The sequence below is a fragment of the Pseudarthrobacter sp. fls2-241-R2A-127 genome, assembly GCF_030209355.1.
GTDB lineage: Bacteria > Actinomycetota > Actinomycetes > Actinomycetales > Micrococcaceae > Arthrobacter.
This window is the reverse complement of sequence record NZ_JARVSF010000043.1, coordinates 1-56,893: the sequence shown is the minus strand read 5'-3', so window position 1 is coordinate 56,893 and position 56,893 is coordinate 1. Positions and strand designations below refer to the sequence as shown.

The 56,893-nt window shown below is 66.8% G+C and carries 52 protein-coding genes (1 of these 52 cut by a window edge); 33 read left to right on the top strand and 19 right to left on the bottom strand.

The annotated features are described in order from the left end of the window. Together QRN53_RS19850 and menD are read left to right on the top strand one after the other, a co-directional pair. Positions 1-1,796, top strand: partial view of a PhoX family protein gene (locus QRN53_RS19850; protein WP_285245522.1) — the 3' portion only. Its footprint begins 271 nt before the window's first position; only the last 1,796 of its 2,067 coding nucleotides appear in the window; the start codon falls outside the window, past its left edge; the stop codon is at positions 1,794-1,796. Positions 1,797-2,167: 371 nt separating this feature from the next. Continuing rightward, a complete protein-coding gene (gene menD, locus QRN53_RS19845) occupies positions 2,168-3,958 on the top strand; it encodes a 2-succinyl-5-enolpyruvyl-6-hydroxy-3-cyclohexene-1-carboxylic-acid synthase (protein ID WP_502934867.1) in 1,791 nt (596 codons plus the stop codon). Between the two features lie 98 nt (positions 3,959-4,056). Here menD and QRN53_RS19840 read toward each other — a convergent pair whose 3' ends face one another. The 4 genes from QRN53_RS19840 to QRN53_RS19825 all read right to left on the bottom strand — a co-directional run bounded on the left by QRN53_RS19840 (position 4,057) and on the right by QRN53_RS19825 (position 8,346). Next, the gene (locus QRN53_RS19840; protein ID WP_285245521.1) at positions 4,057-4,833 is read right to left on the bottom strand and encodes an amino acid ABC transporter ATP-binding protein; all 777 of its coding nucleotides are present in this window, start codon (positions 4,831-4,833) and stop codon (positions 4,057-4,059) included. After that, positions 4,830-5,789 carry an amino acid ABC transporter permease gene (locus tag QRN53_RS19835; RefSeq protein WP_285245520.1) on the bottom strand — a complete coding sequence of 320 codons (960 nt, stop codon included), beginning with the start codon at positions 5,787-5,789 and terminating at the stop codon, positions 4,830-4,832. Before QRN53_RS19835 ends, QRN53_RS19840 begins: the two co-directional genes overlap by 4 nt. A 35-nt stretch (positions 5,790-5,824) precedes the next feature. Next, positions 5,825-6,778 carry an ABC transporter substrate-binding protein gene (locus QRN53_RS19830; protein WP_285245519.1) on the bottom strand — a complete coding sequence of 318 codons (954 nt, stop codon included), beginning with the start codon at positions 6,776-6,778 and terminating at the stop codon, positions 5,825-5,827. Between the two features lie 176 nt (positions 6,779-6,954). After that, positions 6,955-8,346 (bottom strand): isochorismate synthase, encoded by a 1,392-nt coding sequence (locus QRN53_RS19825; protein ID WP_285245518.1) that lies wholly within the window; start codon positions 8,344-8,346, stop codon positions 6,955-6,957. Positions 8,347-8,458: 112 nt separating this feature from the next. On the opposite strand from QRN53_RS19825, the gene QRN53_RS19820 reads away from it, so the two are divergent. The 4 genes from QRN53_RS19820 (at position 8,459) to QRN53_RS19805 (ending at position 12,951) form a co-directional block, all read left to right on the top strand. Further along, complete coding sequence (locus tag QRN53_RS19820) at positions 8,459-9,232, top strand: demethylmenaquinone methyltransferase (protein ID WP_285245602.1); 774 nt, start codon at positions 8,459-8,461, stop codon at positions 9,230-9,232. Positions 9,233-9,235: 3 nt separating this feature from the next. Continuing rightward, a complete protein-coding gene (locus QRN53_RS19815; RefSeq protein ID WP_285245517.1) occupies positions 9,236-10,567 on the top strand; it encodes a geranylgeranyl reductase family protein in 1,332 nt (443 codons plus the stop codon). Then, the gene (locus tag QRN53_RS19810; protein WP_285245516.1) at positions 10,564-11,664 is read left to right on the top strand and encodes a polyprenyl synthetase family protein; all 1,101 of its coding nucleotides are present in this window, start codon (positions 10,564-10,566) and stop codon (positions 11,662-11,664) included. Before QRN53_RS19815 ends, QRN53_RS19810 begins: the two co-directional genes overlap by 4 nt. 435 nt (positions 11,665-12,099) lie before the next feature. Then, positions 12,100-12,951, top strand: coding sequence for a type IV toxin-antitoxin system AbiEi family antitoxin domain-containing protein (locus QRN53_RS19805; RefSeq protein ID WP_285245515.1), 852 nt, complete (start codon positions 12,100-12,102; stop codon positions 12,949-12,951). A gap of 106 nt (positions 12,952-13,057) precedes the next feature. On the opposite strand, the gene QRN53_RS19800 is transcribed toward QRN53_RS19805, so the two are convergent. Both QRN53_RS19800 and QRN53_RS19795 read right to left on the bottom strand, forming a co-directional pair. Beyond that, a complete protein-coding gene (locus tag QRN53_RS19800; protein WP_285245514.1) occupies positions 13,058-13,489 on the bottom strand; it encodes a hypothetical protein in 432 nt (143 codons plus the stop codon). A gap of 50 nt (positions 13,490-13,539) precedes the next feature. After that, positions 13,540-14,193, bottom strand: coding sequence for a trimeric intracellular cation channel family protein (locus tag QRN53_RS19795; RefSeq protein WP_285245513.1), 654 nt, complete (start codon positions 14,191-14,193; stop codon positions 13,540-13,542). Positions 14,194-14,254: 61 nt separating this feature from the next. On the opposite strand from QRN53_RS19795, the gene QRN53_RS19790 reads away from it, so the two are divergent. From QRN53_RS19790 to QRN53_RS19770, 5 genes are read left to right on the top strand one after another with little or no spacing between them, the layout of a single operon-like run. After that, positions 14,255-15,124, top strand: coding sequence for a sirohydrochlorin chelatase (locus tag QRN53_RS19790; protein ID WP_285245512.1), 870 nt, complete (start codon positions 14,255-14,257; stop codon positions 15,122-15,124). A gap of 54 nt (positions 15,125-15,178) precedes the next feature. Continuing rightward, the gene (locus QRN53_RS19785) at positions 15,179-16,924 is read left to right on the top strand and encodes a nitrite/sulfite reductase (protein WP_285245511.1); all 1,746 of its coding nucleotides are present in this window, start codon (positions 15,179-15,181) and stop codon (positions 16,922-16,924) included. Next, positions 16,888-17,643 carry a phosphoadenylyl-sulfate reductase gene (locus QRN53_RS19780; protein ID WP_502934866.1) on the top strand — a complete coding sequence of 252 codons (756 nt, stop codon included), beginning with the start codon at positions 16,888-16,890 and terminating at the stop codon, positions 17,641-17,643. Before QRN53_RS19785 ends, QRN53_RS19780 begins: the two co-directional genes overlap by 37 nt. Then, complete coding sequence (gene cysD, locus QRN53_RS19775; protein ID WP_285245509.1) at positions 17,640-18,584, top strand: sulfate adenylyltransferase subunit CysD; 945 nt, start codon at positions 17,640-17,642, stop codon at positions 18,582-18,584. Before QRN53_RS19780 ends, cysD begins: the two co-directional genes overlap by 4 nt. Continuing rightward, on the top strand, positions 18,584-19,993 hold the full coding sequence (locus QRN53_RS19770) for a sulfate adenylyltransferase subunit 1 (RefSeq protein WP_285245508.1): 1,410 nt from the start codon (positions 18,584-18,586) through the stop codon (positions 19,991-19,993). Before cysD ends, QRN53_RS19770 begins: the two co-directional genes overlap by 1 nt. Before the next feature lie 52 nt (positions 19,994-20,045). Here the strand turns inward: QRN53_RS19770 and QRN53_RS19765 are convergent, their stop codons facing one another. The 3 genes from QRN53_RS19765 to QRN53_RS19755 form a co-directional block, all read right to left on the bottom strand. Continuing rightward, positions 20,046-21,086, bottom strand: coding sequence for an IS3 family transposase (locus tag QRN53_RS19765; protein ID WP_285245507.1), 1,041 nt, complete (start codon positions 21,084-21,086; stop codon positions 20,046-20,048). Beyond that, positions 21,050-21,496, bottom strand: coding sequence for a hypothetical protein (locus QRN53_RS19760; protein ID WP_285245506.1), 447 nt, complete (start codon positions 21,494-21,496; stop codon positions 21,050-21,052). Before QRN53_RS19760 ends, QRN53_RS19765 begins: the two co-directional genes overlap by 37 nt. 120 nt (positions 21,497-21,616) lie before the next feature. Continuing rightward, positions 21,617-22,054, bottom strand: coding sequence for an SRPBCC family protein (locus QRN53_RS19755; RefSeq protein WP_285245505.1), 438 nt, complete (start codon positions 22,052-22,054; stop codon positions 21,617-21,619). Positions 22,055-22,315: 261 nt separating this feature from the next. Here QRN53_RS19755 and QRN53_RS19750 point away from each other — a divergent pair, with 261 nt between their 5' ends. The 6 genes from QRN53_RS19750 to QRN53_RS19725 all read left to right on the top strand — a co-directional run bounded on the left by QRN53_RS19750 (position 22,316) and on the right by QRN53_RS19725 (position 28,701). Beyond that, positions 22,316-23,446, top strand: a complete 1,131-nt coding sequence (locus QRN53_RS19750) for an ABC transporter substrate-binding protein (RefSeq protein ID WP_285245601.1) — start codon at positions 22,316-22,318, stop codon at positions 23,444-23,446. A 27-nt stretch (positions 23,447-23,473) separates the two neighbouring features. After that, positions 23,474-24,199 (top strand): ABC transporter ATP-binding protein, encoded by a 726-nt coding sequence (locus QRN53_RS19745; protein ID WP_285245504.1) that lies wholly within the window; start codon positions 23,474-23,476, stop codon positions 24,197-24,199. Then, entirely contained in the window at positions 24,189-25,154 is a 966-nt protein-coding gene (locus QRN53_RS19740; protein ID WP_285245503.1) for an ABC transporter permease, read from the top strand. The genes QRN53_RS19745 and QRN53_RS19740 overlap by 11 nt, the downstream gene beginning before the upstream one ends. A gap of 197 nt (positions 25,155-25,351) precedes the next feature. Continuing rightward, positions 25,352-25,810, top strand: a complete 459-nt coding sequence (locus QRN53_RS19735; RefSeq protein ID WP_285245502.1) for an SRPBCC family protein — start codon at positions 25,352-25,354, stop codon at positions 25,808-25,810. Positions 25,811-25,884: 74 nt separating this feature from the next. Then, positions 25,885-27,147, top strand: coding sequence for a uroporphyrinogen-III C-methyltransferase (gene cobA / locus QRN53_RS19730; protein ID WP_285245501.1), 1,263 nt, complete (start codon positions 25,885-25,887; stop codon positions 27,145-27,147). An 87-nt stretch (positions 27,148-27,234) separates the two neighbouring features. After that, the gene (locus QRN53_RS19725; RefSeq protein ID WP_285245500.1) at positions 27,235-28,701 is read left to right on the top strand and encodes an FAD-dependent oxidoreductase; all 1,467 of its coding nucleotides are present in this window, start codon (positions 27,235-27,237) and stop codon (positions 28,699-28,701) included. A gap of 91 nt (positions 28,702-28,792) precedes the next feature. Here the strand turns inward: QRN53_RS19725 and QRN53_RS19720 are convergent, their stop codons facing one another. The 3 genes from QRN53_RS19720 to QRN53_RS19710 are packed head-to-tail and all read right to left on the bottom strand — an operon-like array spanning position 28,793 to position 31,160. Then, positions 28,793-30,010, bottom strand: a complete 1,218-nt coding sequence (locus QRN53_RS19720; protein ID WP_285245499.1) for an SRPBCC family protein — start codon at positions 30,008-30,010, stop codon at positions 28,793-28,795. Between the two features lie 28 nt (positions 30,011-30,038). Further along, complete coding sequence (locus tag QRN53_RS19715; protein WP_285245498.1) at positions 30,039-30,866, bottom strand: DUF1206 domain-containing protein; 828 nt, start codon at positions 30,864-30,866, stop codon at positions 30,039-30,041. 3 nt (positions 30,867-30,869) lie between these two features. Then, a complete protein-coding gene (locus tag QRN53_RS19710; RefSeq protein WP_285245497.1) occupies positions 30,870-31,160 on the bottom strand; it encodes a hypothetical protein in 291 nt (96 codons plus the stop codon). Positions 31,161-31,320: 160 nt separating this feature from the next. On the opposite strand from QRN53_RS19710, the gene QRN53_RS19705 reads away from it, so the two are divergent. After that, complete coding sequence (locus QRN53_RS19705; RefSeq protein ID WP_285245496.1) at positions 31,321-31,860, top strand: hypothetical protein; 540 nt, start codon at positions 31,321-31,323, stop codon at positions 31,858-31,860. Positions 31,861-31,930: 70 nt separating this feature from the next. On the opposite strand, the gene QRN53_RS19700 is transcribed toward QRN53_RS19705, so the two are convergent. Beyond that, positions 31,931-32,611: a FadR/GntR family transcriptional regulator gene (locus QRN53_RS19700; RefSeq protein ID WP_285245495.1), complete on the bottom strand. Its 681-nt coding sequence runs from the start codon at positions 32,609-32,611 to the stop codon at positions 31,931-31,933. Positions 32,612-32,615: 4 nt separating this feature from the next. Further along, positions 32,616-33,884 (bottom strand): MFS transporter, encoded by a 1,269-nt coding sequence (locus QRN53_RS19695; RefSeq protein WP_285245494.1) that lies wholly within the window; start codon positions 33,882-33,884, stop codon positions 32,616-32,618. A gap of 136 nt (positions 33,885-34,020) precedes the next feature. On the opposite strand from QRN53_RS19695, the gene QRN53_RS19690 reads away from it, so the two are divergent. After that, on the top strand, positions 34,021-35,628 hold the full coding sequence (locus QRN53_RS19690) for a CYTH and CHAD domain-containing protein (RefSeq protein ID WP_285245493.1): 1,608 nt from the start codon (positions 34,021-34,023) through the stop codon (positions 35,626-35,628). 8 nt (positions 35,629-35,636) lie between these two features. Here the strand turns inward: QRN53_RS19690 and QRN53_RS19685 are convergent, their stop codons facing one another. Continuing rightward, positions 35,637-37,073 carry a PucR family transcriptional regulator gene (locus QRN53_RS19685; protein WP_285245492.1) on the bottom strand — a complete coding sequence of 479 codons (1,437 nt, stop codon included), beginning with the start codon at positions 37,071-37,073 and terminating at the stop codon, positions 35,637-35,639. Positions 37,074-37,241: 168 nt separating this feature from the next. Between QRN53_RS19685 and QRN53_RS19680 the strand changes: the two genes are divergently transcribed. Both QRN53_RS19680 and gabT read left to right on the top strand, forming a co-directional pair. Next, entirely contained in the window at positions 37,242-38,672 is a 1,431-nt protein-coding gene (locus QRN53_RS19680; protein WP_285245491.1) for a gamma-aminobutyraldehyde dehydrogenase, read from the top strand. 56 nt (positions 38,673-38,728) lie between these two features. Further along, positions 38,729-40,099: a 4-aminobutyrate--2-oxoglutarate transaminase gene (gene gabT, locus QRN53_RS19675; RefSeq protein WP_285245490.1), complete on the top strand. Its 1,371-nt coding sequence runs from the start codon at positions 38,729-38,731 to the stop codon at positions 40,097-40,099. Between the two features lie 83 nt (positions 40,100-40,182). On the opposite strand, the gene rarD is transcribed toward gabT, so the two are convergent. Next, positions 40,183-41,190 carry an EamA family transporter RarD gene (rarD, locus tag QRN53_RS19670; RefSeq protein ID WP_285245489.1) on the bottom strand — a complete coding sequence of 336 codons (1,008 nt, stop codon included), beginning with the start codon at positions 41,188-41,190 and terminating at the stop codon, positions 40,183-40,185. A 119-nt stretch (positions 41,191-41,309) separates the two neighbouring features. Here rarD and QRN53_RS19665 point away from each other — a divergent pair, with 119 nt between their 5' ends. The 10 genes from QRN53_RS19665 (at position 41,310) to QRN53_RS19620 (ending at position 52,814) form a co-directional block, all read left to right on the top strand. Then, positions 41,310-42,305: a DNA topoisomerase IB gene (locus tag QRN53_RS19665; RefSeq protein WP_285245488.1), complete on the top strand. Its 996-nt coding sequence runs from the start codon at positions 41,310-41,312 to the stop codon at positions 42,303-42,305. Positions 42,306-42,344: 39 nt separating this feature from the next. Continuing rightward, positions 42,345-43,805: an FAD-dependent oxidoreductase gene (locus tag QRN53_RS19660; protein ID WP_502934865.1), complete on the top strand. Its 1,461-nt coding sequence runs from the start codon at positions 42,345-42,347 to the stop codon at positions 43,803-43,805. 109 nt (positions 43,806-43,914) lie between these two features. After that, positions 43,915-44,469, top strand: a complete 555-nt coding sequence (locus QRN53_RS19655; RefSeq protein WP_285245486.1) for a TetR/AcrR family transcriptional regulator — start codon at positions 43,915-43,917, stop codon at positions 44,467-44,469. Continuing rightward, positions 44,469-45,752: a glycosyltransferase gene (locus QRN53_RS19650; RefSeq protein WP_285245485.1), complete on the top strand. Its 1,284-nt coding sequence runs from the start codon at positions 44,469-44,471 to the stop codon at positions 45,750-45,752. The genes QRN53_RS19655 and QRN53_RS19650 overlap by 1 nt, the downstream gene beginning before the upstream one ends. A 69-nt stretch (positions 45,753-45,821) precedes the next feature. Beyond that, positions 45,822-47,165: a helix-turn-helix domain-containing protein gene (locus QRN53_RS19645; protein ID WP_285245484.1), complete on the top strand. Its 1,344-nt coding sequence runs from the start codon at positions 45,822-45,824 to the stop codon at positions 47,163-47,165. Positions 47,166-47,285: 120 nt separating this feature from the next. Next, positions 47,286-48,809: an acetaldehyde dehydrogenase ExaC gene (gene exaC, locus QRN53_RS19640; protein WP_285245483.1), complete on the top strand. Its 1,524-nt coding sequence runs from the start codon at positions 47,286-47,288 to the stop codon at positions 48,807-48,809. A 40-nt stretch (positions 48,810-48,849) separates the two neighbouring features. Continuing rightward, the gene (gene adhP / locus QRN53_RS19635; RefSeq protein WP_285245482.1) at positions 48,850-49,872 is read left to right on the top strand and encodes an alcohol dehydrogenase AdhP; all 1,023 of its coding nucleotides are present in this window, start codon (positions 48,850-48,852) and stop codon (positions 49,870-49,872) included. Then, a complete protein-coding gene (locus QRN53_RS19630; RefSeq protein ID WP_285245481.1) occupies positions 49,872-50,279 on the top strand; it encodes a DUF779 domain-containing protein in 408 nt (135 codons plus the stop codon). Before adhP ends, QRN53_RS19630 begins: the two co-directional genes overlap by 1 nt. Positions 50,280-50,454: 175 nt before the next feature. After that, positions 50,455-52,017 (top strand): amino acid permease, encoded by a 1,563-nt coding sequence (locus QRN53_RS19625; RefSeq protein WP_285245480.1) that lies wholly within the window; start codon positions 50,455-50,457, stop codon positions 52,015-52,017. Positions 52,018-52,097: 80 nt separating this feature from the next. Beyond that, on the top strand, positions 52,098-52,814 hold the full coding sequence (locus QRN53_RS19620) for a TetR/AcrR family transcriptional regulator (RefSeq protein ID WP_285245479.1): 717 nt from the start codon (positions 52,098-52,100) through the stop codon (positions 52,812-52,814). Here QRN53_RS19620 and QRN53_RS19615 read toward each other — a convergent pair. The 3 genes from QRN53_RS19615 to QRN53_RS19605 form a co-directional block, all read right to left on the bottom strand. After that, positions 52,799-53,434 (bottom strand): DUF2461 domain-containing protein, encoded by a 636-nt coding sequence (locus QRN53_RS19615; RefSeq protein ID WP_285245478.1) that lies wholly within the window; start codon positions 53,432-53,434, stop codon positions 52,799-52,801. The genes QRN53_RS19620 and QRN53_RS19615 overlap by 16 nt on opposite strands. A gap of 130 nt (positions 53,435-53,564) precedes the next feature. Then, positions 53,565-55,061, bottom strand: a complete 1,497-nt coding sequence (locus tag QRN53_RS19610) for a catalase (protein WP_285245477.1) — start codon at positions 55,059-55,061, stop codon at positions 53,565-53,567. Between the two features lie 7 nt (positions 55,062-55,068). Beyond that, positions 55,069-55,554, bottom strand: coding sequence for a Fur family transcriptional regulator (locus QRN53_RS19605; RefSeq protein ID WP_285245476.1), 486 nt, complete (start codon positions 55,552-55,554; stop codon positions 55,069-55,071). A 160-nt stretch (positions 55,555-55,714) separates the two neighbouring features. Between QRN53_RS19605 and QRN53_RS19600 the strand changes: the two genes are divergently transcribed. Then, the gene (locus QRN53_RS19600) at positions 55,715-56,416 is read left to right on the top strand and encodes a FadR/GntR family transcriptional regulator (RefSeq protein ID WP_285245475.1); all 702 of its coding nucleotides are present in this window, start codon (positions 55,715-55,717) and stop codon (positions 56,414-56,416) included. A gap of 176 nt (positions 56,417-56,592) precedes the next feature. Next, positions 56,593-56,893: lyase family protein (locus QRN53_RS19595; RefSeq protein ID WP_285245474.1), on the top strand; the 301-nt coding region annotated here is incomplete at its 3' end.

Sequence of the window (56,893 nt, the reverse complement as noted above, 5' to 3'; positions counted from 1 at the left end):
CCGCCAAGGAAGGCTTCGGCAACTCCAAGCTTCAGTTCACGGCCATCAAGCCGGTCGACAAGGCCGTCGACGCCTTCACCGTCCCGGACGGATTCACCTGGCAGCCCATCATCCGCTGGGGCGACCCGCTGTTCAACGATTCCCCGGAGTTCGACCTGAACAACCAGACCGCGGCAGCGCAGGCCCGGCAGTTCGGCTACAACAACGACTACACCGACATCGTGGAAATCCCCGGCAGCAAGGGCCGCCGCGCGGTGCTGTTCACCAACCACGAATACACCAACGAAAACATCATGGTTCCCGCCGGCTACGACGCCAAGGAAACCCGCGCCATTGGCCGCGCCGCCCATGGCCTGGCCGTGGTGGAACTTGAGCGCAAGAACACCACCAAGCCGTGGAGCTACGTGAAGGGCGCGCCGCTGAACCGCCGCTACCTCTCCGACACCACCTACGAGCTCACCGGCCCCGTTGCGGGCTCGGCCCTGGTCAAGACAGTGGCCGATCCCTCCGGCCGCGCCATCAAGGGCACGTTCGGCAACTGCTCCGGCGGCACCACCCCCTGGGGCACCATCCTCTCCGGCGAGGAGAACTTCAACGGCTACTTCGTCTCCGGCGGCACCTCTACGTCGGACAAGCGCTACGGCCTCACCGCCAAGCCCACCGCCCGCCAGTGGGAACTCGACGATCCCCGCTTCGACACCCGCAACCCCGGCTACGAGAACGAGGCCAACCGGTTCGGCTGGATCGTGGAAGTGGACCCGTTCGATCCCACCTCCACCCCCAAGAAGCGCTCCGCCATGGGCCGCTTCAAGCACGAGGGCGCCAACGTGATCGTGGCCGAATCCGGACACGTAGTGGCCTACATGGGCGACGACGAGAAGTTCGACTACCTCTACAAATTCGTCTCCACGGGCAAGTACGTCGAGGGTGACCGCCGCAACAACATGAACCTGCTCTCCGAGGGCGACCTCTACGTCGCCAAGTTCACCGGCAACTCGCCCGCCACGGAGATCACCGGAACCGGCGCGCTTCCCTCCGACGGCGCCTTCGACGGCAGCGGCGAATGGCTGCCGCTGGTGGTGGGCGGCAAGTCGACCGTCCCGGGCATGTCCGTCGAAGAAGTCCTGGTGTACACCCGCCTGGCCGCTGACAAGGTGGGCCCCACCAAGATGGACCGTTGCGAGGACGTCCAGCCCAGCCTGCACACCGGCAAGGTCTACGTGGTCTGCACCAACAACTCGGACCGCGGCACCGGCACCAAGGAAGGCGCCACCGAGGTCAACCCGCGCACGCAGAACCGCGACGGCCACATTGTGGAAATTACCGAAACCGGTGACCAGACCTCCACCAGGTTCAACTGGACCCTCCTCATGGTCTGCGGCGATCCGGCGCAAGGCGACGTCACCTACTTCTCCGGCTACCCGGCGGACAAGGTCTCGCCCATCTCCTGCCCGGACAACGTGGCCTTCGACTCCGTGGGCAACCTCTGGATCTCCACCGACGGCGCACCCTCCGGCATCGGCTACAACGACGGACTCTTCAAGGTCACCCTCGACGGCGCCGAGCGCGGCAAGGTGGAGCAGTTCCTTTCCGTCCCCCGCGACGCCGAAACCTGCGGCCCCGTCATCCACGACGACGAGCGGACCGTGTTCGTCTCCGTGCAGCACCCGGGCGAGGAAGGCACCTTCGAGGCGCCGCATTCCTTCTTCCCGGACTACGTCCCGGCAGGTACGACGCCGGCTCCCGGCCAGGCGCGCGCGCCCCGTCCGGCAGTGGTGCAGGTGTTCCGCGGCTAACCCGCTGCGACGCCCCATCACCTTTCGGGGGTTTTTCCGCGACGCCCCATCACCTCTAGTGGGTTTTTCCGTGACGCCCCATCACCTTTCGTGGGTTTTCCCGTGACGCCTCATCACGTTTCGTGGGTTTTCCCGTGACGCCTCATCACGTTTCGTGGGTTCTTCCGTGACGCCCCATCACCTCCTGCCCATCCAGACAGGGGGTGGTGGGGCGTTTGGGGTTTGGCGGCAGGGGGTGATGGGGCGTTTGGGGTTTGGGGGCAGGGGGTGATGGGGCGTCGGGGGTTTGGGGGCAGGGGGTGATGGGGCGTCGGGGGTTTGGTGGCAGGAGGTGATGGGGCGTTGGAGGGTGGCAGACTGGTTGGGTGACTTTGCCGAACGATTCTGCCCCGGACGCCACCCCAAAAGATGACGCCGCACCAGCCGACGCCGGACCATCCGACAGCGTGCCAGCCGACGCCACGCCTGGGTTGAGCGCGCTTGCTGCGGCACGGAGCGCCGTTAACGCCCTGCTCGACGGCGGCGTGCGGCACGTGGTGGTATCGCCCGGGTCCCGGTCGGCCCCGATGGCGTATGCCCTGGCAGAGGCCTCAGCGGCCGGCCGGGTGGACCTCCTGGTCCGCATCGACGAGCGGTCCGCAGCCTTCACGGCGCTGGGCCTTGCCCTGTCCACCGGCTCGCCCGCGGCCGTCCTCACCACGTCCGGGACCGCCGTCGGGAACCTGATGCCGGCGGTGATGGAGGCCAACCATGCCGCCGTCCCGCTGATCGTCCTCTCCGCGGACCGGCCGGAAGAACTGCGCGGGACCGGCGCCAACCAAACCACGGTCCAGCCCGACCTCTTCGGCGAGCAGGTCCGGTTTGCCGCGGATGTTCCCGCAGGGACAAGCCCGCAGCGCGCCGTGGAAACCGGGCTCTCCGCAGCTACCGGGGCATTTCCGGACCTGCCGCCGGGGCCGGTCCAGCTCAACCTTGCGTTCCGGGACCCGCTGGTTCCGTCCCCACGTGACGGACTGCCGGAGGAGGTGGAACGGCAGCGTTATCGGGTGGGCTTCGAGCCGCTGGTCATGAACCTGCCGCCGGCCCCGGAGGACCTGCCGGAGCGGCGGACGGTGGTGCTCGCCGGGCACGACGCAGGGCCTGTCGCCGAAGCATTCGCCCGGGCCCACAACGTCCCCCTCCTGGCCGAGCCCTCCTCCAACGCCCGGTTCGGCCCCAACGCGGTGGGCCCATACCGGCTGCTGCTGGAGCACTTCGGGTCCGGTTCCATCCAGCCCATCGAACGGGTGGTGCTGTTCGGCCGGCCTACGCTGTCCCGCCCCGTGGCCTCACTCCTTGCCCGCGCGGACATTGAATCAGCCCTGTACCAGCCGGTTCCGGTGGCTTGGTACGAACCCGGGCGCCGAACGGAGCTGCCCCTGGAGAACCTCGCGGACCTGGCCGAATTTGCCGGCCGCGGGACCTCCGCCTGGCTGGACACCTGGCTCCTTGCCGGCTCGGCCGCCCAGCACGCGCTGGACCAGGTGGTGTCCGACGAGGCCGCCGCCACGGGCCCGTCCGTCGGATCCCTGGTGTGGCGGAATGCCCAAGGCCAACTGCTGCTTGGATCCTCCAACGTCATCCGGGACGTGGACCTCGCCGGTCTGCCCGCGCCCGATCCTGCGGCAACGGTGTATGCCAACCGGGGCCTGGCCGGGATCGACGGCACCATTTCCACGGCCACCGGCATTGCCCTGGGCGGCCGGCAGGAAACCACGGTCCTGCTGGGCGACGTGACCTTCCTGCACGACGCCGGCGGCCTTTTCCTCGGCGCCGGCGAAGAACAGCCGGACCTGCGGATCGTAGTCCTCAACGATTCCGGCGGCGCCATCTTCAGCCTGCTGGAGCACGGGGGAGTGGAGGAAGGCGGCCGCTACGGAGACGCCGTCGAACGTCTCTTCAGCACCCCGCACTCGGTGGACATCGCGGCACTCGCCGCAGCGTACGGCGTCGGACATTCGCTGGTCAGTACGACGGCGGGACTCGCCGAGGCGCTCGACCGGCCGGTGCGGGGGCGCAGCATCGTGGAGGTCCGCTCGGACCGGCGTCAGCTCCGGCAGCTCCACGCCCGCATCAAGGACGCCGTGTCCGCCGCCGTGGAGGTCGTGCTCTCCGGGCAGTAGCTGCCAACGCGCAAAATGCCCCACGACGCGGAAATGCCCTGTCGCTGCCGGAGTACCGGCAGCGACAGGGCATTTGCGTGTCGAAGGGCGGAACCGTGTCAGAGCACGCGGCTCAGGAACTCCTTGGTCCGCGCATGCTGCGGGTTGGCGATGATCTCGCGGGGGTCGCCCGATTCCACCACCACACCGCCGTCCATAAAGGTCAGGGTGTCACCCACCTCGCGGGCAAAACCGATCTCGTGGGTCACCACGATCATGGTCATGCCCGACTTTGCCAGGTCCTTCATCACGTTCAGGACATCGCCCACCAGCTCCGGGTCCAGGGCTGACGTCGGCTCATCGAACAGCATGAGTTCCGGGTCCATGGCCAGGGCACGGGCGATGGCAACGCGCTGCTGCTGGCCACCGGAGAGCTGCGACGGGTAGTGGCCTGAGCGGTCCGCCAGCCCCACCCGGTCCAGCAGCTCCAGCGCACGCTCCTGGGCGGCAGCCTTGGACTGGCCCTTGACGTGCACCGGCGCTTCCATCACGTTTTGCAGCGCTGTCTTGTGCGGGAACAGGTTGAACCGCTGGAACACCATGCCGATTTCGCGGCGCTGGGCGGCGATTTCCTTGGTCTTGAGGTCGTGGAGCTTGCCGTTGACCTCGCGGTAGCCAATCAGCTGGCCGCCCACGGAGATCCGCCCGGCGCTGATCGATTCCAACAGGTTCACGCAGCGCAGCATGGTGGACTTGCCGGAACCCGAAGGGCCGATCACCACCGACACTTCGCCTTGCCGCACAGTCATATCGATGCCCCGGAGGACATGGTGGGGCCCGTAGAACTTGTGCAGGCCTTCGATTTTGACCAGCGGCTTTTCTGCTGTGACCGTCATCGTGCACTCTCCTCGGGGAAGTCCGTCTCTATCGACCGTCCGCCGTCCTGGCTCAAGGCCACGCGGGCGGACTTGGCCACTGGCTTGCCCGCCGGGGCGAGGTTGTCCACGCCCTTGCCGTAGTACGCCTCAATGTAGTGCTGTCCCACCATGAGGATGCTGGTGATTACCAGATACCAAATGGCGGCAACGATCAACAGCGGAACCGGCAGGTAGGTCCGGTTGGCCAGGGCATTGGTGGCAAAGGTGAGGTCCAGGGTGAACGGCACGGCAAGGACCAGCGAGGTGGTCTTCAACATGCCGATGGTTTCGTTGCCCGTGGGCGGCACGATGACGCGCATGGCCTGCGGCAGGATGATCCGCCACATGATCTTGGTCTTGCCCATGCCCAACGCCTCGGCAGCCTCCATCTGGCCGCGGTCTACGGACTTGAGGCCTGCGCGGAAAATCTCCGCAAGGTAGGCCGATTCGTTCAGGCCGAGGCCCAGGATGGCGGCCACGGTGGCAGTGATGACCGCGGAGGTGTCCAGGCTGAACAGTTCAGGTCCGAATGGCACGCCTGCGCTGATCTTGGGGTACAGAACCGAAATCAGGCCCCACAGCACCAACTGCGTGTAGACCGGAGTTCCGCGGAAGAACCACACCCACACCCAACTGGACCAGCGGAACACAGGGTTGTCGGACTGGCGCATGAAGGCCAAAAGAATGGCCAGGACGATGGCCAAAACCATCGAGGTGACCGTGAGCAGGAGCGTCCAGCCCACACCCTGGACCACCTTGACGTCCAGGATGTAGGTGCCCACCACGTCCCAGCGGAAATTGGGGTTGGTGAACAGGCTCTGCAGAAACAGAACCACTAGCGCCAAGATGATGAAGGCGCTGATCCACCGGCCGGGGTGGCGCACCGGCACTGACTTGTTCAGTACCGGTGCGTCCCCATGTTGATGGTGTTCCATGTGCACACCTGACTTCTCGTCGGTAACGCGAAAACTCAAGACTTAACCGCCGGGTTGACCTCGGACTTGGTAATGGCGCCCTCGGAGTTGCCCCAGCCTTCCAGGATCTTCTTGTAGGAGCCGTCAGCCATCAGCTTGGTGACAGCCTTCTGGATGACGTCGGCCCAAGCGGTGTCGGCCTTGGCCACGGCGATGCCCTGCGGGGCAGAGTCGTAGACGTCGCCCAGCTTCTCGAGCTGGCCGTTGGTCTGGGTCAGGGCGTAGCCGATGATGGGGGAGTCGGCGGCCATGGCGTCGATGCTGCCGTTGACCAGGCGGGTGGTGACGTCCGTCTGGTTCTTCAGGGTGACGATGTCAATGGGCTTCTTGCCGTCGGCGGCGCACTTCTTGTTGCGGTCGGCAAGATCCGGGTCTTCCTGCACGGTGCCGGTCTGCACGCCGATGGACTTGCCGCAGACGTCGTCCAGGGAGAACTTCTTGGGGTTGCCCTTCTGCACGGCCCAGGCGGTGCCGGCGTTGAAGTAGCTGACCATGTTCACGGCACCCAGGCGTTCGGGGTTGATGGTGAACGAGGAGATGCCCAAATCGTACTTCGGGCCGAGGGCCGGGAGGATGCCGGTGAACTCTGCGGTCTGGACCTGGACCTTGAGGCCCAGGGTGGCGCCAATGGCCTTGGCGATGTCCACGTCGTAGCCCACGGGAGTCTGGCCGTCCGGACCGAGGAACTCGGCGGGGGCGTAGCTGGTGTCGGAACCAACGGTGATGGTGCCCTTGGACTTGATGGCGTCCGGGACCATGGCGGCCAGGGCGTCGTCCTTCTTGACGGTGGTGGGATCGAAGCTGGCGCTGGCGCTGCCTGACGAGGAAGCCGCGCTGGAGGGACCCGTTTCCGAGGCGTTGGTGCATGCTGAGAGGGCCAGGGCGCTGATGGCGATCATAGTGGCGGCGGTCAGCTTGGAAGTGCCCAGGAGGGTACGGGGAGTCTGCATTTCTTACCTTTTGTTGCAGGGGCTATGAGGTACTAACGCGGCTTATAGTGTAACGCTCAACAGGAGAGGTACGTCACACGCAACTAAGTTTCACTATTGGATAACTGTAGCGGGGGTAAAATCAAGCCTTCCAGGGCAGGACCTGTCTGTCATTCCAGACTCATGGCCGCCGTGTGCTAGCTGTTGATGCCCAGGGACTCCAGCATCGGCCGGAATTTGGCCCACGTTTCGGCCAATTCGGCCTCCGGGAGCGAGCCGTCAACTATTCCGCACCCGGCATAGAGCCGGACCGTGTCCTCGGACTCGATGACGGCGCCGCGCAACGCGATGCCCCATTCACCGTTGCCCGCTGCGTCCAGCCAGCCCACCGGCCCGGCATACGGTCCACGGTCCAGGTGCTCCAGCTTGCGGATCAGCTCGCCCGCGACCAGGGTGGGCGTCCCGCACACGGCAGCAGTTGGGTGCAGCGCGTTGATAAGGGCCAGGCACGTGGGCACGTGCCCCTCCACTTCCGTGAGTTCGGCCTTGACGTCGGAGGCCAGGTGCCAGACGTTGGGCAGCTCAAGGATGAACGGCTCATCATGGGCATTCATCGCCTCGGAGAACGGTGCCAGTTGCTTGGTCAGCGACTGGATGGCGATCTCATGTTCATGCCGCTGCTTCTCCGAACCCGCCAGCACCCGGGTGGCGTAATCCATCGGCGCGCCATCTTCACCGTGCGCGTCCCTCCGGTCAAGGGTGCCGGCCAGTACGCGGGCCTGGGCGGTGCGTCCTTCAACCTGGATCAGCATCTCCGGCGTGGCGCCCACCAGGCCGTCCACTCCGTAGGTCCAGCATTCGCGGTACCTGGCGGCGAGCTCCCGAAGGACATCTGCGGCATGTACACCGGAAGGAATGGTTGCCACCACGTCCCGCGCCAGCACCAGTTTCTCCAGCGCTCCGGTGCGGATCTCGGCGACGCCCGCGGCCACGGCCTCCATCCAGGCTTCCTCGCTGAGCGACCCCGTGTGCAGCGTTGCGCCCGCGGCCAGTGGCAGGGGACGCACGACGGCGCCGCCGGCCTGGCCGGGCGCGTCATCCAAAGTGCCGTCCCCGGCGGAGTCCGCTGCCGTCGTCGTACCTTCACCTGCAGCGGCGCTGATGCTGAGCCAGCGGTCCAGTGCGGCGGCCGCCGTCTCTTCGGTGAGCGGGCTGTCGTCGAACGTCAACTGGGTGAGCCATGCCTGGTTGTCCCGCACGCCCACCACAATCTCCGGCACGATCAGGCGCGACTCGTGCCGGGAGGTTTTGGAGAAAGCGAAGGAACCGAAAGCTACCGGGCCGGTGCCGGGCAGCTCCACCGCATCCGCGACGTCGGCCTCCAGGACCAGGTGCCGCCACCAGATGTCCGCCTCCAGGAACCGTTCCGGCCCGGTGGCAGTGAACCGCGCGATCTCCCCGAAACCCGCCAGCCCCGCCTCGCGGCGGGTCCAGCAGAGGACGTCGTCCCTGACCAGAAACGAAGGCAGCCCCCCGGGGAATGTTTTGCCATCCAGGGGGACTGTCAGGGTGCGGAACGTGCTCGTCATGATGAGACAACACTACTCCCGCGTAGGCCAGGCCTCCTCCGGCATCGGGGAGCGCCAAAAGGAGATGGAGCCGCTGGTCCGGACCGCCGCCAACATTTGAGACAATGTCATGGTGAACCGAGCATCCTTGGATAAGCGTCCGGACGAAGTAGCCACGATGTTTGACGACGTCGCACCGAAATACGACGTCGTCAACGATGTCCTGTCCATGGGACAGACCCGCCGTTGGCGGAAGATCGTGGTGGACGCGATGGAAGTCTCCAAGGGCCACCGCGTCCTTGACCTTGCGGCCGGAACGGGCACCTCCAGCGAACCATATGCCGACGCCGGCATAGACGTGGTGGCCTGCGACTTCTCCCTGGGAATGCTGAAGGTCGGCAAGCGCCGCCGCCCGGACATCGACTTCATCGCCGGCGACGCCACCAATCTTCCCTTCGCGGACAGCACCTTTGACGCCACCACCATCTCGTTCGGCCTGCGCAACGTGAATGAGCCCAAGAAGGCACTGGCCGAGATGCTGCGCGTCACCAAGCCCGGCGGCCGCCTGGTCATCGCAGAGTTCTCCCAGCCTGTGGTCCCGCTGTGGCGCACCATGTACACCGAATACCTGATGCGCGCCCTGCCGGCCATCGCCGTCAAGGTTGCCTCCAACCCGGACGCCTACGTGTACCTGGCCGAGTCCATCCGCGCCTGGCCGGACCAGGACCACCTGGCAGCCTGGCTGGAGGAAAGCGGCTGGGAAAAGGTCACCTACCGCAACCTGACAGGCGGCATCGTGGCGGTGCACCGGGCCTTCAAGCCCGCAGCCGCGTCCGAGGGGGCCGCAGCCGCCATCGCCGCGCACAAGGGCCCGGTGGCCAAGCTGCGCCGCAACATCGTCCGCTGACCTGTGAAGGTACTGATTGTCGGCGCGGGGCCGGCCGGATCCACTGCCGCTTATTACCTTGCCAAGGCGGGACTTGAGGTCACGGTCCTGGAAAAGACCAGCTTCCCCCGCGAGAAGGTCTGCGGGGACGGTCTTACGCCCCGCGCCGTCCGGGAGATCCAGAAGCTGGGCCTCCCGCACCCGGAGGACGACGGCTGGCGGCGGAACAAGGGCCTGCGCCTCATCGCCGGCGGCCGCACCATCGAGCTGCCCTGGCCCGAGGTGTCCGACTTTCCGCAGTACGGACTGATCCGGACGCGCCTCGGCTTTGACGAAGAACTGGCGCGGCACGCCGAGGCTGCCGGTGCCACCATCCTCGAGCGGCACAGCGTCACCGAAGCCCTCCGGAACGACGCCGGCCGCGTCACCGGGGTCCGCGCAGCGCTCCTGGACGGGAACGGACGCAAGACGGGGGAGACGCGTGACTTCAGTGCCGACGTCGTCCTCGCTGCCGATGGCAACTCCACCCGCACGGCCGTGTCCCTCGGGATCCAAAAGCGCGACGACCGCCCGCTCGGCGTCGCCGTCCGCACCTACTTCACATCCCCCCGCACCGACGACGACTGGATGGAAGGCTGGCTGGAGCTTCCCGGCCGCGACGGCAAGCTCCTGCCAGGCTACGGCTGGGTGTTCGGCGTCGGTGACGGCACCTCCAACGTGGGCCTGGGCATCCTGAACTCGTCCAAGGAATTCGGCAAGCTGGACTATAAGCAGGTCCTCCACGAATGGACCGCCGGCATGCCCGCCGAGTGGGGCTTCACGCCCGAAAACCAGGTGGGCGAAATCCGGGGGGCCGCCCTGCCCATGGGCTTCAACCGCACCCCGCACTACTCGCCTGGCCTGTTGCTGCTGGGCGACGCCGGCGGCATGGTGTCCCCGTTCAACGGCGAGGGCATCTCCTACGCCATGGAATCGGCACGGTTTGCGGCCGAGTTCATCATTGACGCCTCCTCCCGTTCGGCTGCCCTGGGCGGAACGTACGACGCCGATGCGCACCTGTCGCGGTACGCGGACTACGTGCGCGGCCAGTGGGGCTCGCACTTCACCCTTGGCCGGGCCTTCGCCGCGTTGATCGGCAAGCCCGCCGTCATGAAGCTCGCGCTGCGGACCGGCATGCCCATCCCGGTCCTGATGCGGTTCGTGGTCCGGCTCCTGGCCAACCTCACGGACCCTGCAGCCAAGGGCTTCGAGGACCGGGTGATCCGCGTCCTGGAATCGCTGGTTCCGGCCACATCCAATGCCCCGTCAGCTCCGAACCAGCGGTATCCGCAACAAAAAGTTAGGGTTAACCCGTGACCAAATCCGCAGACCACAGCTGGACGCACGCCGGGCACGGCCTGCCGGACTCCGAACCCAGCCTCAACACCACCGCCATTGCCACGGGACTCCAGCTTCCTGCCGGTTTTGCAGCCATCGCGGGCGACGACGAACTGGGCCCGGCCATCACCAACAACCTGGCCAAGGTGGAGAAGAAGCTTCGCGAGGCCATCGCCAACTCGGACCCGCTGGCCGATGCCACATCCCGCCACTTGGTGGAAGCCGGCGGCAAGCGAATCCGGCCGCTGCTGACCCTGCTCTGCGCACACCTCGGCGACGCATCGCTGCCCGCCGTGGTGCAGGCCGCCGTCGTGGTTGAACTGACGCACCTGGCCACCCTGTACCACGACGACGTCATGGACTCCGCCCCGTTCCGCCGCGGCGCCCCCACGGCCCACGAGGTGTGGGGCAACTCGGTGGCGGTCCTCACCGGCGACCTGATCTTCGCGCGGGCATCCATCCTCGTCTCTGAACTGGGCGGCCGTGCGCTGGGAATCCAGGCCCGCACGTTTGAGCGGCTGTGCCTTGGCCAGCTGCACGAGACCGTGGGGCCGCGTCCGGATGAGGACCCGGTGGAGCACTACCTTTCCGTGATTGCGGACAAGACCGGTTCGCTGGTGGCGGCCTCGGGCCAGTTCGGTGCGATTTTCTCCGGGGCCGATGAGGCTTTCGAGGACATCCTGGTGGAATACGGCGAGAAGGTGGGCGTTGCCTTCCAGCTGGCCGACGACGTCATTGACGTTACCGGCGTCAAGGTCAAGTCCGGCAAATCGCCCGGAACGGACCTGCGCGAAGGGGTACCCACCCTGCCCGTGCTGCTCTTGCGCAAGGCTGCCGCCGATGGCGACCAGTCCGCCGTCGAGCTCCTGACGCTGATTGACGGCGACCTGAGCTCGGATGAGGCCTTGGCCGCAGCTGTTGCCGGGCTGCGCGAGCACCCTGTCACGGCCGAGTCCTGGGTAGTGGCACGCCGCTGGGCCGATGAAGCCATCGCCGCACTGGCGCCCCTGCCCGACGGTGTGGTCAAGGAATCCTTGTCCAACTTTGCGCTGGCCGTGGTGGACCGCGCCAGCTGATCCATCGTGGAAGCCCGGTGCCTCTGGTCCAGCCAGCAGGTGCCGGGCCTTTCCTTTGCCTGCTGGGCTTAACGGGATAGCCCCGGTCCTCAACAACCGAAGCTGTTGTGAAACCGGGGCTATCTCTCCGTTCGCATCAGACCCGCCGGAGGCGTTTAGCGGATCCGTGAATAGCTTATGACAGCTTTGTCACAATGCGCAAGTCTTCTGTAACTGCCGGTGTCAAAAAGTTTTAGTTGGCTCCGCTGACCATTGGACCGCACTGGCACGATTGCGTGATTATTGGCCGGACGGGCGGCTCTGCGCCCCGGATTTGTGCGGTACCGGGTTCCGGCGCGGCACAGAAAGCGCGCAATTAGGTCACCTGGTTTGGGTCTTATCCACATGGAAGGGATCCTTGGCATCGCGCCGGGCTGCGCGTGGACACGATGAGGGATGGACATCTGTGACTACCTGGCCAGAGACGGGGGCGCAGCCCGCTCCCTTGACCTGCGGAAGGCCGGCTTCACGCGTACCCGGGTAGGTCAGGCATTGGAGCTGGGCCTTGTGGCCAGACTCAGGCGCGGCGTATATGCGCTGCCTGGCGATGAACGGATCGCGGGGGCTCTGGCAGCCGGCGGGCGGCTCACGTGTCTGTCTGCAGCGCCCATTTACCAGCTGTGGGTTCTCAATAACCCATCCGCGCTGCACTTGACCCGCAGCCACCCCACCCGCACGTCCGGTGTGGTGGACCACGGCCGGCCCAAGCATCCGCGGCATGCCTGGCTGCCCGTGGTGGGGCTCGCTGACGTGCTTCTTCATGCGTTGCACTGCCTCCCGGAGTTGGACGCGCTGGTGATGGTGCAGTCGGCTGTGGGTGGCGGAGGCATCTCGCTGGATTTCCTCTATGCGCGCTGCCAGGGACGCCGGAACGGGCGCGCCAGGTCGGTTCTGGACCTGGTGATTCCCCGCGCAGACTCGTTGCTGGAGATTCTCGCAAATGCCCATTTCGCACGCGCCGGGCTGCGGGTTCGGCGTCACGTGTACATCGCCGGGGTTGGAGAAGTGGATTTCCTGGTTGAGGAGTGCCTGGTAGTGGAGACAGATGGCTCAACCCACTTCGAGCCGAAATCCATCAAGCGGGACCAACGACGCAATAACCAGAGCATTGTTGGGGGATACCTGGTGCTGCGCTACTACTACGAGGACGTCATCCACCGTCCCGAGGCCATGGTGGCAGAGGTCCAGGCGGTGCTGCGGGTGTGGCGCAGTCCGACGAATACGCGGCACGGCGGCCGGTTTGCGTGATTTATGGGGCGTTAAACGGTGAGTGCCCCTGCAAACGCAGGGGCACACTCCAAGGTGAGGTCCATAAATGACGCAAATACGTCACCGGAAGCAAGGAAGCAGAGACCTACTCTTCTTCTTCGTCGTCCTCGAAAGCCCACTCGAACATGTCGAAGACGAACTCGGAGAACGTGCCTTCCTCGGACTTCCACTGGCCGCGGGCGTTGTTGCGGCGGTACACAATGGGGTCCGGGACGCCGAGGTCGCCCACGCGGAAGCCCCAGGTGAACTGTTCCTCTTCGTCTTCGAGGAACATCAGGAAGCCCTCGTCATCGACCTCGAGCTCTTCGGGATCCCAGAAGTAGTGGTAGGCCTCCATCAGGTCCTCGCAGCCGCCCAGGGCGAGGTAGAACTCGCGCAGGACCAAGGGGATCTCGAACTGGTGCTCTGCGAGGGCGCCGTCCAGCTCCTCGGGCGTCAGGCCATCTGCTTCCTGCCATTCATCCTCGAGATACTTCGGAACAAGCGCGCGGAACTTCTCGAGGAACATGTCAGTCATGCTCATATCCTAGCCAATCCCGGACCCCTCAAAATGACACGGAACAGCCACTACGGCCCTGTATTGCCAGCCCGCCGGTGCCATCCGCGCACGGCGAGTGGCGCCTGCCACGAACGCCGCCAGGCGAGGACACGGAACGTGAAAACCACTGCCGCGATGGCCGCGGCCGTCAGCACGTTGAATACGCCCAGGACCCACAGCACAGCAGTCAACGACGAACCCAGGAACGCCGGCAGCGCGTAAATATCCTTGGGGTTGAACAATTCCGGAACCTCGTTGGCGGTGATGTCCCGCAGCAGCCCGCCGCCCACCGCGGTGGTCACCCCCAGCAATACGGACGCCACCGGGTTCAGGCCGGTGGCCAGGGCCTTAAGCGTGCCGGTCATGCAGAACAGGGCCAGGCCTGCCGCGTCGAAGAGGATCAGCAGGGACGTGTACCGCTGGACGCTGGAGAACAGGAAGAACACCAGGACCGTGGCCAGCAGCGGTGGTGCCAGGTATGCGGGGTTGGTGAACGCCGCCGGAACCATGACCAGGATGACGTCCCGGATCACGCCGCCGCCCAGGCCCACCAGCGAGGCCAGGAGCAGGGAGCCGACAATGTCGATCTGCTTCCGCGCCGCCAGCAGCGAACCCGAGACGGCAAAGAAGAACACGCCCAGCAGATCCAGCCATACCGGGGAGTTGTCAAAGGCGAATGTCATGGGGCGTCCCGGGTATTTCAAAGAGGGCGGACAGGGCGGCTCCAACGTTACGCTAGCCCCTATGAACAGCCCCATCATGATCGCGTGCGCCCATGGGACGTCCAACACACAGGGAGCCGCGGAGGTCAACGCCCTGCGTGCCGCCATCGCCGCACTGCGCCCCGGACTGGACGTCCGGGAAGCCTATGTGGACGTCCAGCAGCCGGACTTGGTGGATGTGGTTGCGGGCCTGCCGGAGGGTGAGCCGGCGGTAGTGGTTCCGCTGCTGCTAAGTGTTGGATACCACGTGAAGGTGGACATTGCGCGGGCCGTGAAGAGCCGCCCCGGCAGCGCCGCCGCCGCTCCGCTGGGCCCGGATCCGCGCCTTGCCGAACTCCTGGACCAGCGGCTGCGTGAGGCGGGCACCACGGACAACGACGTCGTCGTCCTTGCCGCCGCGGGATCGTCGAACCCCAACGCCGCGGTCAGCGTCGAGGAGCTGCTGGGCCAGCTGCAGGCGCTTCGGTCCAACCGGATCGTGGCGGCTTACGGTGCCTCCGCCAAGCCTTCCGTGCCCGACGCCGTCGCCATGCTTCGGGAGGAGCTGGCAGGAGGCGCCGGAGCGGGGGAGTCCGCGGGAGCTGTCGACGTCGGCGGCCGGGTGGTGATTGCCTCCTACCTGCTGGCGCCGGGCTTCTTCCACGACCAGCTCGCGAAGGCGGGGGCCGACGTCGTCACCGAACCCCTGCTGCCGTCCGCGACGCTCGCGGAAATTGCGCTGGACAGGTACGACGCCGCCGTCGCGATGATGCACGAAGCACCCTCCGAAGCTGCCCCGGCGTCGGGACCGGCGGCGCCGAAGGCGGGCGTGCCCAAGGCTCCCGCCGATGCACAGCAGGGTGGCATCTTCAAGGCCATCCGGCGTTTCGTGACGAAATATTTCCCTAGGTGACTCAGCGTTTCCGGACCTTTGTGACGTAAATCGGGGGCGACCTACAGTCGATGCATGACTGATACAGCTCTAGCCGGAGCGTCTGCGGACTCCGCCGCCACCAAGCGCCCCGCACGCCCGTCCCGCCCCGCCGCGAAGCCGCACGGCCAGTGGAAGGTGGACGGCAAGACGCCGCTGAATGCCAACGAAACCTGGAAACAGGAAGACGACGGCCTGAATGTCCGCGAGCGTATCGAGACCATCTACGCCAAGGAAGGCTTCGACGCCATCCCGAGCCAGGACCTGCACGGCCGGTTCCGCTGGTGGGGCCTGTACACCCAGCGCAAGCAGGGGATCGACGGCGGCAAGACCGCTACGCTGGAGCCGCACGAGCTTGAGGACAAGTACTTCATGCTCCGGGTACGGATCGACGGCGGTGCGCTCACCACCGAGCAGCTGCGCGTGATCGGCCGGATCTCCGTGGACTTCGCCCGCGACTCGGCGGACCTCACCGACCGCCAGAACATCCAGCTGCACTGGATCCAGGTGGAGGACATCCCCGAGATCTGGAACCGCCTGGAATCCGTGGGCCTGTCCACCACCGAAGCCTGCGGCGACGTGCCCCGCGTCATCCTGGGCTCGCCCGTGGCCGGCATCGCCAAGGACGAGATCATCGATCCCACCCCGCTCATCGCCGAGCTGGGGGAGCGGTTCATCGGCAACCCGCTGCTGTCCAACCTGCCGCGCAAGTACAAGACCGCCATCACGGGCCACCCCAGCCAGGACGTGGTCCACGAGATCAACGACTTCGCCCTCGTGGGCGTCAAGCACCCGGAACTCGGCATCGGCTACGACCTCTGGGCCGGCGGCGCACTGTCCACCAACCCCATGCTGGGCAAGCGCCTGGGCGCGTTCGTCACCCCGGACCAGGCTGCCGACGTGTGGCTCGGGGTCACCAGCATCTTCCGCGACTACGGATACCGCCGCATGCGGACCAAGGCGCGCCTGAAGTTCCTGATGGCCGACTGGGGTCCGGAGAAGTTCCGCCAGATCCTCGAGGACGAATACCTCGGGTACAAGCTGGCCGACGGTCCCGCCGCCCCCAAACCGTCCACCCCGGGCGACCACGTGGGCGTGCACGAGCAGAAGGACGGCAAGTTCTTCATCGGCGCCACGCCGCTGGCCGGACGGCTCTCCGGCTCGGCACTGGTCAAGCTCGCCGACACCCTCGAGGCACGCGGCTCCTACCGGCTGCGCACCACCCCGCACCAGAAACTCGTGGTCCTGGACGTCGACAAGGACCAGGTGGAGCCCCTCGTGGCAGAACTGGACGCCCTGGGCCTGTCCGCACGGCCGTCAGTGTTCCGCCGCGGCACCATCGCCTGCACAGGTATCGAGTACTGCAAGCTGGCCATCGTTGAAACCAAGATGACCGCCGCCACGGCCGTGGCCGAGCTGGAACGCCGCCTGGCCGACCTCGCGGAATCCGGACAGCTGCCGCAGGCACTGTCCCTGCACATCAACGGTTGCCCCAACTCCTGCGCCCGTATCCAGACGGCGGACATCGGCCTCAAGGGCATGATGCTGCCAACGCCCGACGGCGATCCCTCCCCGGGTTTCCAGGTCCACCTTGGCGGCGGCCTGGCAAACAACACCCGCGAGGAAGCAGGCCTGGGACGTACAGTCCGCGGCCTGAAGGTCTACGTCGACGACCTGCCCGATTACGTGGAGCGCGTGGTCCGCCGGTTCGTCGCGGACCGGGCCGAGGGGCAGACCTTCGCCGAATGGGCCCACGCAGCAGACGAGGAGGCACTCCAGTGACAACCGCACAGCCGGCCAAGCTCCGTTCCAAGGAAGAGCTCAAGGCCCTGGCCGAAGCCGGCGCTGCCGAACTCGGCTGGGACGCTCCCGCCCGCGACGTGATCGCTTGGGTGGAGCGGAACTTCGACCTGTCCGCGGTCGCCGTCGCCTGCTCCATGGCCGACGCGGTCCTGCCCGCCCTGGTCGCTGACCAGATGCCCGGCGTCGACGTCCTGTTCCTGGAGACCGGCTACCACTTCCCGGAAACCTACGCCACCCGCGACGAGGTGGCCGCAAACCTCCGCGTCAACGTGGTGGACGTCCTCCCGGAGAACACCGTGGAGCAGCAGGACCGGCTCCTGGGCAAGGACCTCTTCGCCCGCGACGCCGCCCAGTGCTGCGCCCTCCGCAAGGTGGCCCCGCTGCAGCGGACCCTGGCAGGCTACGAACTCTGGTTCACCGGCGTCCGCCGCGATGAGGCCCCCACCCGCACCAACACCCCGCTGGTCAGTTGGGACGAGAAGAACGGCCTGGTCAAGGTCAACCCGATGGCAGCCTGGACGTTCGACGAGCTGGTCCAGTACTCGGACGACAACCTTTTGCCCGTCAACCCGCTGCTTTCCCAGGGTTACCCCTCCATTGGCTGCCAGCCCTGCACCCGCAAGGTGGCGCCCGGCGAAGATCCCCGCGCCGGCCGCTGGGCAGGATCCGACAAGACAGAATGCGGACTACACGTATGAGCACTTCACTTACCGAGGAGACCCAGGTGACCAAGGCCGGCGTCTCAACCCGACTGAGCAGCCTGGACACCCTTGAGTCCGAGGCCATCCACATCATCCGCGAGGTTGTTGCCGAGTTCGAGAAGCCTGCGCTGCTGTTCTCCGGCGGCAAGGACTCTGTGGTGATGCTGCACCTGGCCACCAAGGCGTTCTGGCCGGGGAAGGTTCCGTTCCCCGTGCTGCACGTGGACACCGGCCACAACTTCCCCGAGGTCATCGACTTCCGCGACCGCACTGTTGAGCGCCTCGGCCTGAAGCTCGTAGTGGGTTCCGTGCAGGAGTTCATTGACCGCGGCGAACTCGCCGAGCGTGCCGACGGCACCCGCAACCCGCTGCAGACCGTCCCGCTGCTGGACGCAATCCAGCAGAACAAGTTCGACGCCGTGTTCGGCGGCGGCCGCCGCGACGAGGACAAGGCCCGGGCCAAGGAGCGCATCCTGAGCCTGCGCGACGAGTTCGGCCAGTGGGACCCGCGCAACCAGCGCCCCGAGCTGTGGAACCTGTACAACGGCCGCCACACCGTGGGCCAGCACGTGCGCGCGTTCCCCATCAGCAACTGGACCGAGCTGGACATCTGGCGCTACATCGAACGCGAGAACATCGAGCTCCCCGGCCTGTACTACGCCCACCAGCGCGAGGTGTTCGCCCGCGACGGCATGTGGCGTGCCGTGGGCGAGGTGTCACAGCCGCGCCCCGACGAGGAAGTCATCACCAAGACCGTCCGCTACCGGACCGTGGGCGACATGTCCTGCACCGGCGCCGTGGAGTCGAACGCCTTCACGGTGTCCGACGTGGTGGTTGAAGTTGCCGCCTCCACCCTGACCGAACGTGGCGCCACCCGCGCAGATGACCGCATCTCCGAGGCCGCCATGGAAGACCGCAAGAAGGACGGGTACTTCTAATGACCACGATTTCCGAGATCCCGGCGGGATCCATCAACGAAGCCCTGCCCACCACGCTCTTCCGCTTCGCCACCGCGGGATCGGTCGACGACGGCAAGTCCACGCTGGTGGGACGCCTCCTTCACGATTCCAAGGCCATCCTCGCTGACACCCTCGACGCCGTGGCCCGCACCTCCGCGGACCGAGGCTTCGGCGGCGAAAAGGGCGGGATCGACCTGGCCCTGCTGACCGACGGCCTGCGCGCCGAGCGCGAACAGGGCATCACCATCGACGTGGCCTACCGCTACTTCGCCACTGACCGGCGCAGCTTCATCCTCGCCGACTGCCCCGGGCACGTGCAGTACACCAAGAACACGGTGACGGGCGCGTCCACCGCGGATGCCGTCGTCGTACTCATCGACGCCCGCAAGGGCGTTCTCGAGCAGACCCGCCGGCACCTGTCCGTGCTGCAGCTGCTGCGCGTGGCCCACGTGATCGTGGCCGTGAACAAGATCGACCTGGTGGACTTCAGCGAGTCCGTGTTCCGCGAGATCGAATCCGACGTGCAGCAGGTGGGCCGCGAACTGGGCCTTGGCTCGGACGGCATCTCCGACCTCCTGGTCATCCCGGTCTCGGCGCTCGACGGCGACAACGTGGTGGACCGCTCGGAGCGGACCCCCTGGTACACCGGTCCCGCCCTGCTTGAGGTCCTCGAAACCCTCCCGGCAGCCGACGAACTCGAAAGCCACTTGGAGAGCTTCCGCTTCCCGGTCCAGCTGGTGATCCGGCCGCAGGGTGCGCTGGCCCCCGACGCCGTCGCCGCCGGCCTGGACGTGGAGGCGTACCGCGACTACCGCGCCTACGCCGGCCAGATCACCGAGGGCTCGGTCAAGGTGGGGGACCAGGTCTCCGTCCTGGCGCCGGGCCAGTCCCCGCGGACCACCACCGTGGTGGGCATCGACTTCGCCGGTGCTTCCCTGGAGGAAGCCGCCGCGCCGCAGTCCGTGGCCATTCGCCTGGCGGACGAGTTCGACGTCGCCCGCGGTGACACCATCGCCGCCGCCGGCACCGTCCGCGAAGCCTCCGCCGACCTGTACGCCGCCCTCTGCTGGCTCTCGCCCAAGCCGCTGCGCGAAGGCCAGAAGGTGCTGGTCAAGCACGGCACCCGTACGGTGCAGGCCATGGTCCGCAACGTCTCCGGCAAGCTGGACCTGGCCACCTTCAAACTGGAGGCCGCCTCGAACCTGGAGCTCAACGACATCGGCCACGCGCAGCTCCGGCTCGCCGCCCCGCTGCCGCTGGAGAACTACCTGCACCACCGCCGCACCGGAGCGTTCCTGGTGATCGACCCCCTGGACGGCAACACGCTGGCCGCCGGCCTGGTCAAGGACCACCCGGGCGACCACGAGGACGAGCGCTACAGCATCTAGCCAGCGTCCAAATCGCCGGAAACCTGCGGGCTCGCCGTTCCTACGGTATATATCAAGCTGTCTGTGACAGCGGGGTGGTTTTGTGGTTGATGCCGGCCTGGGAGGGCACGGCTGGTGCGGCAGGTTTGTTGCGGTATCTCTGCGGATGGCGTGCATAGATCGCGTCGAGGGTGGCTTGCCGTTGTAGGCGTGCTTGGTTCCCGCGCCCTTTGTGGACGAGGTCCGGGGTGTAGTAGTTCAAACCGCTGTGGCGGTGGTTGGCGTTGTAGTTGTCGAAGAAAGCCGCCATGTAGTCCCGGGCGCGCTGGATGTCGCGGAAGCGGCGCGGAAAGTCCAGGTCGTATTTCACGGTCTTGAACAGTGATTCGGAGTAGGGATTGTCGTCCGAGACCCTTGGCCGGGAGTAGGACAGGGTGATGCCCAGGGACTGGGCCAGCTGAAGGGTACTGCCGGCCCTCATGGGTGCCCCGTTATCGGCATGAAGCACCTCGGGGCGCTGCCGGTTCACGGTGACCGCCTCGTTGATCAGTGCCGCGGCCAGGGACGCGGTTTCGGTGTGTTCGACCCGGTGCCCAACGACCTTGCGGGAGAACACGTCCAACATCGTGTAGAGCCGGTAGGTGTGTTTCCCCGGGCCGTGGAGCATCGTGATGTCCCAGCTCCACAGCTGGTTCGGGGCGGTGGCGTGCACGACCGGTTTGGCTCGTTTGGGACCGGTTGCCGTGCGTTGTTCGCGGCGGTCGCCGTTCTGTCCGTGCCGGGCCACGATGCGATGGGCGGCGGCGATGGAGAAGAAGCAGTGCCCGGCATCGAGCATCCGGTAGTAGGCCTGGGTAACGGAAAGGTTGGCGTATTCCCGGGAGTTCAACAGCTCCATGAACGCCTCGGCTTCGGCGTCGCTGATCCGGTTCGGGTAGGCCCGGTCGACATGAGGCACCAGGATCCCGGGCGGCGTGGGCGGGCTCAAGTGCCGGTACCAGGCCGTGCGGTGAATGCCCACCAGGGCGCAGGCCTTCACCGCTGACCAGCCGGCCGTGATCAGTTTCCCGGCAAAGGTCAGGGCGATGTCTTTCCAGATTTTGGCGTCAGCCACTCGGGCCGCTGCGGCTCCGGTTCTTCCAGTTTCGGATCCGTCGCCGCCGCGCTCTTGGCCATCGCGTCCAAGAGCGCGGAAGCTTTTCCCAGAATGTCCACGGCAGCCTCGGACCGTGCCAGTTTGGCCTTGAGGATTTCGTTTTCTTTCAAGACCCGTTTGAGCAACTGCTTATCGCCTGCGTTCAATCGCTGGTCCTCCTTTACCGTGTCGGATCTGGACCTCAGCTGACCGGCTTCCCTCTGCCGGCACCAGGTGTTGATGGTGCCTTCGGTGACGCCGGCCGCCCGGATGAATGCGGCCTTAGAGCCCCACTCCAAGCATTTGTCGTACTCATCCAGAATCGCGTGCTTCTGGTCGGTCGTGAAGTGCTTCCGATTCGTGACACGGACAGGCATAACGAAATCCATGATGGACCTTCCCCGTCCTGCGCGCCGGCCGCAACGACAGCGAAACTGTCACACAACAGCCTGACACACAGGGCCTAAACGGCTTGCCCGCAGCGTTCCGGCGATTTCGTGGTTAACGGCCTACGTCCGGCCCTCGAGGATCGACCTCAGCTTCTGCAGGTCCTTCCGGGTTTCACGCCGGACCATCGGCTCCATGAACAACCCTGCCAGCCGGGAGAAACCCGAGGGACTCCCGGTGTTGCCGAGCGTCATGCGCGTCCCGCCGTCGTCATCCGTCCAGGTGTAGGTGGTCTGCATGGGGAAGGGACCCTGGGCCGTCCTCATCACCAACCGCTCACCGGCAACGTATTCCACGAACTCGTAGGTGTACGTGAGCTCTTGGCCCAGGAATTTCGCCTTGAACGCCACCTTGGAGCCCACTCCGGCAGGGCCCTCGTCGAGCCGTTGCGCGCTGTGGATGTTCCGGTACCACGCGGGCGCGTTCCCGGGGTCTGCCGCGAACTCCGCCACTTCAAGACGGGGCCTGTCGATGTGGATCTCGGTCTGGACGTTCACCATGCCTGGTCTCCTTGCAGCTGCGGTTTGCTGTTGTGGCAAGCCTCGTAGCCACGTTAGCCCGGACGCCCGGGAGGCACAGCCGGCACGGTGCGGCACATGTGGCGGCCGTTGGTCAACGCCGCAGCGGCTGGATCCGTGAAACCGGGTTTCCGGGCGGCCGAATATGACGCTAGATGAACGTGCGTGACCCCCCGTTTCCGCGTCATTGAACGGGTTTAGGCCACTCCCTATGGTGAAACAATGACTAGTTCCAAGCCCGGGATGACCCGCATCGTGGCAGGCGAAAGCGCGGTCCCGAAGCGCAAGCGCGCCATCGAGGCTGCCCTGGCCCTCGGGCTTGTCCTGCTGATCGCCGTGGGGGCGGTTGTGGCCTCGAACGTCTCCCGCAACACCGAGGCCCAGGCGGCAGAACCCAGCCCCGCAGCAGAGCTCAAGCTTGGCTACTTCGGCAACGTCACCCACGCCTCGGCCCTGGTTGGCGTCAAAAAAGGATTCCTGCAGCAGGCCCTGGGGAGCACCAAACTCAGCACCGAGACCTTCAACGCCGGGCCTGCGGCCATCGAAGCCCTTAACGCCGGAGCTATCGACGCCGCCTACATCGGCCCCAACCCGGCCATCAACTCCTTCGCCAAGAGCCAGGGCCAGTCCGTCCGCGTGATTGCCGGCGCGGCGGCAGGCGGCGCACAGCTTGTGGTCAAACCCGGGATTGCCTCGGCCGCAGACCTCAAGGGCAAGACCTTGGCCTCACCGCAGCTTGGCGGAACCCAGGACGTCGCGCTTCGCGCCTGGCTCACTAAACAGGGGTACAAGACCAACGTGGACGGCACCGGCGACGTCGCCATCAACCCCACGGAGAACGCCCAGACCTTGAAGCTGTTCCAGGACGGAAAGCTCGACGGCGCGTGGTTGCCTGAGCCATGGGCCTCCCGCCTGGTGCTCCAGGCCGGAGCGAAGGTGCTGGTGGACGAAAAGGACCTGTGGGACGGGACCGGAACGGGCAAGCCCGGCGAGTTCCCCACCACCATCCTGATCGTGAACCAGAAGTTCGCCGCGGAGCACCCGGACACCGTCAAGGCCCTGCTGAAGGGCAACGCCGAGTCGGTGGCCTGGCTCAACTCGGCGCCAGCCGATGAGAAGGCCAACATCATCAACGCGGCCCTGCAGGAGTCTGCCGGGGCGGCCCTGCCCAGCGATGTCCTTGGCAGGTCCCTGGCAAACATCACTTTCACCCTCGACCCGCTGGCCGGCAGCTACCCCAAGCTGCTGCAGGACGGCGTCGACGCGGGCACCACCAAGAAGGCCGACATCAACGGGCTCTTCGACCTCCGCGCGCTCAACCAGGTCACCGGTGGCGCCAACAAGATTTCAGCAGCCGGCCTCGGCCAGGACTGACCCACCCAACTAGCTAAGGACGGCACCATGCCAGTCGTACTGGAACACCTGGGCAAGCGCTTCGGCGACGGCGCCCCGGTACTGGACGACGTCAACGCCAACATCGAACGGGGCGAGTTCGTCGCCCTCCTCGGTGCCTCCGGCTGCGGCAAGTCCACCCTCCTGAACATCATCGCGGGACTCGAGGCGCCGTCGTCGGGCGCCCTGGAAGTGCCCAGCGACGGTGCTGCGTTCATGTTCCAGGACGCCGCGCTCTTCCCGTGGCTGACCGCCCGGGAGAACATCGAACTGGCCCTGAAGCTGCGCGGTGTGGGCAAGGCCGAACGCCGTGCCAAGGCCCAGGAGCTCCTGGAACTGGTGCACCTGGGCTCTGCCGGCGACAAGCGCCCGCATGAACTCTCCGGCGGCATGCGGCAGCGCGTCTCCCTGGCCCGCTCCCTCGCCCAGGACCGTCAGCTCCTGCTCATGGATGAACCCTTTGCCGCGTTGGACGCCATCACCCGTGACCTGCTGCACGACGAGCTGGAACGGATCTGGAAGGAAACCGGACGCACCATCGTGTTCGTCACCCACAATGTCCGCGAGGCCGTCCGCCTGGGACAGCGAGTCCTGCTGCTGTCCTCCCGGCCCGGCCGCGTGGTCCAGGAGTGGGCCGTTACCGAGGAACACCGAACCGACGCCGGGCTTGCCGGCCAGCTGACCGGGGTCATCACTGCCCGGCTGCGGGAGGAGATTCGCCGCCATGCCAAGTAATCCGCCTTTGGTTGAGGAGGAACCGGTGGTTGAGCCCGCTGACGCCAAGCCCGCAGCCCGCGAGCACGTCCATGCCGCTTTGACGCGGACGTCCACCGGGCATGAGGACCTCCGCGAACTCGAATCCGGGCTGGACTCGCTGCAGTCCGACGCCGCCCGCAAGCACCGGATCGACTGGAGCCGGCTCCTCCTGCCCCTGGCCGCACTGGTGGTCCTGGTGCTGGTCTGGCAGTTCTACGTCTCGCTCGGTGTCAAGCGCCGCGACCTGGTACCCGGGCCGCTGGACGTCCTTGGCCAGCTGGGCATTCTCTGGGGCGACGGCAAACTGCAGGAATCGGTGTGGACGTCGCTGCAGCGCGGCGTGGTGGGCTTCCTCATCTCGGTGGCCATCGCCACGCCGGTGGGGCTACTCCTGGCCCAGGTGGCGCCGCTGCGGCGCGCTTTCGGGCCGCTCATCTCGGGCCTTCAGGTCCTGCCCTCGGTGGCCTGGGTCCCCGCGGCCATCATTTGGTTCGGCCTTACCGACGCCACCGTCTACTTCGTGGTGTTCATGGGAGCCATCCCCTCCATCATCAACGGGCTCATTTCCGGCGTGGACCAGATCCCGCCGCAATACAGGCGCGTGGGGACAGTCCTGGGTGCTTCCCGGCTCCAGATGGCCCTCCAGGTTGTCCTTCCGGCCGCGCTGCCGGGCTACCTGGGCGGCCTTAAGCAGGGCTGGGCGTTCTCTTGGCGTTCCCTTATGGCCGCCGAGATCATTGCGGTGGGCGGCACCATAGGCTTCGGCCTTGGCTCGCTGCTTGACCAGGGCCGGACCCTCTCGGACATGGCTGTGGTCATGGCGGCCATCCTCCTGATCCTCGCGGTGGGCATCCTGATCGAGTTGCTCGTTTTCGGTCCCATCGAGAAGCGGCTCCTCCGCAGCCGTGGGCTCCTGGCAGGGAGCACCCGCTGAGCCAGCCCCTCCAAACGCACCGCTAGGGCCCGACGGCGACCTCCCGCCGTCGGGCTCTTGCCGTTTCTGACGCGTTTGCGTCACTTTTAGCCCCGCCAAAGCCCCGGAGCCCTGGTCTTGCAGGAGCTGCCCGGTCGGTAGACCCTGAAAATCACGCAAATGCGTCGCACCCGCCAGGCCGGTGGCAGACTGGCGCCATGACAGCCAGCTTCGTGTGCCGCACCGAGTCCCCACTCCCCGTGGAGCAGCTCTTCGACCGGGCGCGCAGCATCGACCTGCACCTGGACTCGCAGCAGGCATCCGGAGAGCGCGCGGTGGGCGGCGTCACCAGCGGGCTGATCGGGGAGGGCCAGGACGTCACGTGGCGGGCCCGGCACTTCGGCATTCCACTCACCATGACCAGCAGGGTCACCCGCCTGGACTTCCCCCGCACTTTCACCGACGAGCAGGTCGCCGGCCCCTTCAAGCACTTCCGGCACGTCCACGAGTTCGAGCGGACGCCTGCCGGCAGCGTGATGACAGACAGGGTGGAGTTCACCGCCCCGCTGGGAGTCCTGGGCCGCGCCGTCGAGCGCCTCGTCCTGGCCCGGTACCTGGAACGGCTCATCACCAGCAGGGGCCGGTTCCTTGCAGCCGGCGCCAAGAACCCTTTGTGACGCAGCGTTACCTTGCGTGAACTGGTGTTGCTCGGCCTTTGTTGGCGAATGTGACGCGGCCCTACCGTTGATCCATGGCAATTCAGGACATATACCCCACGGCGCTGCGGCTGCTCGGCCGCCCCGTGCTGGTGGTGGGCGGCGGCCCCGTTGCTGCACGGCGCGCCAAGGGCCTGCTCGACGCCGGTGCCGTGGTGACCGTCGTGGCACCGGTTGCCTCGCCCGCGCTGAAGGACATGGCCGACGCCGGCCTGCTCACCTGGGAAGCGCGGCCGTACCTCTCCAGCGACGTCGACGGCGTGTGGTTCGCCCAGACCGCCACCGGTGACCCGGAGGTGGACGCACAGGTATCGGCCGACGCCGAGGCGCAGCGCGTTTGGTGCGTCAACGCCTCCAACCATGAAGCGTCCGCCGCCTGGACCCCCGCTGTCGCCGTGGTGGACGACGTCAAGATCGCCGTGAACGCCGGGGGAGACCCGCGCCGCGCCATGGCAGTCCGCGACGCCGTCGCCACCGCCCTCGAAACCGGCGACCTGCCGTTGCGCCGCCGCCGCGCGCACCGCGGAACTGTTGCCTTGGTGGGCGGTGGTCCCGGCGATACCGGCCTCATCACCGTCCGCGGCCGGCGGCTCCTGGGCCAGGCCGACGTCGTGGTGGCCGACCGCCTCGGCCCCCGCGAACTGCTGAACGAACTCGCCCCGGACGTCCGCATCATCGAAGTGGGCAAGACCCCCGGCCACCACCCCGTACCGCAGGCAGAGATCAACCGGATCCTCGTTGAGGAAGCGCTCAAGGGCCACCGCGTGGTCCGGCTCAAGGGCGGCGACCCGTATGTGCTGGGACGCGGCGGCGAGGAAGCCGAATACTGCCGCCAGCACGGCGTCGAGGTTGAGGTGGTCTCCGGCGTGACGTCCGCCATCTCCGTCCCGGCAGCCGCCGGGATTCCCGTCACCCACCGTGGCCTGGCCAAGGGCTTCAGCGTGGTCACCGGCCACGAAGAACTCTCCGAAGTTCCTGCCCGGGCCGACCACACCATCATCCTGCTCATGGGCGTGGGCCAGCTCCGGGAATCCGCGTCCGCGCTGGGCGAAGCCGGACTGCCTGCAGACACCCCCGTTGGTATCGTTGAAAACGGCTATTTGCCGGACCAGCGCGTCACCATCGGCACGCTCGGTTCCATCGCCGACCAGGCCCAGGCGGCCGGCGTCGCAAATCCTGCCGTGATTGTCATCGGTGACGTGGTGCGCGTGAGCCCGTTCGCGCCGTCGCACTTCAAAACCGCTGACTACGGCACCACCACCCCGAACAGCCCCCGCAAGACCGTCCTCACCCACTGAAACCCATCGATTGCTCCGTAGTTGTCGTTATGAGCGTTCAAAACGACAAGTACTCAGCAATCGATGCAGAAGAAAAGGAACACAGCCGTGTCATCCAGCACCACCGTAGGAACTGCTGCGCGTCCGCTGCGCGTCGCCGTCGTTGGCTCCGGCCCGGCCGGCGTCTACGCCGCCGACATCCTCACCAAGAGCGAGGCCGTCAAGAGCGGCGAGCTGACCGTCAGCATCGACCTCTTTGACCGCTACCCCGCACCCTACGGCCTGATCCGCTACGGCGTGGCTCCGGACCACCCCCGCATCAAGGGCATCGTCAACGCCCTGCACAAGGTCCTGGACCGGGGCGACATCCGCTTCTTCGGCAACGTGGACTACGGCACGGACCTCACCATCGAGGACCTCCGCACCCACTACGACGCCGTCATCTTCGCCACCGGCGCCATCAAGGACGCGGACCTGAACATCCCGGGCATCGAACTGGACGGCTCCTACGGCGGCGCCGACTTCGTTTCCTGGTACGACGGCCACCCGGACGTGCCGCGCGAGTGGCCCCTGGACGCCAAGGAAATCGCCGTCCTGGGCAACGGCAACGTGGCCTTGGACGTGGCCCGAGTCCTGTCCAAGCACGCGGACGACCTCCTGGTCACCGAAATCCCGGACAACGTCTACGCCGGCCTGAAGAACTCCCCGGTTACGGACGTGCACGTCTTCGGCCGCCGCGGCCCCGCCCAGGTCAAGTTCACCCCGCTGGAGCTGCGCGAGCTGTCCCACTCCAAGGACGTGGACATCATCCTGTACCCGGAGGACTTCGAGTTCGACGAGGAATCGGACCGCCAGATCCAGACCAACAACCAGACCAAGACCATGGTTGGCACGCTCACCAACTGGATCGCCGAGCAGCCCGAGGACCTCTCCGAGCTGAAGGCTTCCCGCCGCCTGCACCTGCACTTTCTGCACAGCCCGGTGGAGATCTACGACGACGCCGACGCCCCCGGCAACGTGGCCGGCATCAAGTTCGAGCGCACCGAGCTGGACGGCACCGGCAACGCCCGCGGTACCGGCGAGTACGTGGACTACCCCGTCCAGGCCGTGTACCGCGCCATCGGCTACTTCGGTTCTGCGCTGCCGGACGTCGAGTTCGACCACAAGAAGGGCGTGGTAACGAACGACGGCGGCCGGGTCCTGGATGCTTCGGGTGCGCACGTGCCGGGCCTCTACGCCACCGGCTGGATCAAGCGCGGACCGGTCGGGCTCATCGGCCACACCAAGGGCGACGCCCTGGAGACCGTCACGTACCTGCTGGAAGACCGCGAAAACCTGCCGGTCGCCGATGCACCCGAGGAAAGTGCCGTCGTCGAACTGCTCGACTCCCGCGGCGTGAAGTTCACCAGCTGGGAAGGCTGGTTGGCGCTGGACGCCCACGAGCTCGCTCTCGGCGCGGCGGCCACCGAGGCCGGTGGCTCGCACGGCGTCGAGGTCAAGCGTGAGCGCATCAAGGTGGTGCCGCGCGAGGACATGGTTTCCATCTCCCGCGATGGCGTGGCCGCGCAGGTCTAAGGATTAACAGAAGGCTGGAACCGCGGAACCCATTGGTCCCGCGGTTCCTGCTTTTAAGTGTTGTTAACCGGCCTGCGCTACTTTGAGCCGGCTATTTCCCTGCGCCCCCGATGGCCATGAGCTCCAGCCGCCGCAGGGTCTCCCGGTTCCGGGCCGAGATGATGGGATGGCGCAGGGCCTTGGGCATCAGCTTGCCGGGACCGTGGATGGCGTCTTCGGCAATGGTCACCAGGCATTGGGATCCCCGGTCCTCCAGGGTGATTTCCACTTTGGCCTCGCCCATGGGCCAGCCCCGCGCCACGAGCTCCAGCGAACGGCCGGGATCGACGGCGGTCACGCGGGAGCTGTCATCGATCACCAGCGGCCAGGCACCCACCGAGTGGTGGAGGTTGGCCCCCACCCGAGGCCATTCGGCGTCCACATCCCTGATCCGGGAGGCGCCCACCACCCAGCCGGAGTACAGCCAGCCGTCTGCGATGACGCGCCAGACGTCGGCGGAGGGGGCGTTGAACAGCTGCGAGACGGTGGACATGGGGTTCCTTCCGGTTGCGGTGGTGCTTTCCTGTAGCTGTACCGCGGAGTTCGTGGCGGACGCTTCCTGATGGGGACGTCCGACGGCGGGAGGTGCGGCCCGCCGCGCGGCCCGGTAGGACGGCTTCCGGAGCCGCCGGGTCCAGCCGTAAGCCTGGGCTCCTGGAGGCTGTTTCTCAAGGGGATCGAACCGCAAGGGGGTATCTCCAGGATGGATGCCGGCGTGGAGCCGCAGCTCACCGCATTCGCGCCACGGGCCGCCCGGCGTGGCCCAGTGCAGCCCCAGCACCCATTCCCCGGCGGCCAGCGAACCCGCGGGCAGGTTCCGCGTCCGCAGGCCCAGCAGCACCGGGCCCCGCCGGCCGCGGTACGGCATGAGCGTGGTCATGGTGGCGCCGGCGACGTCCAGGCGGGGCATGAGCACGAACCGGCCCGGCAATCCCCAGCCGGTGGAGGCGAACAGGACATCAGCCGGACCGGCTGCGTCGCCCGACGGGGACACCCGAAGGGCCAGGCCCAGGATGTCCGGGACCGCCTGCGGCAGCCCCACGGAGCGTGAAAAGCGCGCCACCACCTTGTCTGTGCCGGGGGAGTCCAGCCAGTCGATGCCGCTGGCCCCGGCCGGGTTTCCGGTCCTGGCCAGCTCTCCGGCCAGGCCCAGCCCCTGCGGGTGGATCGGCCGGTCCGGCCGGGCGACCTTCAGGAGCCGGAAGAGGGCAGCAAAGGCCTGGCCGGTACCTCCGGTCACGGCGGACAGAACGCGCAGCTGCTGGGTCATACTTCCTTCCTACCCATAATCCGCGGGACTACATGCGCCCGAACCGGGCCCGGATCAACGCGAAAATCCCGTACGCGATGAAGCCCACGCCAATCGCCACCAGCAGGGTGGGACCGAACGGATGGTCCTGCAAGGCCTTGAGGCTGCCGTCCAGTCCGGTGGATTCATCGGGCCGGTGCTTGGCAGCGGCGATCACGAACAGCAGCCCGGTGAGGACCAGCGCGATGCCCTTGGCCACGTGGCCTGTAACGCCAAGGCTGTCGATCAACCGGCCCCGCCGGGTGCCGTCAAAGTGGAACAGTTCTTCCTTGAATCCGCGCCGGAGGCCTTTGACGATGAAGTAGATGCCGATGCCGAGGACAGTCAGGCCCAGCGCCACCAGGACCCAGGGCCCCGCCGGGTGCGCCATCACGCCGGCACTGAAATCCTTGGTGTTCTCTCCCGAGTCGCTGGGCTGCCCCACCGCGAACCCCGCAAAGCTGAGGCCCACGCTGCCGTACGCGACAGCAAGGAAACCCGATGACAGCAGTTTGGCCAGCCGTTCCTTACGGGGCAAGCTCCGGGCGCGGAGGGTCGCTTCGCTGGCCTGCCAGAGGGCCAGTCCCAGGCAGGCCGCCACGCACGCCCACATCACGATGGTGCCGAAGGGGTTGTCCGCCAGCCGGGCGATGGCACCGGTGGGTTCGGCGTCCCCCGGGTGGCCAAAGGCGATGGCGATCGCGATGGCGCCCACGATCACGTGGAGCAGCGCCATGACGGCGAATCCCGTGCGGGCCAGGACATCGAGCGCCTTGTGGTTGGACGCGTCTTCGATGGCATCGGCTGCCTGGCTGAGGGTGGAATCGCCGTCGGACATGCCCTAGCCGTTCATGGGCCCTTCGGCCCGCATCTTCTCGGCTCCCGGGCCCTCAACATGGACCGTGCAGCGGACCACCAGCTGGCCGGGGGCGTTGTCCAGCTCCACGAGTGAATCGTGGCCGCTGAGTACGGTGAACACCTCTGAACCGGGTAGGACGCTGACGCCTTTGGACTTTGCGGTTTCCCGGGCGTTCCCGAGTGCCTCGCGCTCCAGCGCGTCCACGTAGCCGCTGTCACTTTCCCGGGCGGGGTTCCCGAAGGCCCAGCCGAACAATGTCCCTGTGTTTCCCATGGCGTTGATATTACGCGGTCAGCAGGGCCGGGGGCCGGGCTTTCGTAATATTAGTAAGTGTGCTTAGTATGAGCAGACCATACCTTGATTAGGACACGGCATGCGACACCCGCGGAGGGCGGCACGCCGAGACCCGTTCACAACGTTAGGAATGTACATCATGGCAGGAAATCTCTTTGCGCGTTCAGTTCACGACCTGACGGCGGCAGCATGGTTCGGCGGATCGCTGATGGGCGCCATAGGACTGAACGGAGCAGCGGCGCAGGCCAAGGATCCCGCGGAACGCACCCGGCTTTCCAGCGCCGGCTGGATGCGGTGGGCTCCGGTCCAGACCGCGGCGTTCGCCGCGCACCTTGCGGCAGACCTCGCCATCGCCTGGGACAACAAGGGCCGGATCGCCAAGCAGGACGGGGTGGCACGCGATACCGCCATCAAGACCGTCGTGACGCTCGCGGGCGCCGGGGTGACCCTGTACTCCGGCATCCTGGGCAAGAAGGTGGAGAAGCTTGCCGATGAGGGTGCCAAGGGTGCCACGGAGCCGTACCCGGCAGCGTCGGACGAACTGAAGTCCGCCCAGCAGCAGCTCAAGCTCCTGCAGTGGGCCATTCCCGGATTCGCCGCGCTGGTGATCATCCTGGGTGCCAAGCACGGCGAGATGCAGCGCCCCACGAACGTCCTTGCGGGCCTGCGCCGGAACTAATTCACCGGCAGGCACAGGACGGACGACGACGGCCCGGCACCCACGGTGCCGGGCCGTTCGTTGTGCGGCGCTACTCCGCCAGCCACTCCGCGCAGGAGTTCAGGTTCCGGTTCACGGTGGCCACGGCGTCGTCCTCGTGCCGCCGTTCGATGGCGTCCAGCAGGGTTTCGTGGCCGTCCCGGGGGAGCCCGTTGAAGCCCTGCCGCCGCTGCTGCGTGAGCAGGTCCTGGTGGAATGCAGTCCCGAAGCTGGCGTACAGCTCATGCAGCAGGGGGTTGCCCGATGCCTGGGCCACCCCCAGATGGAACTGCCAGTCGGCGTCGGCCCACGCCTCGACGTCGCCGTTCTTCCAGGCCTGGTCCCGGGCGCCGAGGAGGTCACGCAGGGCCGTGACGTCGTCGTCCGTGGCATTCCGGGCGGCCAGCCGGGCAGCCTGGGTGTCCAGGCCCAGCCGGACCTCGAGGATGTGCTGCTCGGTGTGGTCCTGGTAGAGCCGCCGCGCGGCACCGGACATCTCGTTCGTGGCCCGCACGTACGTACCGTCGCCCCGGCGGACCTCCAGCATGCCGCCGTGGGCCAGCGCCTTCACCGCTTCGCGCAGGGTGCCGCGGGAAACCCCCAGCCGGGCCATGAGTTCGGGCTCGGGCGGGATGCGCTGGTTCAGGACCCACTCGCCGGAGTGGACCATCTCCCGCAGCTTGGCGGTGACTTCGGTGGCCAGCGGCTGGCGGACGGAAGGGCTCAGCGACACGGTGCTACTTCCTTTCCGCCGGGCTCGTGCCGGACATCGGGCGTCCGGTGATCAGGTGGGCCACCACGATTTGCACCAGGGCCAGTGCGAGCAGGAGTACCAGCGGCAGGGTCCAGCCGCCTGTGGCGCTGTGCAGCAGGCCCATGCCGAACGGACCCGCCGTCGCCAGCAGGTATCCCGAAGACTGCGCCAGCGTGGACAGCGCTGTGGTCTCGGCGGTGCTTGTCCCGCTGCGGCTGATCATCACCATCACCAGGGGGAAGATGCCCAGGCCGAAACCGATCAGGACGGCCGGAATGGCCGCCAGCCCCACGGGCAGGACCAGCAGCGCCGCGATTCCCGCCGCCATGGTGACGCTCACCAGGTAGAACGCCGGGCGCAGCATGCGCGGGCGGGAGCCGATGGCGATCAGCACCATGCCGGCCGGGACGGACACCAGCTGCATTAATCCGAACATCAGCCCGCTGTCCGAGGCGCTCAGGCCCATGGTGGTGAGCATGTACGGCAGCCAGCTCAGCAGCGCGTAGGCCAGCAGGGCCTGGAGGGTAAAGATCGCGGTGAGGAGCTGGCCTTTCCGGGTGCGCAGCAGGGGCCACGGGGAGATATGGGGTGCGGTGCTCCGGACCGTGTGGCGGTGGGCGTGCAGCGCCACGGGGAGGAAGCCCAGCAGGGCGGCCACGGCGGCGATGCCCACCATGCCGACGGCGGCGGACGGCGATCCGAGGGCCTGGGCCAGCGGGACCACCATGACGGAGGTCAGGGTGCCGCCGGTGGTCATTGTCACGGTGTAGACGGCCGTCATGAGTGAGGTCCGGGCGGCGAAGTGTTCGCGGATGAAGGACGGCATGGCCACGTTGCACACGGCCAGGCCGGACATGCCCACCACGCTGCCGGCCACGAGCATTCCGGTGGCGGGAATACCGCGCAGCAGTAAGCCGCCGGCCAGGAGGGTCAGGGACAGCAGGATGGCCTTCTCCACGCCGAGCTTGCCGCTCAGCCAGGAGGTTGCGGCGCCCGCCACCGCGAAACACAGGGTGGGAATGGACGGGATGATGGCTGCCACCAGGGTCCCGTAGCCCAGGACGGCCTGGAGGTCGTGCAGCAGGGCCGAGGCTCCGGTGATGCCCGCGCGCAGGTTCAGCCCGATGAGCACCAGGGCGATCACGCCGAAGACGACGGCGGAGCGCGGTTTGGCGGGCGCCGTTCCGTTGGCGGTGCCGGCCGGGAGGGTGGCAGTTGCGGGTGGCGCGGACGCTGGGGGAGTGGCAGGCATACTACTCACCCTAAAGGTTAGACGTTTGATGTTTGAGCTTTTGTGGCCAACCTCTCGCCGACGCCGGGAGCTGGCATAGACTGCGAACGGACTGTCGGAGGGCCTGGCATGGACCGGGCGGTGCGGAAGGACGGCTGTGGAGGCTTCGCGGGGACTTGAGATCGAGAAGAAGTACGACGTCGACACCGACGCCGTGGTGCCGGCACTGGAGCAGGCCGCCGGGGTGGCCCGGACCGGGAAACCCCACACCGACCTCCTTGAGGCGGTGTACTTCGACACCCCCGCCCATGACCTGGCAGGACGCCGGATCACACTCCGACGACGCACCGGCGGCACCGACGCGGGGTGGCACCTGAAGCTCCCTCCCACCGCTGCCGCCGCGCCGGGGGAAGGTCCCCAGCCGCGGACGGAGCTGCATGCACCCCTTGGCCGTCCCGACGCCGTCCCGGACAGCCTCATGGCCCACCTCCACGCCTACCTGCGCGGATCCGTTCCGGTGCCGGTGGTCCGGCTGGAAACCCGGCGCACCACCTACCCCCTGTACGGCGACGACGGCGTGCACCTCGCCGACCTCGCCGACGACCACGTTTCCGCGGAGCGGCTGGCCGGAGGGGACAAGGACGGCAGCACGCACGGGCAGTGGCGGGAGTGGGAAGTGGAACTGGTCCACGGCGGGCCTGCCCTCTTCGGGCCGGTGGAAGAGGTGCTGGCCGCCGCCGGTGCCCGGCCCGCCGCGCACGCCTCGAAGCTCGCACGAGCCCTGGGCACGGGCAAGTCAGCCGCGAAGCGTTCCAACGGCGCCGCCCCCGACCGCGATGCGCCCGGCAACAACCCCGGAACCAGCCCCGCCCTGCTGGCCGGGAAGCGCGCCCCGGCAGCCGCCGTCGTTACCGTCTTCTTGGCGTCGCAGATCGACGCGATCCTCGCCATCGACTCCGCCGTCCGGCTCGAGGAACCCGAAGCTGTGCACACTATGCGCTCCTCGGCGCGCCGCATCCGGTCGGTCCTGGGGGCCTACGGAAAGCTGTACCGGGCATCGCCCGTGCGCCGGCTCCAGGCCGAGCTGAAATGGCTGGGCCAGCTGCTCGGCCAGCCGCGCGACGCCGAAGTCCTGCGCGCGCAGCTCCGCAGCCAGCTGGCAGACCTTCCAGCCGGGGAAGGCGTGGCCGCCGCCACGGCGGCGGTTGAACACCGGACAGGGGAAGATTTCGACGCCGCCTACCGCCTCCTGCAGGAAGCGCTGGGCTCGGCCCGCTACTTCCGGCTCCTGGACAACCTCGAGGATTTCCGCGACAACCCGCCGGTGCGCGCCGATGCTGTCACCTCCGGCCGCAAGGCGGCGGCGAAAGCCGTGGACAAGGCTGCCACGAAGCTGAAGCGTTCGCACAAAGCGGCCACGCGAGCCCACCGCGGAACGGACCAGGAACTTGCCCTGCACCGCGTCCGCAAGGACGCAAAGAGGCTGCGCTACGTAGCTGAGTCAGCTGCGCTGGTCCGCGGCAAGCGCGCCGCCAAGGTGGCCAAGGCCGCGCGCCGGCAACAGAAGGTCCTGGGCAGCTTCCAGGACGCCGTGGTGGCCAGGGAACTGCTGACGGCCCTTGCCGCGGACGGCAGCGACCCGGCCACTGCCGCCGTCTACACCGAGATGCTCGGCCAGCAGGATGCGATCATGCTGGCCGCGCACGCCAAATACCTTAAGGCCCGGAAGAAATCCGGGGACCTGTTCCGCCGCGGCATCCTTTGAGGTTGGGCCTATCTGCCCTGCCTCGCTGAAAGCCGCGCCACGGCCAGGGCCAGCCACAACTGCACCCGGTCCGCGGTGATCGAGGGGTCGTAGCCGGTCAGCTCGGTGATCTGGGCAAGCCGGTACCGTACGGTGTTGCGGTGCAGGGTAAGTTCTTCCGCCACCGCGGCCACCGAGCCGTTGTTGTTCAGGTAGCTTTCCAGCGTGGCCATCAGCTCCGAGCCGTGCGCGGCATCAAAGGCCCGCAGCGGGTTCAGCGATTCATGGGCCATGTCAGCCAGCGGCACATCCTCGCTGGCCAGCAGCAGCGAAGTCAGGCTCAGCCGCTCGGGCTCATTCACGGGCAGGCCGTGGCTTGCGGCGTCGCGTGCCTCGAAGTAGCTCCAGCGCAGCCCGTTGGGCTTGGTGTAGGCACCGCCGATGCCGATTGTGGCGTGGATTCCGGCCTCCGCCAGGTGGTCGCTCAGCCCGCGGGCCAGCGCCGGTGCCGCGCCGCCGTCGTCATTGACCACCAACACCAAATCCTTGCCCACGACGGCGGCCACAGCTTTCTGGAGCTCCTGCGGCACCGAGGTGCTCCCCAAGGCTTTGCCGTGGGCGGCGGACACCGCCAGCAGCACAACGTTCTTTCGGGTGCTGTTCACGCCCACGCCGGCCAGGCGGCGCTGCGCCTCACTGGTTTCCAGGGCGCCGTGGATCACGTCCTCCAGCACCTGGCCGCACAGCGCGCGCTCGGCCTGGCGCTGCTTGACCATGTTGTTCAGTTCCACGCTGATCAGGTTCTGCGCGTACCCGATGATGCCCGTGTCCTCGAAAGGTTGGCGGACCCACAGCGTGCAGGCATCCCGCCGGCCGGTGGGCACCGGGTAGCTGGACCACGTATCCGCGGACGGGGTGGAGGTGCTGCTGTTGTACAACTGCGCGGCGAACTGGGTCAGCGCAATGTCCGTGCGCAGCATGCCGCCCAGGTTCTTCAACAACTCGGCCAGGCCGCCGCCGGTCAGGAGCGCGCGGGCCAGCACCTGGTGGCCGGCGATCAGCCGCTCGAGCTTGGCGTAATGATCTGCCGACTGCGCGTCCGCCACCAGCTTGGTGATGGCGATGAAAGGCGTCTCGTACGGGACCTCCACCACCGGCAGGCCCCAGCGGTTCGCCTCTGCCAGCAGTGCCGGGGGTACTGCCTCATGGGTCAGGCCCACCCCGAATCCGATGCCCACCGCGCCGGCCCGCTGGACCTGGCGGACAAAGCGGCGCTGCTCGGGGGCGGAGCGCAGCCGCAGGCCGGTGGTGAGGACAAGTTCCCCGCCGTTGAGGAACCGCTGCGGATCCTCAAGTTCGGTGACCGCCACCCAGTTGATGTCCTGGTTCCAGGTGGTCTCCGCCACGCCCGCCTTGGACAGCTTCAGGGACGTTACGCCCACCAGGGCAGCAAGGGAAATGGCCATGAAGCAAGGATAAACGTGAGCTGGGCAACCGCACTAAACCTCTTCCGCAAGGGTGTGCAGGTGGCTATTCACCCCGCTGGGGGCCTGGCATAGGCTCAATGCAGTTCCATCCATCCGTTCCGGCCTCCGCCCGGGCGCCGATGGCTCCTACGAAAGAGGTTGCACACCGTGGTCCAAACCTTGCAAAACTTCATCAACGGCACGTTCGTCACCCCGGCCGGCACAGTCCTGCTGGACGTGGTCAACCCCGCCAACGGCGAAGTGGTGGCACACGCCCCCGTTTCCGTGCAGGCAGATGTGGACGCCGCCATGAACGCCGCGAAGGAAGCATTCCGGACCTGGAAGCACGTCACCCCTGGCCAGCGCCAGCTTATGCTGCTCAAGCTCGCCGACGCCATCGAGGCCAACAGCGACGAACTCGTTGAGGCACAGCACCGCAACACCGGCCAGGTCCGCTCCCTGATCGCCTCCGAAGAAGTCGCTGCCGGCGCCGACCAGCTGCGTTTCTTTGCCGGGGCCGCCCGCATCATGGAAGGCAAGTCCGCCGGCGAGTACTTCGAGGGCCACACCTCCTACGTGCGCCGCGAACCCATCGGCGTGGTGGCCCAGGTGGCACCGTGGAACTACCCGTTCCTGATGGCCATCTGGAAGATCGGCCCCGCCCTTGCCGCCGGCAACACCGTGGTCCTCAAGCCCTCCGACACCACGCCTGAGTCCACCCTGGTGCTGGCCCGCCTCGCCGGCGACATCTTCCCCGCCGGTGTCCTCAACGTTGTCCTGGGTACAGGCGAAACCGGGGCCATGATGGTGGAGCACAAGATCCCCGGCCTGGTGTCCATCACCGGGTCTGTCCGGGCAGGCATCGCGGTCGCGTCCGGGGCGGCCAAGGGCCTCAAGCGCGCCCACCTGGAGCTGGGCGGCAAGGCCCCGGCGATCGTCTTTGCGGACGCGGACATCAAGAAGAGCGCCGCGGCCATCGCCGAGTTCGCCTTCTTCAATGCCGGCCAGGACTGCACCGCCATCACCCGGGTGCTGGTGCAGGACTCCGTTCACGACGACGTCGTGGCCGCCATGGTGGAGCACACCAAGACCCTGCACACCGGCTCGCAGAACGACGAAGAGAACTACTTCGGCCCCCTGAACAACATCAACCACTTCAACGCCGTGACCTCCGTGGTGGAGAACCTGCCGGAGAACTGCCGCATCGAAACCGGCGGACACCGGGCAGGGGAGAAGGGCTACTTCTTCGAACCCACCATCGTCACCGGCGCCAAGCAGACCGACGATATCGTGCAGAAGGAAACGTTCGGGCCGGTCATCACCGTCCAGAAGTTCAGCACGGAAGCCGAAGCGGTGGAACTGGCCAACGACGTGGACTACGCCCTGGCCTCCAGCGTCTGGACCACCAACCACGGAACCGCCATGCGGCTGAGCCGCGACCTGGACTTCGGTGCCGTCTGGATCAACACCCACATCCTCCTCACCGCCGAAATGCCGCACGGCGGTTTCAAGCAGTCCGGCTACGGCAAGGACCTCTCCATGTACGGCGTGGAGGACTACACCCGCATCAAGCACGTGATGTCCGCCCTCGACGCCTGACCCATTACCCGCTGGTTGAACCCGCCGAAACCCGGAATCGCAGAAAGAAAAGAACCATGACCACCACCGCATCAGACATCACGTTCCGCCTCGAGCAGAAGCGCAACGTCCAGGCCGACTTCCCGGGTCCCAAGTCCGTGGCACTGACCGAGCGCCGCAAGTCCGTGGTGGCTGCCGGCGTTGCCTCCAGCGTCCCCGTGTACGTGGCGGACGCCGACGGCGGCATCATCCACGACGTCGACGGCAACTCCTACATCGACCTCGGCTCGGGCATCGCCGTGACCAGCGTGGGCGCCTCTGATCCCGCCGTCGTTGGTGCCGTCAAGGAAGCCGTGGAGCACTTCACCCACACCTGCTTCATGGTCACTCCTTACGAGGGCTATGTCGCGGTTGCCGAGCAGTTGAACCGCCTCACCCCCGGTGACCACGAAAAGCGCACCGTGCTCTTCAACTCCGGCGCCGAGGCCGTGGAGAACGCCATCAAGGTAGCGCGCCTGGCAACCGGTCGCGACGCCGTCGTCGCCTTCGACCACGCCTACCACGGCCGCACCAACCTGACCATGGCACTGACCGCCAAGGCCATGCCGTACAAGACCAATTTCGGCCCGTTCGCGCCCGAGGTCTACCGCATGCCCATGAGCTACCCGTACCGCGAGGAAAACCCCTCGATCACCGGCGCCGAGGCAGCAAAGCGCGCCATCACCATGATCGAGAAGCAGATCGGCGGCGACCAGGTTGCCGCGATCATCATCGAACCCATCCAGGGTGAGGGTGGCTTCATCGTCCCGGCTGAGGGCTTCCTGCCCGCGCTGGCTGCCTGGGCCAAGGAGAAGGGCATCGTCTTCATCGCCGACGAGGTCCAGTCCGGCTTCTGCCGCACCGGTGAATGGTTCGCCGTCAACCACGAAGGCATCGTCCCGGACATCATGACCATGGCCAAGGGCATCGCCGGCGGCATGCCGCTGTCTGCCATCACCGGCCGCGCCGACCTGCTCGACGCCGTCCACCCCGGCGGCCTGGGCGGCACCTACGGCGGCAACCCCGTGGCATGTGCCGCAGCGCTGGCCTCGATCGGTTCCATGGAGGAGTACGACCTCAACGGCCGTGCCCGCCACATCGAGGAACTCGCGCTGGGCCGGCTCCGCGACCTGCAGGCCGAACTGGCCGGTGCCGGTACCGCCGTGATCGGCGACGTCCGTGGCCGCGGCGCCATGCTCGCCGTCGAACTCGTCCAGGCCGGTTCCAAAGAACCGAACCCGGAGCTGACCAAGGCCGTGGCCGCCGCCTGCCTGAAGGAAGGCGTCATCATCCTCACCTGCGGCACCTACGGCAACGTCATCCGCCTGCTGCCGCCCCTGGTTATCACCGACGAACTGCTGGCCGACGGCCTGGAAGTCCTCGCCGCCGCCATCAAGGCTCACGCCTAACCGGAAAGACTCCCTCCGGCAAATACAAAGAAGGTGGGCACCGCAGCTGCGGTGCCCACCTTCTTTGTGCCTGGCCGGCCCTCTCAGGCGGCCGCCCGGACCGCCCTGCGGGCCAGCGAATTCCGGCGTGCCGTCCGCAGCATGTCCAGCGTGAGCAGCAGCAGGGCCAGCCACACCACGCCAAACCCGATCCAGCGCTCCATGGTCATGGACTCCCGGAACACCAGCAGCGCCACCAGGAACTGCAGGATGGGGGCGAAGTACTGAAGCAACCCGATAGTGGTCATGGGCAGCCGCCGGGCGGAGGCGCCGAAGAACAGCAGCGGAACCGCGGTGATGACGCCGGAGGCCAGCAGCAGCCAGAAGTGCCCCGCTCCCTGGGTGGTCAGGGTGGCGGTCCCGCCAGCGGCCAGGACAACCATGGCCACGGCTGCCAGCGGGGCCAGGACCATGGTCTCGACGCTGAGGCTGGTGATGGCGTCCACCCTCGATCCCACCCGGTTCTTGACGAACCCGTACAAGCCGAAGCTGAAGGCCAGCGTCAACGCGATCCAGGGAAGTTTCCCGTAGGAGTACGTCAGCACGCCTACCGCGATGAAGCCGACGCCGACGGCGGCCCACTGGAGCGGCCGGAGGCGTTCCTTCAGGACAAACACGCCCAGCAAGACGGACACGAGCGGGTTGATGAAGTAGCCCAGCGAGGTTTCCACAGCCTGCCCGGTGGTCACGCCGTAGGTGTAGGTCAACCAGTTGATCGCAATGAGGAACGCTGCCAGCGCGAGCGGACCAAACACGCGCCGGTCCTTCACCGCGGTGGCAAGCACGCGCCAGGTCCGGGTTACCGTGATCAGGAGTACGCAGAACAGCAGGGACCACACCACGCGGTTGGCCACGATTTCGACGGCGCCGGCCGGCATGAGGATGAAGAAGTACAGGGGGAGCAGCCCCCACAAAACGTACGCGCCGATGCCGAAGAGCATGCCCGCCGTCGTGTCCTTTGCGACGGGCTTGGGGCCCGTGGTGGCCGCGGGCTGGTCCCCGGGGGCCGGGGACGTAGTGGCTGGGGCGGCTTGGGACGTTCGTTCTGGCATGGGCACGATGTCAATAACAGCAGTCCCGGGGCAGGTATTCCAGCCGGAACACGGGCAAACCGCAAGAACAATCAGTAGGCTTTCTTTATGACATCTGCCTACCGGCCATCCGCCGCCCGATGAGACTCCGGCGCAGCAACGCCTCCGGCCGCGGCTACCGCAGGGTGGCCGCAGGAACGGGGTTCAGCTACCGGGACCTCGACGGTTCCACCCTCCCGCCCGGGCCCGTGCGGGACCGCCTGGAAAGCATCGGCATCCCGCCGGCGTGGACCGACGTCTGGATTGCCCCGTTCGAGAACGGCCATATCCAGGCAACCGGCCTGGACGCGGTGGGGCGGCGCCAGTACATCTACCATCCCGAGTGGCGGGAGCGGAAGGATCGGGTGAAGTTCGACCGGTCTCTCCAGTTGGCCGAATCGCTGCCCGTGGCCCGCCGCAAGGTCACCATGGACCTCCGAAGCGAGGGCTTCAGCCGCGAACGCGTCCTCGCGGCAGCCTTCCGGATGCTTGACAGCGGATCCCTCCGGGTGGGCTCCGAGCGCTACACCAACGAAAACGGCAGCCGCGGCCTGGCCACGCTGCTGTGTGCCCACGTCAAGGTCCGCAAGGACAGGATCCTCCTGAGCTTCCCGGCCAAGAGCGGCAAGGACTGGGAATCGGAAATCCGCGACGCCGACCTCGCCGACCTCCTGCGCCTGCTCAAGCGGCGCGGCTCCAATGCGCGGCTCCTCGCCTACAAGGAGGGCCGCACCTGGCGTCCGGTGACCAGTGCGGACATCAACGCGTACGTGAAGGAGCGGACCGGGTCCGATTTCACGGCCAAGGACTTCCGCACCCTGCGGGGAACGGCGGCTGCAGCGGCCAGCCTGGCGCGCACCGGGGCCCTGCGCACGGCCGCCAAGCGGAAGCGCGCCATCAGCAGGGCCATGGTCGAGGCCTCGGAGACGCTGGGAAACACCCCTTCGATCGCCCGCAAGAGCTACGTGGATCCCCGGGTGGTGGACCACTACAACGACGGCGAGACCATCGACCCGAAACGGCTGGACTCCGCCGAATCGGAACTCCGGGCACTCCTGTACCGGCAAGGCCAGGTGGTGCCCTTGGCCGCCAACTAGAATGGGGCCTTGTGCGTTGCACCATGCAGCGCACGGATCATGAGCAGGACCAGTCCAGAAGGGTTCCCGGTGTCCAATCACAGCGAAACCACCGCCAACCGTCCGCTCCGCGTCGCCATCATTGGTGCGGGACCGGCAGGAGTCTATGCTGCGGACATCCTCACCAAGTCCAGCGGCGTCAAGGACGGCGACTTCCAGGTCAGCATCGACCTGTTCGAGGCGTATCCGGCGCCGTACGGGCTGATCCGCTACGGTGTGGCTCCGGACCATCCCCGGATCAAGGGCATCGTCAACGCCCTGCACAAGGTCCTGGACCGCGGCGACATCCGCTTCCTGGGCAACGTGACCTACGGACGCGACCTGACCCTGCACGATTTCCGCGCCTTCTACGACGCCGTGATTTTTTCCACCGGCGCCATCAAAGATGCGGACCTCGACATCCCCGGCATCACCCTGCAGGGCTCCTTCGGCGGCGCCGATTTCGTGTCCTGGTACGACGGGCACCCGGATGTTGCGCGTGAGTGGCCGCTGGACGCGAAGGAGATTGCGGTGATCGGCAACGGCAACGTGGCCCTGGACGTGGCCCGCATGCTGGTCAAGCACCCGGAGGAACTGCTCAGTACCGAAATCCCGGACAACGTCTACCAGGGCCTGAAGGCATCCCCCGTGACGGACGTCCACGTCTTCGGCCGCAGGGGCCCGGCCCAGGTCAAATTCACTCCGCTGGAGTTGCGGGAACTCAGCCACATGGACGACGTCGACATTGTGCTCTACCCGGAGGATTTCGAATTCGACGACGCCTCGGACGAGGCCATCCGCAGTAACAACCAGGTCAAGACCATGGTGAACACCCTCACCAACTGGCTGGTGGAGGAGCATGCCGAAGCCGAAAACCCCTCGTCCCGCCGGCTGCACCTGCATTTCCTGCACAGCCCGGTAGAAGTGCTCGACGACGGCACGGGCAAGGTGGGCGGCATCAAGTTCGAGCGGATGCAGCTGGACGGGACAGGCAACGCCAAGGGCACGGGGGAGTACGTTGACTACCCCGTCCAGGCCGTCTACCGCGCCATCGGCTACCACGGCTCGGCGCTTGATGAACTGGAATACGACGCCAAGCGGGGCGTCATTCCGAATGAGGGCGGCCGCGTCCTGGACGCCGGCGGCAATCCAGTCCCCGGCATCTACGCCACCGGCTGGATCAAGCGCGGCCCGGTGGGCCTGATCGGGCACACCAAGGGCGATGCGCTGGAGACTATCGGCTTTCTGCTGGAGGACCGGCTGAACCTCCCTGCGGCCGGGAACCCGGATCCGCAGGCCATCATTGACCTCCTGGAAGAGCGCGGCATCGAGTACACCACGTGGGAGGGCTGGAACAAGCTCGATTCCCACGAAGCCGCCCTCGGGGCTGCCTGGACCGGTCCCGAAGGGCTGGACCATGTGGTGCGCGAACGCATCAAGGTGGTACCCCGTGAGGAAATGATCCGCATCTCCCGCAGCTGACGCTTCCGCGCGGCTGTACCCCTGTGCAGCGCCGATTATTCGAGTTAACATCGTTAACATGAAAGTTGGCGGGCAACAGTCCCGTACATATGACTCGAGGAACCGCGACTTGGCTGCCGCCCGGACGGGTTACCGCATCCTGGAGGCCACCGAGGACCTGTTCATGGAGGGTCCCCTCGCCGGCGTCACGTTGAACGCCGTGGCGGGGCGGGCGGGCGTCACGGTCCAGACAGTCATCCGCCGGTTCGGCGACCGGGCGGGCCTGATCCGTGCCACGGCGGAGTCAGCCGCCGCCCGCGTCTCGGCCCAGCGGAATGCCGCCCCGCCCGGCGACGTCCACGCCGCCGTCGAGAACCTCCTCGACCACTACGAAACCACCGCGACGCTCGCCTTGAAACTGCTCGCCGAAGAACACTCCTCCGCGGACCTTGCCGCCATCACGGCGGCGGCCCGCCAGATCCACCGGCACTGGTGCGAACGGATGTTTGCGCCGTTCCTGGAACCCCTGGCGGGCACGCCGGACCATGACCGCCGGCTGGCCCAGTTCGTCGCCGTCTGCGACGTCTACACCTGGAAACTGCTCCGCCGTGACGCCGGGCTCAGCCGTGACCAAGTGGCCCTCTCGCTCCACGAAATGCTTGAGCCCTTCATCCGGAGGCCCTGATGCCAACCGTCCTTGCCTACACCTCACCCGCCATCGGCCACCTGTTCCCGATGGTCCCGCTTCTCCTGGAGCTGAAGGCCCGCGGCCATGATGTCCACGTCCGCACCCTGCCCCGCCAGGTTCCGATGCTCACCGCGTCAGGGTTCCACGCCGGACCCGTGGACGGGAGGATCCTCGCGATCGAGGCCACGGATTACCGCGCCGCGAACGCAAAGGCAGCCCTGGCTTCCAGCGTTGAGACCTTTACGGCCCGCGCCCGCTTTGATGCGCCGGACCTGGAAAAGGCCATCGCCGGCGTCGGCCCGGACCTGCTGCTGATCGACATCAACGCATGGGGAGCCCGCATCCATGCCGAGTCTTCAGGGCTGCCATGGGCCACCTTCAGCCCCTACACCCCGCCGCTCCAGTCACGCGGAACGCCGCCTTTCGGGCCGGGGCTTGCCCCCATGGCCGGACCCCTGGGGAGGGCACGCGACGCAGTGGCGCGCCGCCTGGTGATTGGCGCGGTGGAGAAGCTGATGCTGCCAAGGATCAACGCGCTCCGGGCCGGGCTGTCCGGCGGGCAGCTTCCGCTGGTCAGCGGTGCCGACGAGTTCTTCCGCACAGCGCCGCTGATGCTCGTGACCACCTCCCAGCCGTTCGAGTATCCGCATCCGGACTGGGGCCCGGACGTGCGGATGATCGGCGCCCTCGGCTGGGAGCCGCCCGCGGAGCCGCCGGCATGGCTCCGGGATACTGCGGATCCCGTGGTCCTGGTGACCACTTCCTCCGAATACCAGGCGGATGAGGCCATTGTCCGCGCCGCACTGGCCGGCCTGGCCGCGGAGCCCTTCACCGTCGTCGCAACGCTCCCTGCTGCCGAAACGGGCTCGGCAGGGGCAGCGCGGGCACCGGGAACCGGCGGCTTCGGCGCCATCCCGTCCAATGCCCGGCTTGAACAGTTCCTCCCGCACGGCCCGCTGCTGGAGCGCGCCGCCGTTGCCATTACCCACGGCGGCATGGGCGCCACGCAGAAGGCGCTGTCCAGGGGAGTGCCGGTGGTGGTGGTCCCGTTCGGCCGTGACCAGCACGAGGTGGCAGCACGGGTGGTGGCCGCAGACGCCGGAGTGCGCCTCAACAGGAAAAACCTCACCCCGGACTCGCTGCGGGCCGCTGTCCGGGAGGCGCTCACCAAAACGCCGGGAGCCCGGCGGGTCGCTGCCGGGTACGCGGCCGCAGGCGGCGCCGCTGCCGGGGCGGACGCCCTTGAAGATGCGATAAGCCTGCGCCGCCCGGCTCTGTGACCGGCCGCCGGCGCTCCCGGCCGGCGGGGTTAGAATAGCCGCCATACCCCTGCGCTTCCCGGGAGTTCGATGACGAACCTGATCCAGCCTGAACCGCGCCAGCGTGCCGCGCTGGCAGGACACGAGCGCCTGGGCCATGCGTTCGACGACGCCACCCCCGAAATCCCGGGCCTGCGCTCCCTGATCCGCGAATCCTGGCAGCGGTCTGCCCAGTTCAAAGCGAATCCGGACAACGCCGCCGCACCGCTGGCGTTCGACTGGGACGAGTTGGAGGACTACCGCCGCCGCCACCCCCTGGCCGCGATTATGCCGGTCATCAACAGGCTCCTGGTGCAGCCCAGCCATGACAGCGGGCTCCTGGTGGCGGTGGGGGACGAGGTTGGGAGGCTGCTCTGGGTGGACGGCGATCCCGCGCTCCAGCGCCGGGCCGAAGGCATGATGTTCGTCCCCGGCGCCAACTGGTCCGAGGCCAGCGTTGGCACCAGCGCACCCGGGACGGCGCTCGCCCTGGGACGCGGCATCCAGATCGCCGGCGCAGAGCACTACCAGCGCGCCGTACACCCTTGGAGCTGCACCGCCGTTCCGTTCCACGATCCGGACTCGGGAGCCGTCCTGGGAGTCGTTGACATTACCGGGACGGCCACCGCGGTGGCGCCGCACACCTTGTCCCTGGTGGAGGCCACGGTGGCCGCCGCCCAGGCCCAGCTGAGGGTGGAGCGCCTGCAGCACGCGGCGGAGCTGGCCCGGAAGCCCGTACGACGCCGTTCCCCGGCCGGGGCGGGCGGCCAGGGCCGGGGTGCTGCGGAAGGCAGCCTCTACCGGAACAGCCTGCAGCTGCTGGGCCGGGACCAGGCACTGCTCAGCCTCGGAGGCAAGACGGTTGCCCTGTCCGCGCGTCACAGTGAAATCCTTGCGCTGCTGAGCGGGCATCCGGATGGGCTCTCCGCCGAGGAACTCAGTTCCTTGCTGTACCCGGGGGAGGGGTCCTCCATGACGCTCCGGGCCGAGATGGTGCGCCTGCGCAAGGTGATCCAGCAGCTCAGCCCGGAGGCCGTCCCCGGCTCGCGTCCCTACCGGCTCCCGGTGGACTTTGTGGCCGATACCGGCCAGGTCCTTAGCTGCCTGCAGCGGGGTGCCCACCGGATTGCGCTGGAGATCTACCGGGGTGCGGTGCTGCCCCGCTCCGAGGCCCCCGGTGTCGTGGACCTCAGGAACAGGGTGTCGTCCCTGCTCCGTGAGGCGGTCCTGACGGACGGCAGCGCCGAGTCCCTGCTCAAGTTCGCCGCGCTTCCGGAGGCAATTGACGACGTCGGCATCCGGCGTGCCGCGCTGCGCCTCCTGCCGCCGCGCTCACCCAAGCGGGCCGCCGTCGTCGCCGATCTTGAACGGCTGGAAGCCGAACTGCGCGCTTAAAACCTGGCTCAACCGCCGGATTTCACCGTTGCAACCTTGCTGCAACCTCCCGGCTCCTACGCTGGCACCAACGGCGGGCCCCTTGCGGGCCGGCCTCCTGCACAGCAAAGGAGCTAAGCAATGACCGTTTACGCACAGCCAGGAACCGACGGTTCGAAGGTTACCTTCAAGGACCGGTACGAGAACTGGATTGGTGGCGAATGGGTGGCCCCCGTGAAGGGCCAGTACTTCGAAAACATCACCCCGGTCACGGGCAAAGCCTTTTGCGAGGTGGCCCGAGGCACGGCGGAGGACATCGAGCTGGCGCTGGACGCGGCCCACAAAGCGGCACCGTCCTGGGGAAAGACCTCCGTGGCGGAACGGGCCGCCATCCTGAACAAGATCGCGGACCGCATCGACGAAAACCTCGAAATGCTCGCCGTCGCCGAAACCTGGGACAACGGCAAGCCCATCCGGGAAACCCTCAACGCAGACCTTCCCCTGGCCTCGGACCACTTCCGCTACTTCGCCTCTGCCGTCCGGGCCCAGGAAGGCAGCCTGTCCCAGCTGGATGAGAACACCACCGCCTACCACTTCCACGAACCGCTCGGCGTGGTGGGCCAGATCATTCCCTGGAACTTCCCCATCCTGATGGCTGTCTGGAAGCTCGCCCCCGCGCTCGCGGCCGGCAACACCGTGGTGCTCAAGCCCGCCGAGCAGACGCCGAGCTCCATCCTGGTCCTGATGGAACTCATTGGCGACCTGCTGCCCGCCGGCGTATTGAATGTGGTCAACGGCTTCGGCGTGGAAGCCGGCAAGCCGCTGGCATCCAGCTCCCGGATCCGCAAGATCGCGTTCACCGGCGAAACCACCACCGGCCGCCTCATCAGCCAGTACGCCAGCCAAAACCTGATCCCCGTCACCCTGGAACTGGGCGGCAAGAGCCCCAACATCTTCTTCAACGACGTTGCCCAGGAGAACGACGCGTTCTACGACAAGGCGCAGGAGGGCTTCGCGCTTTTCGCGTTCAACCAGGGCGAAGTCTGCACCTGCCCGTCCCGCGCCCTGGTCCAGGAAGACATCTACGACTCCTTCATGGCCGACGCCGTGGCGCGGGTGGAGAAAATGATCCAGGGCAACCCGCTGGACACCGAGACCCAGGTTGGCGCGCAGGCCTCCAACGACCAGCTCGAGAAGATCCTGTCCTACATCGACATCGGAAAGCAGGAAGGCGCCAAGATCCTCACCGGCGGCGCCCGCGCCGAGCTCCCGGGCGACCTTGCCGGCGGCTTCTACGTCCAGCCCACCGTCTTCGAAGGCCACAACCGGATGCGGATCTTCCAGGAGGAGATCTTCGGGCCCGTGGTCGCGGTGACCAGGTTCAGCGACTATAACGACGCCATGGGCATCGCCAACGACACCCTGTACGGCCTGGGCGCCGGCGTCTGGTCCCGCAACGGCAATGTGGCCTACCGCGCCGGCCGCGAGATCCAGGCAGGACGAGTCTGGGTGAACAACTACCACGCCTATCCGGCGGGCGCTGCCTTCGGCGGCTACAAGTCCTCAGGCATCGGGCGCGAGAACCACGCCATGATGCTGGACCACTACCAGCAGACCAAGAACCTGCTGGTCAGCTACGACGAGAACAAGCTGGGCTTCTTCTAAGCCCAGCTCGTACCACTACAACGACGCAAGGATTTCGCCAATGACGACGACAATGCAAGCAGCAGTAGTAACCGAATTCGGCACGGACCTGTCAGTGAAGGACATCGATGTCCCTGTGCCCGGCCCCGGGCAGGCGCTGGTCAAGGTCCTTACCACCGGTGTCTGCCACACCGACCTCCACGCCGCGCAGGGAGACTGGCCGGTGAAGCCCACACCGCCGTTCGTTCCCGGCCACGAAGGTGTTGGCGAAGTGGTGGCCCTGGGCGAAGGCGTCACCGCCCTCGCCGTCGGCGACCTCGTGGGCAACGCCTGGCTCTGGTCCGCCTGCGGCGACTGCCAGTACTGCCGCACCGGCTGGGAAACCCTGTGCGAGGCGCAGCAGAACGGCGGCTACAGCGTGGACGGCTCGTTCGGGGAGTACATGCTCGTGGACTCGCGCTTCGCGGCGCGCATACCGGCGGGATCCGACCCCGTCGAAGTGGCGCCGGTGCTCTGCGCCGGCGTCACGGTCTACAAAGGGCTGAAGATGACCGAGGCGACGCCGGGCCAGTGGGTCACCATCTCCGGCATCGGCGGACTTGGCCATATCGCCGTCCAGTACGCAGTGGCCATGGGCCTCCGTGTCGCGGCGGTGGATATCGCCGACGACAAACTTGCCCTGGCAAAGGCACACGGCGCCGAAGTGACAGTCAACGCCTTGCATGAAGACCCGGCCGAAGTGATCCAACGCGAAACAGGAGGCTGCCATGGAGTGCTGGTTACTGCGGTGCACCCGTCAGCGTTCGGGCAGGCGATCGGGATGGCCCGCCGCGGCGGCACCATTGTGTTCAACGGACTGCCGCCGGGGGACTTTCCCGCGCCGATCTTCGACATCGTGCTCAAGGGCCTGACCGTCCGCGGCTCGATCGTGGGCACCCGGCAGGACCTCGCGGAAGCCCTGGATTTCTACGCCCGGGGGAAGATCCACCCCACGGTCTCCGTGCGGGAGCTTTCCGAGGTCAACGCGGTGTTCGACGAGATGAAGCACGCCAAGATCGACGGCCGCGTGGTGCTGAAGTTCTGATGCAGAGCCATGGGCTTGATGCGGCAGTGACGCTGCCCGGGGAAGACTTTTCCCGGGTGGCGCTCACGCCCGCGGCACTGGACCTCCTGCGGACGCTGTGGGAGCGGCACGGTCCGCTGATGTTCCACCAGTCGGGCGGCTGCTGTGACGGGTCCTCGCCAATGTGCTACCCGGCAGGGGATTTCATCACCGGGGATTCAGACATCCTGCTGGGGCTGTTCGACCTGTCGGACGGAGTGCAGCCCCTGCCTCTGGAGTTCTGGATGTCCAGGGAACAGTTCAATTACTGGAGCCACACGCACCTGACCGTCGACGTTGTTCCGGGCCGGGGGAGCGGGTTTTCGGTGGAGGCGCCCGAAGGCAAGCGCTTCCTCATCCGCTCAACCCTGATGGACTGGCCCATCTAGGAAGTTCGGCCAAACACGCCTCGGGGCTCTCCATCAGGAGGGCCCCGAGTGCGTTGGCGGAATATAGTTCGGCCATTCAGCCGTCTCACTATTCGGGACAATTGGGACCGTCCAGTGGATGGACACTATCGTTGATAGGTCTGTTTCCATCACAAACCAGGATTGTGACCCCCCAATGAATCTTCTGCGGACAAAATCCATCGAGCAATCGATCGCTGACGCCGATGAACCCGGACGCAAGCTCAAGCGCTCCCTCAGCACCTGGGACCTCATGATCATGGGCGTCGCCGTTGCTGTGGGCGCCGGTATCTTCTCCGTTGGCGCCAAGGCCGCCGCGAACTTCGCCGGCCCCGCCGTCACGCTGTCCTTCGCCATCGCCGCCGTCACCTGCGCCCTGGCCATCATGTGCTACGCCGAGTTCGCCACCGCCATCCCCGTGGCCGGTTCAGCCTATGTCTTCACGTACGCCACCATGGGCGAACTCCTTGCCTGGATCATCGGCTGGAACCTGATCCTGGAGTTGTTCACCGCCGCCGCCGTGATCGCCAAGTACTGGGGCATCTACCTCAGCAAAGTCTTTGCCCTGACGGGCCTGGACGTCCCGCCGGCCATTTCCCTGGGCGGCGTTGACCTCTACTGGGGCGCCTTCCTGATCGTTGCCATCTTCACCGTGCTGCTGGTCCTGGGCACCAAGCTCTCCGCACGGGTTGGCAACATCTTCACCCTGATCAAGATCGCCGTGGTGTTGTTCGTGATCGTGGTGGGTTTCACCTACGTCAAGGTTGAAAACTACACCCCGTTCGTGCCCGCAGCGGAGCCCACCGCCGGCACCGGCGCCGCGGATGTCCTGAAGCAGTCGTTCTTCGGCTTCCTCACCGGCGCCGCCCCTGCCCAATACGGCACCATGGGCATCTTCGCCGGGGCCGCACTGGTGTTCTTCGCGTTCATCGGCTTCGACGTGGTGGCCACCTCGGCCGAGGAAGTGAAGAACCCGCAAAAGACCCTTCCGCGCGGCATCTTCGGCGGCCTGGCACTGGTAACGCTGCTCTACATCCTCGTGTCCCTGGCGCTGACGGGCATGGTGTCCTACGCCCAGCTGGCCGAGGCCAAGAGCCCCACCCTCACCACCGCTTTCGAGGCGGTCGGTGACACGTCAGCCGCCAAGGTCATCGCCTTCGGCTCCCTGGTGGGCCTGACCACCGTGATCATGGTGCTCCTCATGGGCTTGTCCCGCGTGGTGCTCGCCATGAGCCGCGACGGTTTGCTGCCCCGGGCCCTGTCCAAGACCAGCGACAAGCGCTCAACCCCGGTACGCCTGCAAATCATCTGTGGCGCTGCGGTTGCGCTGGTGGCAGGCCTTACCAACGTGGACCTGCTCGAGGAAATGATCAACATCGGTACGCTCTCCGCGTTCGTGGTGGTGAGCCTGGGAATCCTGGTGCTCCGCAAGAAGCGCCCGGACCTGAAGCCGGCCTTCCGTGTCCCGTTCGGAAAGGTGCTGCCGGTTGTCTCGGCCGTCCTGTGCCTGTACCTGATGACCAACCTCGCCGTGGAGACCTGGATCTTCTTTGCGTTCTGGCTGGTTATCGGGCTGGCCATCTACTTTGCCTACGGCCAGCGCCACTCGCGCCTCAACGAGCGCTCCGCCGAAGCCAACGCGTCCGTCAACAGCGGCCCGGGCGCCGGTGCACGCGCAGCCGATGCCTCAGATGACCAGGACCAGCTGTCCCGGACCTGAGCGTCCCTGCTCCCGTTGTGAACTGCCCGCCCGGCTCCTTCCGGGCGGGCAGCGGCGTTTCGGGCTCCTAGGATGGATGTATGGCACGTCCCTCCCGTTCAGAACGCAAGGCGGAACTGCTGGTTGCCATCCTTGACTACCTGATGGACAAGACCCTGGCCGAACTGAGCTTCCGGAGCCTCGCCGAAGGCCTGGGAATGAGTTCCTACACGCTGGTGTACCACTTCGGGAGCCGGGAGCAATTGATCAACGACATCGTGGTGTCCATCGAGTCCCGCCTGGACCGGATGCGCAACACCGACGTCCGCGACATTGACCGGGACGCCTGGCGGGCTTTCCTGCTCGACTCGTGGCAGTGGACCATGGCGCAGCGGAACCGGCACCTGACCCGGCTCGAATTCGAGGCCACGGCGCAGGACATTGTGGCTGCCACGCCGCGGGGCACCGCTCAGGAGCATTTCCGCCTGCTGCACCATAAGACCCGCGACTGGTTGATGGTCCAGGGCATTCCCGAGGAATATGCTGACACCGACGCCAGGCTTTTCACGTCCACCTTCTACGGACTGCAGTTCGATTTCGTGGTGATGAACCAGCCCGATGCCGCCACCAAGGCATTCGAACTGATGCTGGCCGTGTTCTTCAACAACCTTGAGACGCGCCTCGCCGCCGCAGGCCAGCAACCCGCGGGACAGGAAGCCGCAGGACAGCAACCCGCAGGACAGCAACACGCAGGACAGGAAGCCGGAGCACACATGCCTGCCGCGACCGCCGGGCCGGCGCGTCATGGGGCTGCGTAGCGGCCCACCCACTCCACGAGGGGACGGAGCTTGCGCCACCGCTCCGCAATCTCCTGCTTCGCGTCCGGCGAGGAAACCCACTCCGGGCGGCCAACCTCGACCCCGGCGGACAATGATTTGTGCTTGAGCAGTTCGGCGCGCGGATGGTCTTTGGCGAAGCCCCGCGGGACGGTCTTGAGTTTCTCGCCTTCGATGGCAAAACCTGCCCCGGCCACGGCGTCCACGATGTCCTGCAGGGCGGACCCGCTGGCGGAAGCGTCGGCGGCCGAACGGAACCGGGCCAGTTGCGCGGGCGTATGGGAATGGTAGCCGCCACCGATCAGAAGTCCGTCCGCGTTGATTTGGAGATAGAAACCGACGCCTTCCTGGCGTGTGGCGAATGCGCCCTGGGCGGTCTTGTAAGGCGACTTGTCCAGCGAAAAGCGGATGTCCCGGTTGGGACGGAACAGCTTGGCGGGGCCAAACTCAGGCTCCAGCTCCGAGAGCAGGATGGTGAGCGGCCGCTTCACCGCCTCCTCATACGTGTCCTTGTGTTGCTGCCACCAGTCTCTGTTGTTGTTCTCTTCCAGCTGCGCGTAGAAGCCGAAGGCCTCCGGGGGAATGCCTGCGAAAGTGTTCATGTACGGAGCCTAGGACCGCGGCGCGCAACCAGCCAGATCCCGGCCGACGTATGTGCAAAACAGCAAAACACCCCACCCCCGGAAAACCGGGAGCGGGGTGTTCTGCGGCCCAGGGGCCGGAAGCGCGGTACTAGCCAACCTTGTTGGCGGCCTCCGCGTCCGAGGTGGGAGCCGAGGGTGCATCAGCTGCGCCCAGGTTGGCGCGCAGCTTGGCGCCCAGTTCGGCGTCGACATTGGTCCAGTACTGGATGGCGCGTTCCTTGATGTCGGAACGCTTCACGCCGCCCACGGCGCCGGTGATGGTCTCCAGGAAGCGGGCCTTTTCACCTTCGTTGTAGACCTCGCGGTACAGCGCGCCGGCCTGGACGAAGTCGCCGTCCTCTGCGTGGAGGGAGTGCGCGGCGAGGGTAAGCTCGCCGTCGTTCTCCCAGCCGCCCGCAGCGTTCTGCGGCTCAACTGCAGCCGGGCCGCCAAAGGTGTTGGGGGCGTAGACCGGAACAGAGGGGGCGTTGAACAGGAAACGTCCCTGGCCGTCCTGGCTGTAGTTGTTGACCTGGTTCTTGGGCTGGTTCACCGGGATCTGCGCGTGGTTGGTGCCCACGCGGTAACGGTGCGCGTCAGCGTAGGAGAAGATGCGGGCCTGCAGCATCTTGTCCGGCGAGGCGGCGATGCCCGGCACGAAGTTCGACGGCGCGAAGGTAGCCTGCTCGATCTGCGCGAAGTAGTTCTCCGGGTTCTTGTTCAGCTCCATTGTGCCCACCTTGATCAGGGGGTAGTCGCTGTGCGGCCACACCTTGGTCAGGTCGAACGGGTTGAAGCGGTAGGTCTTGGCGTCCTCGTACGGCATGACCTGGACGTGCAGGTCCCAGGACGGGAAGTTGCCGGCTTCGATGTTTTCGGACAGGTCGCGGATGTAGAAGTCCGCGTCCGAGCCGGCAAGCTGCTCAGCCTGCTCGGAGCTCATCGAGTTTACGCCCTGGTTGGACTTGAAGTGGTACTTGACCCAGAAGCGCTCGCCTTCGGCGTTGATCCACTGGTAGGTGTGCGAGCCGTAGCCCTGCATTTCGCGCCAAGAGGCGGGCAGGCCGCGGTCTCCCATCAGCCAGGTGACCTGGTGTGCGGACTCGGGGGACAGGGTCCAGAAGTCCCACTGCATGTCGGCGTCACGCAGGTGGGTGCCCGGCAGGCGCTTCTGCGAGTGGATGAAGTCCGGGAACTTGATGCCGTCGCGGATGAAGAAGACAGGGGTGTTGTTGCCCACGAGGTCGTAGTTGCCCTCGGAGGTGTAGAACTTCACGGCGAATCCGCGGGGATCGCGCCAGGTGTCCGGGGAGCCGTTTTCACCGGCCACGGAGGAGAAGCGGATCAGCATCTCGGTTTCCACGCCGGGCTGAAGGAACGCGGCCTTGGTGTACTTGGAGATGTCCTCGGTGGCCTTGAAGGTACCGAATGCGCCGCCGCCCTTGGCGTGCACTACGCGCTCCGGCACCCGTTCGCGGTTGAACTGGGCAAGCTTTTCGATGAGGTAGTGGTCGGTCAGGATGATGGCACCATCGGCACCAACTGACTTCGAGTGAGCGTCGGACGTAACCGGCGCGCCTGACTGGGTTGTGGAAACGGCAGTCATTGTTCTCCTATTTCTCTTTTTCTTGCGAGGGACTGTGGGGAGGAAGTTGTTGGGCCAGTTGGCAGTCCTGGCAGATGCCCTGGTACATGACGTCGGCGATCTGGATGGTCATGGGCTTGGCGTCAGGATTCCAGTGGGGCGTGAGGCATGGGGCATGGCCGACGGCGCAGTCCACGTCCTCCACGCGACCGCAGCTGATGCAGATGGCGTGGTGGTGGTTGTCGCCCACGCGGGTCTCGTACAGGGCTGGGGAGTGCGGCGGTTCGAAGCGGCGCAGCATCTGCAGGTCCGTCAGGTCGCCCAGGACCACGTAGACCGACTGGGCCGTCAGTTCGGGCAGCTCCGCCCGCGCGGCGGCAAGGATGCTTTCGGCAGGGGAGTGGGGGTGGCGTTCGACGGCGGCCAGCACGGCCAGCCGCTGCTTGGTCACCCTGCGGCCGTGGGCGCGCAGGGCTGTTGCCCATGCTTCCTGGCCGTCAAAGTGTTCCATCATGGCTCCATTGAAACACTTATTTTGACTTTATCGCAATAAGGCTTGGCTAACCTTGCAGCCGCCCCTCCCATCCGGCCTCCCGCGCGCCCAAGTCGTTGCCGGCGTGCAGTATGTCGGCTCCTTTTTGACAGCGCCTGTGACTACTGCCATAGTCATTCCTATGGACCTGTTGGACAGCTGGACAGCTAGACAAGAACCGGTGGTGCGCATTGGTGCGGCAGAGCAGGTTTTCGCGTCGCTGCGTGGCGCCATTGAAGCTGGACAGATCCCTGTCGGCACCCGCCTCGACTCGGAAGCCACGCTTGCCCGGCAGTTCGGCGTGAGCAGGACCATGGTCAGGGAGGCCCTGCGCTCGTGCACCGCCCTGGGGCTGACAGCCACCCACACGGGCAAGGGGACCTTCGTCATCGCCGACAAGGTCGCCCGGGACCTCAAGCTCGGGAAGTACTCCGCCAGCGCCCTCGTGGAGGCCCGGCCCCATGTCGAAGTACCTGCTGCAGGCCTGGCTGCCCGGCGCCGCAGCGACGAAGACCTGGAAGCCCTCCGGGAGATCCTTCGTGAAATGGCGCAGGAGGATGACATCCAGCAATGGGTGCTCCTGAATACCGAGTTTCACATGACCATCGCCCGGTGCAGCGGCAACGGCGTGTTTGAATCATTTCTGTCGGACATCTGTGAGGCCATGGCAAACCAGTCAAGTACTCTCAACCTGATGGCCGACCGGCGCAAGGAATCAGGCAACGAACACGCCCGCATTTTCGATGCCATCGAGCGGGGCTCGGCCGAGGACGCGTCCCAAGCCATGACCATGCATCTGCACGGCGTCGAGTGCGCCCTGGGCACCATCGTCCCGGGAGGCTGACCAACCCGGACCGATCTTCAGGCGGCAGCCAACCGGCGCTGCCGCAGTCCTGAGTTCACAGGACAACCTGAGCGCCATTCCCCTTATGCCCTTCCCGCCACTCCCTGGTTCACCCTGCCCTTTTTCAGCCCAGCACTTTCGTCCACGCCCGACAACGAAGCCTTGTGAGGACTCTTTTGACTACCATTGAAACCGCCGTGCCCGCCGCTACCCGGTCGGAGCATGACTTGCTCGGCGACCGCGACGTCCCCGCCCACGCGTACTGGGGCGTCCACACGCTCCGTGCTGTGGAGAACTTCCCGATTACCGGGCAGAAGCTGTCCTCCAACATGCACCTGGTCCGGGGCCTGGCCGCGGTGAAGCTGGCCGCCGCCCGCACCAACCGTGAACTGGGACTGTTGGACGCCGAACGCGCCGACGCCATCGAGCAGGCCTGCCTGGATGTCATGGCCGGCCGGCTCGCGGACCAGTTCGTGG

Excerpts from the sequence above, each read along its gene's own strand:
- QRN53_RS19770 (WP_285245508.1), top strand. The coding sequence starts at position 18,584 with ATGACCACGATTTCCGAGATCCCGGCGGGATCCATCAACGAAGCCCTG.
- QRN53_RS19830 (WP_285245519.1), bottom strand. The coding sequence starts at position 6,778 with ATGCAGACTCCCCGTACCCTCCTGGGCACTTCCAAGCTGACCGCCGCC.
- QRN53_RS19805 (WP_285245515.1), top strand. The coding sequence starts at position 12,100 with ATGGACATCTGTGACTACCTGGCCAGAGACGGGGGCGCAGCCCGCTCC.
- QRN53_RS19825 (WP_285245518.1), bottom strand. The coding sequence starts at position 8,346 with ATGACGAGCACGTTCCGCACCCTGACAGTCCCCCTGGATGGCAAAACA.
- QRN53_RS19740 (WP_285245503.1), top strand. The coding sequence starts at position 24,189 with ATGCCAAGTAATCCGCCTTTGGTTGAGGAGGAACCGGTGGTTGAGCCC.
- cobA (WP_285245501.1), top strand. The coding sequence starts at position 25,885 with ATGGCAATTCAGGACATATACCCCACGGCGCTGCGGCTGCTCGGCCGC.
- exaC (WP_285245483.1), top strand. The coding sequence starts at position 47,286 with ATGACCGTTTACGCACAGCCAGGAACCGACGGTTCGAAGGTTACCTTC.
- QRN53_RS19800 (WP_285245514.1), bottom strand. The coding sequence starts at position 13,489 with ATGACTGACATGTTCCTCGAGAAGTTCCGCGCGCTTGTTCCGAAGTAT.
- QRN53_RS19660 (WP_502934865.1), top strand. The coding sequence starts at position 42,345 with ATGAGCAGGACCAGTCCAGAAGGGTTCCCGGTGTCCAATCACAGCGAA.
- QRN53_RS19625 (WP_285245480.1), top strand. The coding sequence starts at position 50,455 with ATGAATCTTCTGCGGACAAAATCCATCGAGCAATCGATCGCTGACGCC.
- QRN53_RS19835 (WP_285245520.1), bottom strand. The coding sequence starts at position 5,789 with ATGGAACACCATCAACATGGGGACGCACCGGTACTGAACAAGTCAGTG.
- QRN53_RS19795 (WP_285245513.1), bottom strand. The coding sequence starts at position 14,193 with ATGACATTCGCCTTTGACAACTCCCCGGTATGGCTGGATCTGCTGGGC.
- QRN53_RS19780 (WP_502934866.1), top strand. The coding sequence starts at position 16,888 with ATGGGCCCACGCAGCAGACGAGGAGGCACTCCAGTGACAACCGCACAG.
- gabT (WP_285245490.1), top strand. The coding sequence starts at position 38,729 with ATGACCACCACCGCATCAGACATCACGTTCCGCCTCGAGCAGAAGCGC.
- QRN53_RS19710 (WP_285245497.1), bottom strand. The coding sequence starts at position 31,160 with ATGGGAAACACAGGGACATTGTTCGGCTGGGCCTTCGGGAACCCCGCC.
- QRN53_RS19610 (WP_285245477.1), bottom strand. The coding sequence starts at position 55,061 with ATGACTGCCGTTTCCACAACCCAGTCAGGCGCGCCGGTTACGTCCGAC.
- rarD (WP_285245489.1), bottom strand. The coding sequence starts at position 41,190 with ATGCCAGAACGAACGTCCCAAGCCGCCCCAGCCACTACGTCCCCGGCC.
- QRN53_RS19735 (WP_285245502.1), top strand. The coding sequence starts at position 25,352 with ATGACAGCCAGCTTCGTGTGCCGCACCGAGTCCCCACTCCCCGTGGAG.
- QRN53_RS19665 (WP_285245488.1), top strand. The coding sequence starts at position 41,310 with ATGAGACTCCGGCGCAGCAACGCCTCCGGCCGCGGCTACCGCAGGGTG.
- QRN53_RS19745 (WP_285245504.1), top strand. The coding sequence starts at position 23,474 with ATGCCAGTCGTACTGGAACACCTGGGCAAGCGCTTCGGCGACGGCGCC.
- QRN53_RS19650 (WP_285245485.1), top strand. The coding sequence starts at position 44,469 with ATGCCAACCGTCCTTGCCTACACCTCACCCGCCATCGGCCACCTGTTC.
- QRN53_RS19600 (WP_285245475.1), top strand. The coding sequence starts at position 55,715 with ATGGACCTGTTGGACAGCTGGACAGCTAGACAAGAACCGGTGGTGCGC.
- QRN53_RS19630 (WP_285245481.1), top strand. The coding sequence starts at position 49,872 with ATGCAGAGCCATGGGCTTGATGCGGCAGTGACGCTGCCCGGGGAAGAC.
- QRN53_RS19755 (WP_285245505.1), bottom strand. The coding sequence starts at position 22,054 with ATGGTGAACGTCCAGACCGAGATCCACATCGACAGGCCCCGTCTTGAA.
- QRN53_RS19720 (WP_285245499.1), bottom strand. The coding sequence starts at position 30,010 with ATGACCCAGCAGCTGCGCGTTCTGTCCGCCGTGACCGGAGGTACCGGC.
- QRN53_RS19760 (WP_285245506.1), bottom strand. The coding sequence starts at position 21,496 with ATGGATTTCGTTATGCCTGTCCGTGTCACGAATCGGAAGCACTTCACG.
- QRN53_RS19840 (WP_285245521.1), bottom strand. The coding sequence starts at position 4,833 with ATGACGGTCACAGCAGAAAAGCCGCTGGTCAAAATCGAAGGCCTGCAC.
- QRN53_RS19705 (WP_285245496.1), top strand. The coding sequence starts at position 31,321 with ATGGCAGGAAATCTCTTTGCGCGTTCAGTTCACGACCTGACGGCGGCA.
- QRN53_RS19715 (WP_285245498.1), bottom strand. The coding sequence starts at position 30,866 with ATGTCCGACGGCGATTCCACCCTCAGCCAGGCAGCCGATGCCATCGAA.
- QRN53_RS19615 (WP_285245478.1), bottom strand. The coding sequence starts at position 53,434 with ATGAACACTTTCGCAGGCATTCCCCCGGAGGCCTTCGGCTTCTACGCG.
- QRN53_RS19790 (WP_285245512.1), top strand. The coding sequence starts at position 14,255 with ATGAACAGCCCCATCATGATCGCGTGCGCCCATGGGACGTCCAACACA.
- QRN53_RS19605 (WP_285245476.1), bottom strand. The coding sequence starts at position 55,554 with ATGATGGAACACTTTGACGGCCAGGAAGCATGGGCAACAGCCCTGCGC.
- QRN53_RS19685 (WP_285245492.1), bottom strand. The coding sequence starts at position 37,073 with ATGGCCATTTCCCTTGCTGCCCTGGTGGGCGTAACGTCCCTGAAGCTG.
- adhP (WP_285245482.1), top strand. The coding sequence starts at position 48,850 with ATGACGACGACAATGCAAGCAGCAGTAGTAACCGAATTCGGCACGGAC.
- cysD (WP_285245509.1), top strand. The coding sequence starts at position 17,640 with ATGAGCACTTCACTTACCGAGGAGACCCAGGTGACCAAGGCCGGCGTC.
- QRN53_RS19785 (WP_285245511.1), top strand. The coding sequence starts at position 15,179 with ATGACTGATACAGCTCTAGCCGGAGCGTCTGCGGACTCCGCCGCCACC.
- QRN53_RS19695 (WP_285245494.1), bottom strand. The coding sequence starts at position 33,884 with ATGCCTGCCACTCCCCCAGCGTCCGCGCCACCCGCAACTGCCACCCTC.
- QRN53_RS19620 (WP_285245479.1), top strand. The coding sequence starts at position 52,098 with ATGGCACGTCCCTCCCGTTCAGAACGCAAGGCGGAACTGCTGGTTGCC.
- QRN53_RS19645 (WP_285245484.1), top strand. The coding sequence starts at position 45,822 with ATGACGAACCTGATCCAGCCTGAACCGCGCCAGCGTGCCGCGCTGGCA.
- QRN53_RS19750 (WP_285245601.1), top strand. The coding sequence starts at position 22,316 with ATGACCCGCATCGTGGCAGGCGAAAGCGCGGTCCCGAAGCGCAAGCGC.